General features: G+C 58.9%; 37 protein-coding genes and 1 pseudogene. 23 read left to right on the top strand and 15 right to left on the bottom strand.

The window, feature by feature from the left end; genetic code table 11:
• A pseudogene (locus tag KP701_RS12645) lies at positions 1 to 857 on the bottom strand (IS3 family transposase); the annotation flags it as partial.
• Between the two features lie 103 nt (positions 858 to 960).
• Between KP701_RS12645 and KP701_RS12650 the strand changes: the two are divergent.
• Positions 961 to 2,070, top strand: coding sequence for an IS110 family transposase (locus KP701_RS12650; protein ID WP_103143233.1), 1,110 nt, complete (start codon positions 961 to 963; stop codon positions 2,068 to 2,070).
• Between the two features lie 642 nt (positions 2,071 to 2,712).
• Here KP701_RS12650 and KP701_RS12655 read toward each other — a convergent pair.
• A complete protein-coding gene (locus KP701_RS12655) occupies positions 2,713 to 3,867 on the bottom strand; it encodes a hypothetical protein (protein ID WP_145994768.1) in 1,155 nt (384 codons plus the stop codon).
• A gap of 722 nt (positions 3,868 to 4,589) precedes the next feature.
• On the opposite strand from KP701_RS12655, the gene KP701_RS12660 reads away from it, so the two are divergent.
• Complete coding sequence (locus tag KP701_RS12660) at positions 4,590 to 5,681, top strand: hypothetical protein (RefSeq protein WP_215747423.1); 1,092 nt, start codon at positions 4,590 to 4,592, stop codon at positions 5,679 to 5,681.
• 13 nt (positions 5,682 to 5,694) lie between these two features.
• Here KP701_RS12660 and KP701_RS12665 read toward each other — a convergent pair whose 3' ends face one another.
• Positions 5,695 to 6,321 carry an SOS response-associated peptidase gene (locus KP701_RS12665; RefSeq protein ID WP_215747424.1) on the bottom strand — a complete coding sequence of 209 codons (627 nt, stop codon included), beginning with the start codon at positions 6,319 to 6,321 and terminating at the stop codon, positions 5,695 to 5,697.
• 624 nt (positions 6,322 to 6,945) lie between these two features.
• Here KP701_RS12665 and KP701_RS12670 point away from each other — a divergent pair.
• From KP701_RS12670 to KP701_RS12700, 7 genes are all read left to right on the top strand, one after another.
• The gene (locus KP701_RS12670; protein WP_215747425.1) at positions 6,946 to 7,731 is read left to right on the top strand and encodes an ImuA family protein; all 786 of its coding nucleotides are present in this window, start codon (positions 6,946 to 6,948) and stop codon (positions 7,729 to 7,731) included.
• Positions 7,622 to 9,151: a DNA polymerase Y family protein gene (locus KP701_RS12675; protein WP_252345610.1), complete on the top strand. Its 1,530-nt coding sequence runs from the start codon at positions 7,622 to 7,624 to the stop codon at positions 9,149 to 9,151. Before KP701_RS12670 ends, KP701_RS12675 begins: the two co-directional genes overlap by 110 nt.
• A complete protein-coding gene (locus KP701_RS12680; RefSeq protein WP_215747426.1) occupies positions 9,151 to 9,384 on the top strand; it encodes a hypothetical protein in 234 nt (77 codons plus the stop codon). The genes KP701_RS12675 and KP701_RS12680 overlap by 1 nt, the downstream gene beginning before the upstream one ends.
• Before the next feature lie 3 nt (positions 9,385 to 9,387).
• Positions 9,388 to 12,528 carry an error-prone DNA polymerase gene (locus KP701_RS12685; RefSeq protein ID WP_215747427.1) on the top strand — a complete coding sequence of 1,047 codons (3,141 nt, stop codon included), beginning with the start codon at positions 9,388 to 9,390 and terminating at the stop codon, positions 12,526 to 12,528.
• A 312-nt stretch (positions 12,529 to 12,840) separates the two neighbouring features.
• Positions 12,841 to 15,546 carry a DNA methyltransferase gene (locus KP701_RS12690; protein WP_215747428.1) on the top strand — a complete coding sequence of 902 codons (2,706 nt, stop codon included), beginning with the start codon at positions 12,841 to 12,843 and terminating at the stop codon, positions 15,544 to 15,546.
• 3 nt (positions 15,547 to 15,549) lie between these two features.
• Positions 15,550 to 17,643, top strand: coding sequence for a DEAD/DEAH box helicase (locus KP701_RS12695; protein ID WP_215747429.1), 2,094 nt, complete (start codon positions 15,550 to 15,552; stop codon positions 17,641 to 17,643).
• Complete coding sequence (locus KP701_RS12700; protein ID WP_215747430.1) at positions 17,643 to 18,848, top strand: GIY-YIG nuclease family protein; 1,206 nt, start codon at positions 17,643 to 17,645, stop codon at positions 18,846 to 18,848. Before KP701_RS12695 ends, KP701_RS12700 begins: the two co-directional genes overlap by 1 nt.
• 136 nt (positions 18,849 to 18,984) lie before the next feature.
• On the opposite strand, the gene KP701_RS12705 is transcribed toward KP701_RS12700, so the two are convergent.
• Positions 18,985 to 19,830, bottom strand: a complete 846-nt coding sequence (locus KP701_RS12705) for a hypothetical protein (RefSeq protein WP_252345611.1) — start codon at positions 19,828 to 19,830, stop codon at positions 18,985 to 18,987.
• A gap of 227 nt (positions 19,831 to 20,057) precedes the next feature.
• Positions 20,058 to 21,008, bottom strand: coding sequence for an O-antigen ligase (locus KP701_RS12710; protein WP_252345612.1), 951 nt, complete (start codon positions 21,006 to 21,008; stop codon positions 20,058 to 20,060).
• Positions 21,009 to 21,134: 126 nt separating this feature from the next.
• On the opposite strand from KP701_RS12710, the gene KP701_RS12715 reads away from it, so the two are divergent.
• Positions 21,135 to 21,362, top strand: a complete 228-nt coding sequence (locus KP701_RS12715; RefSeq protein WP_215747431.1) for a hypothetical protein — start codon at positions 21,135 to 21,137, stop codon at positions 21,360 to 21,362.
• Between the two features lie 58 nt (positions 21,363 to 21,420).
• On the opposite strand, the gene repC is transcribed toward KP701_RS12715, so the two are convergent.
• The 3 genes from repC to KP701_RS12730 all read right to left on the bottom strand — a co-directional run bounded on the left by repC (position 21,421) and on the right by KP701_RS12730 (position 24,348).
• Positions 21,421 to 22,785, bottom strand: a complete 1,365-nt coding sequence (gene repC / locus KP701_RS12720) for a replication initiation protein RepC (protein WP_215747432.1) — start codon at positions 22,783 to 22,785, stop codon at positions 21,421 to 21,423.
• Between the two features lie 376 nt (positions 22,786 to 23,161).
• Entirely contained in the window at positions 23,162 to 23,878 is a 717-nt protein-coding gene (locus KP701_RS12725; RefSeq protein WP_371818974.1) for a transglycosylase SLT domain-containing protein, read from the bottom strand.
• On the bottom strand, positions 23,875 to 24,348 hold the full coding sequence (locus tag KP701_RS12730; RefSeq protein ID WP_215747433.1) for a hypothetical protein: 474 nt from the start codon (positions 24,346 to 24,348) through the stop codon (positions 23,875 to 23,877). Before KP701_RS12730 ends, KP701_RS12725 begins: the two co-directional genes overlap by 4 nt.
• 135 nt (positions 24,349 to 24,483) lie before the next feature.
• Between KP701_RS12730 and KP701_RS12735 the strand changes: the two genes are divergently transcribed.
• Complete coding sequence (locus tag KP701_RS12735) at positions 24,484 to 25,419, top strand: DsbC family protein (protein WP_215747434.1); 936 nt, start codon at positions 24,484 to 24,486, stop codon at positions 25,417 to 25,419.
• Entirely contained in the window at positions 25,416 to 25,868 is a 453-nt protein-coding gene (locus KP701_RS12740; RefSeq protein WP_252345613.1) for a hypothetical protein, read from the top strand. The genes KP701_RS12735 and KP701_RS12740 overlap by 4 nt, the downstream gene beginning before the upstream one ends.
• A gap of 19 nt (positions 25,869 to 25,887) precedes the next feature.
• Here the strand turns inward: KP701_RS12740 and KP701_RS12745 are convergent, their stop codons facing one another.
• Genes KP701_RS12745 through KP701_RS12770 form a run of 6 tightly spaced genes read right to left on the bottom strand, consistent with a single transcriptional unit; the run spans position 25,888 to position 32,301 of the window.
• Positions 25,888 to 26,199: a hypothetical protein gene (locus KP701_RS12745; protein WP_215747435.1), complete on the bottom strand. Its 312-nt coding sequence runs from the start codon at positions 26,197 to 26,199 to the stop codon at positions 25,888 to 25,890.
• A complete protein-coding gene (locus KP701_RS12750; RefSeq protein WP_215747436.1) occupies positions 26,196 to 26,519 on the bottom strand; it encodes a hypothetical protein in 324 nt (107 codons plus the stop codon). Before KP701_RS12750 ends, KP701_RS12745 begins: the two co-directional genes overlap by 4 nt.
• Before the next feature lie 12 nt (positions 26,520 to 26,531).
• Entirely contained in the window at positions 26,532 to 28,787 is a 2,256-nt protein-coding gene (locus KP701_RS12755; RefSeq protein WP_252345614.1) for a DotA/TraY family protein, read from the bottom strand.
• 59 nt (positions 28,788 to 28,846) lie between these two features.
• A complete protein-coding gene (locus tag KP701_RS12760) occupies positions 28,847 to 30,535 on the bottom strand; it encodes a hypothetical protein (RefSeq protein ID WP_215747438.1) in 1,689 nt (562 codons plus the stop codon).
• Between the two features lie 21 nt (positions 30,536 to 30,556).
• Entirely contained in the window at positions 30,557 to 31,693 is a 1,137-nt protein-coding gene (locus KP701_RS12765) for a hypothetical protein (protein ID WP_252345615.1), read from the bottom strand.
• A gap of 35 nt (positions 31,694 to 31,728) precedes the next feature.
• Positions 31,729 to 32,301, bottom strand: coding sequence for a hypothetical protein (locus KP701_RS12770; protein ID WP_252345616.1), 573 nt, complete (start codon positions 32,299 to 32,301; stop codon positions 31,729 to 31,731).
• Between the two features lie 497 nt (positions 32,302 to 32,798).
• Between KP701_RS12770 and KP701_RS12775 the strand changes: the two genes are divergently transcribed.
• From KP701_RS12775 to KP701_RS12825, 11 genes are all read left to right on the top strand, one after another.
• A complete protein-coding gene (locus tag KP701_RS12775; RefSeq protein ID WP_215747441.1) occupies positions 32,799 to 33,557 on the top strand; it encodes a hypothetical protein in 759 nt (252 codons plus the stop codon).
• Positions 33,557 to 34,204 (top strand): DotI/IcmL family type IV secretion protein, encoded by a 648-nt coding sequence (locus KP701_RS12780; RefSeq protein WP_215747442.1) that lies wholly within the window; start codon positions 33,557 to 33,559, stop codon positions 34,202 to 34,204. Before KP701_RS12775 ends, KP701_RS12780 begins: the two co-directional genes overlap by 1 nt.
• Complete coding sequence (locus KP701_RS12785; protein ID WP_215747443.1) at positions 34,205 to 35,131, top strand: DotH/IcmK family type IV secretion protein; 927 nt, start codon at positions 34,205 to 34,207, stop codon at positions 35,129 to 35,131.
• Complete coding sequence (locus KP701_RS16355) at positions 35,128 to 36,381, top strand: DotG/IcmE/VirB10 family protein (protein ID WP_252345617.1); 1,254 nt, start codon at positions 35,128 to 35,130, stop codon at positions 36,379 to 36,381. The genes KP701_RS12785 and KP701_RS16355 overlap by 4 nt, the downstream gene beginning before the upstream one ends.
• A 72-nt stretch (positions 36,382 to 36,453) precedes the next feature.
• On the top strand, positions 36,454 to 37,656 hold the full coding sequence (locus tag KP701_RS12795; protein ID WP_215747444.1) for a hypothetical protein: 1,203 nt from the start codon (positions 36,454 to 36,456) through the stop codon (positions 37,654 to 37,656).
• Position 37,657: 1 nt separating this feature from the next.
• Entirely contained in the window at positions 37,658 to 38,203 is a 546-nt protein-coding gene (locus KP701_RS12800) for a hypothetical protein (RefSeq protein ID WP_252345618.1), read from the top strand.
• 53 nt (positions 38,204 to 38,256) lie between these two features.
• A complete protein-coding gene (locus tag KP701_RS12805) occupies positions 38,257 to 38,658 on the top strand; it encodes a hypothetical protein (RefSeq protein ID WP_215747445.1) in 402 nt (133 codons plus the stop codon).
• A 118-nt stretch (positions 38,659 to 38,776) separates the two neighbouring features.
• Positions 38,777 to 39,202 carry a hypothetical protein gene (locus tag KP701_RS12810; protein ID WP_252345619.1) on the top strand — a complete coding sequence of 142 codons (426 nt, stop codon included), beginning with the start codon at positions 38,777 to 38,779 and terminating at the stop codon, positions 39,200 to 39,202.
• Positions 39,203 to 39,327: 125 nt separating this feature from the next.
• A complete protein-coding gene (locus KP701_RS12815) occupies positions 39,328 to 42,360 on the top strand; it encodes a type IV secretion protein DotO (RefSeq protein WP_371818975.1) in 3,033 nt (1,010 codons plus the stop codon).
• Between the two features lie 98 nt (positions 42,361 to 42,458).
• Positions 42,459 to 43,328, top strand: coding sequence for a TrbG/VirB9 family P-type conjugative transfer protein (locus KP701_RS12820; RefSeq protein WP_252345620.1), 870 nt, complete (start codon positions 42,459 to 42,461; stop codon positions 43,326 to 43,328).
• Positions 43,328 to 44,287, top strand: a complete 960-nt coding sequence (locus KP701_RS12825; RefSeq protein ID WP_252345621.1) for a toxin co-regulated pilus biosynthesis Q family protein — start codon at positions 43,328 to 43,330, stop codon at positions 44,285 to 44,287. Before KP701_RS12820 ends, KP701_RS12825 begins: the two co-directional genes overlap by 1 nt.
• A 131-nt stretch (positions 44,288 to 44,418) precedes the next feature.
• Here the strand turns inward: KP701_RS12825 and KP701_RS12830 are convergent.
• The coding region (locus tag KP701_RS12830; protein WP_215747448.1) for an integrase core domain-containing protein at positions 44,419 to 44,606 on the bottom strand (188 nt) is incomplete at its 5' end.

Here is a 44,606-nt window from a genome sequence, read left to right on the forward strand (position 1 = left end):
TGTCGTAAATTGCGACCCCTGGTCAGTATTGAAAATGTCCGGGGCGCCATAGCGCATGAGGGCATCCTGTAGCGCCTCGATACAGAACTCCACGTCCATCGTGTTCGACAGACGCCAGGACAGGACCTTGCGCGTGAACCAGTCCATGATCGCCACGAGATAGAGAAATCCCCGTTTCATGGGAATATATGTGATATCGGAACACCAGACCTGGTCAGGCCGATTGATGACCAGATCCCGCAGCAGATAGGGATATTTCCGATGCTCCGGATGGGGCACGGTCGTGCGCGGCTTCTGGTAGATCGCCCGCAGGCCCATGAGCCGCCGGACCCGCTTGCGGCCCACTTCATGTCCCAGGCGGCGCAGATGCCATGTCATCTGCCGTGAGCCATAATACGGCGTTTCCAGGAACTGGCCGTCGATCAGCCGCATCAACGCCAGATTGGCCTCGCTCTGTGGCGCAGGCCGATAGTAGACGCCAGACCGGTTGAGATGCAGCAGCGTGCATTGCCGCACGACCGAAAGCCGGGGACGCTGTGGGTCAATCATCTGCCGCCTCTGATCACGCCCAACCGAACAGAGGCATCGCGTAAAAAATCCCGTTCCACGAGAAGCTCGCCAATCTTCGCGTGCAGTTTCTCCACATCGGCAGGGCTGACCAGGGGCTCAGACACCGCCTTCCCCGAAAAGGTTGCCGCCATGCCCTCGACTGCCTGGCGCTTCCACTGGGCAATCATCGTCTGATGCACACCATGTTTCGAAGCCAGTTCCGCCAGCGTCAGCTCCCCACGGATCGCCTCCAGCGCAACCCGTGACTTGAACTCCGCCGCATACCTCTTGCGCGTAACCTTGCCCATAAAACCCGTCCTCTTTCAGGTCGGATTATAGACCCAATGACCGTCATTCGCCTCGTTTTCCGAGGTCAGGGGGAGCGTAAGCTCACTTTGTCAGGAGAGGAGAATGACAATGTCGACTGCGAAATTTATTGGCCTGGACGTTCACAAGGAGACAATTGCCGTGGCGGTCGCCAATGACGGGCGATCGGGAGAGATCCGGTTCCACGGGACTATTCCCAACACGCCCGATGCCATACGGCGCCTGGTGGCACGCCTGGCAGCGCCCGATGTCACGCTCCACTTCTGCTATGAAGCAGGCGGCTGTGGATATGGTATCTATCGTCAGTTGACCGACCTGGGCGTGGAATGCAGCGTCATCGCCCCATCTGTAATACCGCGCAAGCCAGCCTACAGGGTGAAGACGGACAGGAGAGACGCCCAGATGCTGGCGCGCCTGCTGCGCTCGGGCGAACTGACAGCAATCTGGGTGCCGGACGAGGCGCACGAAGCCATCCGGGATCTGATCCGGGGACGTCGGCAGGCGAAACAGGATCTGGTTGCCAGCCGGCAAACAGTATTGAGCTTCCTGCTTCGCCATGGGCGCAAATTCACCGGGCGATCGAATTGGACCAAGGCGCATTGGCGCTGGCTCAGTGAGCAGGCCTTCGACGCACCGCATCAGCAATTCGTGTTCGGTGAAGGTATCCGACGGATTGAGGAGGCACAGCATCGCTGCGACAGGCTGGACTCCATGCTGGTGGAAGCACTGCCGCAATGGTCGCTGGCTCCTCTGGTTCAGGCGTTGCAGGCCCTCCGTGGTGTCGGGCTCGTGGTGGCCGCGACCTTGGTTGCCGAAATTGGCGATCTCAGTCGCTTTGATACGCCCAAGCAACTGATGAGCTGGCTTGGCCTAGTTCCCTCGGAGGCGTCCAGCGGCGCCCGCACCCGCCGTGGTGCGATAACAAAGACGGGGAACCGGGAGGCACGGGCGATGCTGGTAGAGGCGGCATGGTCGTATCGCCTGCCGGCGCGCGAAGAGAGGCGATATCAAATGCGCGTCGAAGGCTTGCCGGAGGATATCAGGGCCATCGCGTGGAAAGCCCAGGTCCGTCTTTGTCAGCGCTACCGCTTGTTGGCATCGACCGGAAAGGCCCTGCCAAAAGTGATTACGGCGATCGCCCGCGAGCTGGTCGGGTTCATCTGGGATATCGGTCGACGTATACAGCCAATCTGATAGGGAATTCCGCGCCCGATTATTGGACCTGACGGGCGTGCCGCGAAGACCAGGCAAGATGGGTAATCCTCGTTGTAAGCTGGGGCAGGTTTCGACCGACGCCCGTCTATAGAGAGAGGAAGGCCCACGACGGAAATGGGAAATGCGGTAGCCAACCCGCGGATGAGAGCATGATCAATCGTCGTCGATCGGCTCGCGGCACACCCGTCAGGTCCACTATCAGTTTTTGGTCACACCAGACACCAGTCATGGTGTAGGCTTCTTGCAACTGCACTCCCCTAATGACGGTCATGAGAGCTTATTGCCCTGTCCGAAAAATGGGGTCCACCTCTGTCGATGCCAAAATCTCCGGTCGAAGTTTCTCGCCAAATTAGTTCAAGGTCGGCCAACTTGGCCTGAATGGCCGCGATGCCCTTTCGTTCAGTGGCATAGTATCTCCGCATGATTCAGGTTTCCAATTTTTGCAGCTCTTATACGATTATCACCGCTTCGGGGAGTAAGTCATGCTGCGTCGTGCATGGATGTCGCAGAAGGGCTGAGAGCCGCTTCAAGCCGGGCAAGCGCTGCCCTAGAAAGTGATCTCAAGAGGGGGTGTTCAGCGTCCCCGCTGCCGACGTCAAAGCCCATCGCTAGACCATCAGTTCAGCCTCGAATGAACGGGCCGGCAAGGAGCTCGTCAAAGGACCACCTTTGTATCGGTTCCGATGGAATGCAGACGGAAAGATCGTGCTGCCACCTCCCAAGGCCCTTGACGCTGAGGTTTACGCGAATTGGTAACCAATTGTTCGTAGGCGTGTTAGCAAGAATTTGGATACCAAAGACGCGCTCGACGCATAGAAGCGGAGTGTATTGCTGGTTGTCGGTGGGGTTGAAGTAGGGGATTGCTGCCAAGCGGATTATCTCAAGATTCAGGTAGCGATCAAGCCACGGTGAACCAGCAAGCAGGTTGTAATACTCGGCAAACCTCGTCCCAAAATCGCGGTGAAACGGGCTTTCGCCCATCTGATGCGATAGGCACGTCTTCACCTGCTGCGGCAAGGCGTCCACGCCGGACACCATGGCCCATTTGCCGTTGCTGGTCATCAGGTCATGGCTATCCGACAATGCCCACATCTTCGGAATGTCGGCAGCTGGAATCCGTTCGGCACTCGGGAAAACCAGACACCGAACCGTGTAGCAGCCAGTTGTCTCCCTGGTGACAGACGGCTTAGCCCTCAACGCGCGTCCGTCTCCAAGCTCATTCACAAGGACAAATCGATCTTTGACCGCGGTTTGTTCGTAACGATCGGCAAACGTGATCAAGTTATGAACATCGCCGTCAATGAAGCTCTGCAGATGGAAGCTCCATACTTCACCTTCAACGCCCAGAAATTTGCCAACGAATACGATGTCGGGTCCGATAGCGATAAGGTCGGCATTGGGCTGCCCAACTGAGAGGACATTGCGCTGTCTTTCGGCGCACTTCCCCTCGTGCTCGGCTTTCATCTCGCGAAGCACTTCAGCTGTGTAGGTCGCCTCGTCCCGGTCGATAAGGTCGGCGTGGGTTGCACACAACCAAATAGCATTGGAGATGTGAGTGCGCTCCTCGCGGGTCATTGACGCGAGATAGCGCCGCGCGCCTGGTCCAGGGGCGGCAGCATGAATGTGCGCTGCCTTACCGATCATGTTTACAGCCTCGGGCGATTCATCGCTTGGGCCTGATGTCGGCTGGGGGCAATCACGAAACGAACAATGATGATTGGCGCGAAGCGCGACTGCATTCTTTGTGCTACGGGAGAATTCGTCGCGGTTACTCATCACACCTTAATATCCGAACAGCGCGCTTGCTGCCAGCATTCCGAATGCCGCTTCCGCTTACATGCCCTCGTTAATCAAAGTCTGCTTGTTGTTGTGGTGCAGCTATCCCCGACAGTCTATTCTTGACCGGGTCTCGCCATAAGGCGAATGTCCGGTATCCGCATTCGCTGATCGTAAGCTGACTGGCAATAAGCCCTCCAAGTCAGCCGCGAGCCTCAGAATAGTTACAGACCTGCGTGAGTTGGAATGTCTCTCGCAAAGAGGGCCAGGGACGATCAGGCTGTCCTTCCGTGAGCAGACTTTGTCCTTGCATGAGCGTCCGTGGAACACGCCTTGAAAAGACCTTTGCGGGTCTTTTTTGTGCCCCACCCCTATGTCCGATAATAAGAATTAACGGACATAGGGGGTGAAGAGGGGGCGATTTTTGGAAAAAAGACTGAGACTTACCTTTTGAGGATATTAGGGTAATTGAATGCTGTTGCTACGGGCCGCTTGGTGGTATTGAAGGCTCATAGGCGAGAGACGCAGCGCGCCTTCCGGCCTGTGAAATAACGGAAAAGTCTCTCAGACAAACAGTCATGACATCCTGTTCGGAGTGTGGCGCAAATCAGGCCCTGTGACTCATCCTTCCGGTCGAGGACTCAAATGACGATTTCCCTTGAAGCGCTCAAAACGCAGGTCCATCTTGGAGACCATCCGAAAAGCGACGCCTCATAGGATCAATGGTTCCTCCGTTCGCCGAGAGGCTCACCCGTTTCAGTCTCGAACTGGGACGTCTGGATCAGGCGCTGAGACATGGCTCGGCTGTACCTGCCGTCCTGTTCCGGCAACGCCTGGTTGCGATTCAGCGCCATAGCGCTGTTGACGGCTGGCTGATCGATCCCTGGTATCTGGTTGCCGAACTGCATGGCCTCGTGCCGAAAGTGGTTGGCCAGGACGGCTATGAACGCGGTACCGCCGTGGATGCGGCATCCCATGCCTTTACGCTCTGGCGCTGGTACGCTCGCCCGGATGCTATGCAGGCGAGTGCCATTACCGAAGCCGAAGCGTTCCTGAATGATCAGTCATCAGGGTGGGGATCGATCCTTGATGCGGGGATCGCTTTTCATCGCTGGTTACAGGCCGGTCACCCCCGTGCTCCCTTCTGCGCGGCGTTAAGCCGGTACTGGCACTCCCATGATATTCTCCGGGCGCCCTTGATCCTGACCGGCATAGAAGCACTCACCCCGGGAACGCCTTGGGAGATCGAGCCCTGGCTGTGCTGGTGGCTCGATGCTCTTCTAGCCGAGGTCCGAGAAGCGCTCGATCTTCTGCGCCAGCTGGAGCGAGCCAGGACACAGGCGCTTGATAAGTGCGGCGCACAGCGTCGTCATTCCCGTGCGCCCCAAGCGGTCAATGTGCTGGCCATCCAGCCGCTCGTGTCTGCCTCTATGCTGGCGGATCGTCTGGGCATGTCGATGAAAAGCGCGCTGCAGCTTCTCAGTGCATTCCAGGACCGAGGCATTGTTGTGGAAGTCACGCACCGAACGGCTCATCGCCTGTTTGGTCTGGCTGGCATGGGAGCGCTCCGAGACGTTGTGAAACCTCCATCACGCCCCATCCCCGGCCGCAAGCGCGGCCGGCCCCGTAAGGATGATCCTTTCACGACGCAATCTATCCCGGAGGAAGAGATTACGCAGCTTCTTCCGCCAACGCGGTTGGACCCGGTTCAGTTCGACTATGAGGATCTGGCTGCAGCCATGAAACAGGCTGATGAAGCCATGTTGAGAAGCTCCCGGCTAATCGCCCGCCTCAAGGGACAGAGGGCCAGCTAGACCCCTCGTCTGCTCAAAGAACCTGAAGGGATGACTCTTGCAACGGTCTCTGGAGCTGCAGAGCGACCGGTGCGGGGGCCGTCAGCCAGGTTTCGATCTCCTCCTGGCGTTCCAGAATGACGGGCATCGCTTTGGGATGATAAGGCGCGACCACAGCGTTGGCTTCCGTGGTCAGGAAGCCGAAAAGATCGACCGTGACCTCGCCTTCCTTGAGTTTGCGCACCGAGGTCCAGGACGTCCAGATCCCGGCAAAAAAGCGGAGAGGCTTCGTCTCATCGGCGGCAAACCACACTGGATGAAACGATCCGTCATCCTGACGCGCCTGTTCCGAGAAAGCCGTAAACGGTACCACGCAGCGATGAGGAACGCCCAGCCAGCGGCGCCAGTGCGGAGACGCCGTATTGCGGATGTTCGTCACCCCGCGGTCAACCTTGCGCCCTTTGAGGGCGAACGCCGGCGATGGCATGCCCCACCGGGCCAGAACCAGCTCCCGGCCGTCCTGTCCATTGCGCACAATCGGAGCCGCGTAATCCGGATAGATGTCGGGCATGGGCGGAAGATTGCCCGTATGGTCACTGAGAACCTGCGCAATGGCGCGGATCTCATCCTGCGAGGAGGTCTGGGCGTACAGATTACACATGAGCACTCTTCTGTTCTGAGCTTCGGTGCCCGTCAAAAAAGATAGTGGGAAGAAAAACACCGACCACTACGCCCACGTTTCCTTCTCAGGAAAATAAAAAGCCTGTTTGTAATTGCGCGGTGGAATTGTGGGCAGAGCCGCTTCCTGTGGTCAGCTCGTCAGAGCTGTCCCCGGGAAGGGAGTGACCGCCGTGAAGGCGGCTGTCCACAACTCCACGGCTACTGCCTTGCTTTCAGACCGATGAGGGAGGGCCTTCACCTCCGCTTAAAAGTTCATTGCGCTCAAGAGGCGCTGAATCTGAGAGAAGAGAGGCCCGGCCTATTCGTGCTGGCGGTTGATCAGGAGAGGGAGGAAGCGCCTTATTTCAGTTTCCACCTTTTTTACAGAGGCGGTCCCGCACAGCGACTTCTTCCGCCTTTCCGGTTTCCCTGGAGCGCATGGCGAAAGGAACTGGAGAGACGCTTGAATGGAAATGCGCTGCAATTCACAATTTAGGACCGGTAGGCTCGGCGGAGAGGTTCTACAAAGCCATGCTTGGGCCCTTCACCTGTCCGTAGAGCATCAAATTTAACTTGCGTCCCACGTTCGTTTGTTCTCTTTCTGTTCTCGTTAAGGAGAACAGCCATGACTTCGAACGCGCTGGCGCGTCTGCGCGAGCAGGTCCGATGCCTGGAGCGTCGGAGCCTGCCCCATTCTACAATCCGGATGTTGCCAACAGGTCTGCAGCCGGTCGATAACCATTTGGGCGGTGGTCTCAGAACCGCCAGTCTGCATGACGTCCTGGTGCCCGATGCGCTCGAGGTCGGGGCCAGCCTCGCCCTGCTACTGCCCCTGCTCGCCCACAGCGGCCAGCCTGTCTTCTGGCTCGGTGCGGTTCCCTCTCAGCTCCATGCCTGGGGACTGCGCCAGACCGGGATCTCACTTCGTCGCCTGGTCTGCATTGAAAGCGATGAGGCCAGTATTCTGGCTGTCGCTGAAGACATCCTGCGCAGCCCCGAACATGCCCTCGTCGTGATAGGCGGCCCGCGCGTTCCCTCCCTGACGGAAGTGCGGCGTCTGAATCTGGCGGCCGAGGCGAGTGGCAATACCGGCTTCTTCCTGCGGTCTGCCGCACCCTCTCGCACGCCCGGCAAGGATCCCTGTGCCTGCGCCACGCGATGGCAGGTCACGTCTGCCCCCTCAGCGCCGCTCTTCCTGCCGGGACTGGCGATGCCGCTACCCGGTCCCCGCCGTCTTTCCGTCTCGCTGCTGCGGCTGCGTGGAGGACGCCCCGCCCACTGGTTCCTCGACTGTCCCGATCATGCGCCGTTTTCTCGCCCTGTGGATGCCCTTCTGGCGCACCGAGCGCCTTCAGCTCTCACAGCCGGAGCACTACCCGGCCGAGCGTCCGCTTGTCGTGCACGCGCCTGAGCACAACCGCCAGATGCTCACAGGCGTCAGTCCGGCGGCCCTGGCAGCAGGGCTGACGTCCGGCCTGCCGCTCGCCCAGGCCCGCAGCCTTGTGCCGGATCTGTTGTGTGCCGAACAGGACAACGAAGCCGATAACGAAGCCCTGTCAGAGCTGTGTTCATGGCTGCTCTGGCTCTCGCCGCTTCCGGCCCTCGATGCACCGGACGGGCTGTTCAGTGATACGACCGGCTGCGACCATCTGTTCGGGGGCGAAGAAGCCATGCTGTCGCTCGTCCGGCAACGCCTGACAGAGCGGGGCCATGTCTGTTCGGTCGCGCTCAGTGACAGCGCGGCCGCCTCGCGTGCCTTGGCCCGATCCCGGATCAACCGGGTCTGTCTCGTCCCGCCCGGCCAGCAGAAGCGGGCGCTGGAACGTCTGCCCTGTTCGGCGCTGCCGCTGGCAGAAGAGACGGTCGCGCGTCTCAGGCGACTGGGGCTGGAGACCATCGGCGCCCTTGCCGATCTGCCGCGCGCGCCCCTGGCCAAGCGGTTTGGCGCGAAACTTCTGACCTGTCTGGATGAAGCCCTTGGCCGTCAGGCGAGGCCGCTGAACGTATTTCAGATCCACGACCGGATCTCATTGTCCCGCTCGCTTGTCGAGCCGATCGGGACAGCGGAGGCGATCGCAACCGTAATCGAGACCCTTGTGCCAGAAGCCTGCGCTCTGCTGTCCCGTCGCGGCGAAGGCGCGCGGCAGATCGATTTTGTCTGTGTCCGCGTTGACAGCACCGTTCAGGCCATTCGGGTTGGTACGTCCGATCCGACTTCAGACAACTCCCGGATCCTGCGTCTCCTCAGAGACCAGATTTCGCAGATTGATCCCGGCTTTGGCATCGAGGGCGTCACCCTGACCGTGAGTGTCAGCGAGCCCCTTGAAGCTGGGCCGGATCGCCCGGTGTTACCGGACACAGACGATCTTCAGACGGAGACTCTCCCGGCAAACCTGATTGACCGGCTGATGAACCGGCCCGGTGTCCGCGCGGTCTATCAGCTCGCCCCCCGGGTCGCCGCCTGGCCGGAAGAGGCCCAGTCTCGCCTTTCTCCGGGCGACGTGGCAGAACGCGCCGACGCGCGCCAGATGCTCTGGGTGCGACCGAACATTCTGTTCGATCTGCCCGTCCGGGTGCGGGTCACGGCCCTGCTCCCGGACGGTGCGCCGCGCCAGTTCGTGCTCAGACGCCAGACCCATCGTATTGCTGCCGCTGACGGCCCCGAGCGCGTGCAGGGCGAGTGGTGGCGCACTCCCTGTGACTACGCCGCCTTGCGCGATTACTGGCAGGTCGAGACCACCACCGGCCTACGCCTGTGGCTGTTCCGTCAGGGCGACGGGATCCATGACTGGTCCGGCTCCGGGGACTGGTTCCTGCAGGGTCTGTTCTGATGACACGGCCTGACGATCTGATCCCGGCTGATGCGGCCGAGATTGCCGATGCCCTGATGCACAGCCTGCGCTATGACGGCCGCCGCCGCGTGCATGATGCCGACGAACTCATGGCCCGCCTTGTGGCCGAACGCCTGGTCGAGCATCTGCAGCGCTGCGGCTTCGTGCTGATGCGAAGCACCCCGCCGACCGCGCCAGACACCAGTCGGCATCCCCATCCGCATCGGCGCTGAGACATGAGCGCGCCTTACGTCGAACTGCAGGTGACGTCGTCGTTCTCCTTCCTGCGCTCGGGCAGCCAGCCGGACGAGCTTGTCTTCCAGGCCAAAGCCCTGGGCCATGACACGATCGGCCTGACCGACCGGCACACCGTGGCCGGGGTTGTCCGTGCCCATCTCGCCGCCCGCGAGGCGGGCCTGCGACTTTTGCCGGGATGCCGCCTCGACCTGCGGGATAGCAGCGTCCTGCTGGCCTATCCCCGCAACCGGGTGGGCTGGGCGTCTCTGTGTCGCCTCCTGACGCTCGGCCATCACCGGGGTGAGCGGGATGTGCTCGTGCTGGACTGGAGCGATCTCGCCCCGGCCGCCGCCGATCTGCTGCTGATCCTGCTGCCTCCCGACGATCTGGCGGATCTTTCCAGACAGATGACACAGCTGCTGGCTTTGCCGGGGCAAAGGGCAGGCGAAGAAGAGGGGCGCTATCTGGCCCTGACCCTGCTGCGCCGTCCGGGCGATCAGGCCCGTCTGCACGCGCTCGCCGCGATCGCAGAACAACAGGGCCTGGCCTGTGTGGTGACAGGTAACGTGCTCTATCATGATGCGCGCCGTCATATCCTGCTCGATGTCGTCACCGCCATCCGGGAAGGCTGCACGCTGGATGATCTCGGGGATCACCGCCAGCCCCATGCCGATCGCCACCTGAAAGCCCCGGAGGAGCAGGCGCGTCTGTTTGCCGCCTTTCCGGAGGCACTGGCCAACACACGCCGGATCGCGCAGGCCTGCGCTTTCAGTCTCGATGACCTGAAATACCAGTATCCCACCGAGACGGATCATCCGGAAGAAGGGGCACAGGAGACCCTGACCCGCCTGGTGCAGGCCGCCCTGCCGCGCCGTTATCCGGCCGGGGTTCCATCCGGGGTGGAACGTCAGCTCGCCCATGAGCTGGGCCTGATCGGATCGCTGGACTATGCGCCCTACTTCCTGACAGTGAACACCATCGTCCGCCAGGCGCGGGCTCTGGGCATTGTCTGTCAGGGACGGGGATCGGCGGCCAACTCGGCGGTCTGCTATGTGCTTGGCATCACCAGCATTGACCCGGTGCGCTCGGGTCTGCTGTTCGAGCGGTTCATTTCCGCCGAGCGGAAAGAGCCGCCTGACATCGACGTGGATTTCGAGAGCGACCGCCGCGAGGAAGTCATCCAGTGGATCTACCGCCATTACGGCCGCCATCGCGCCGCCCTGTGCGCCACGGTGCAGCGCTATCAGCCCAAAGGCGCGTTGCGCGAGGTCGGCAAGGTGCTGGGCCTGCCGGAGGATCTGACGGGCCAGCTTTCAAAGCATGTGGCCTCATCCCTGGCCGATCCGGATCTGTGCAAGGCACGCGTGGCCGATCTTGGCCTGAACCTGAAGGATCGGCGGCTGCTCCTGACCTTCCATCTCGCGCGCCTGCTTCTGGGCTTTCCCCGCCAGCTCGGCACCCATCCGGGCGGCTTCGTGCTGACCGAGGACCGGCTGGATGAACTCGTCCCCCTGATGCCGGTCGCCATGGAAGGACGGCAGATCATTGTCTGGGACAAGGACGATATTGACGCGCTGCGTTTTATGAAGGTCGATGTTCTGGGCCTGGGCATGCTGGGCTGTCTGCGTCGCGGCTTCGAGCTGCTGCACGACTTTTACCAGACCCGCATGGATCTCGCCTCGATCCCGGCCGAGGATCCGCAGACCTACGCCATGATCCGCAAGGCCGATACGCTCGGTACCTTCCAGATCGAGAGCCGGGCGCAGATGTCGATGCTGCCGCGCATGGAGCCTGCGACCTTCTATGATCTGGTGATCCAGGTGGCGATCGTGCGGCCGGGGCCGATCCAGGGCGACATGGTCCATCCCTATCTGCGCCGGCGTGAGAAACTGGAGCCTGTCACCTATCCGTCCGAGACCCTGCGCGGAATCCTTGGCAAAACCTTGGGCGTGCCGCTGTTCCAGGAGCAGGCCATGCAGGTGGCCATCCATTGCGCGGGCTTCACGGCAGGCGAGGCGGATCAGCTACGCCGCGCCATGGCGACTTTCAAGATGACGGGCGGGGTCTCACCGTTCCGGGACAAGCTGGTGAACGGCATGCTGGCCAATGGCTATGAGCAGGACTTTGCCGAGCAGACCTTCGCGCAGCTTGAAGGCTTTGGCAGCTATGGCTTCCCCGAAAGCCATGCCGCCTCCTTTGCTCTGATTGCCTATGCCTCGGCCTGGATGAAATGCCATTACCCGGATGTGTTCTGTGCCGCCCTGCTGAACAGCCAGCCCATGGGATTTTATGCCCCCTCGCAGATCGTTCAGGACGCACAGCGCCATGGGGTGGAAGTCCGACCGATCTGTATCAACGCTTCACGATGGGACTGCACGCTGGAGCGGACCCGCACCGGCCGGCATGCGGCCGTAAGGCTGGGCTTTCGGATGGTGAAGGGGCTGGCGAACGGCCATGGGGCCGCCCTGATTGCGGCCCGGATGCCGGACTATGAGAGTATTGACGATGTCTGGCGCCGTGCGGATGTGCATGTGACAGCCCTGGAATGTCTGGCGGAGGCTGATGCGTTTCGGGTGTTCGGGCAAATGCGCCGTGCAGCCCTGTGGTCAATCAAAGGGTTGGCGGACACGGCCCTGCCGTTGTTTGAGGCAGCGGATCGGGGACGGAACTTTCCGCTGCCGGAGGTGATCGAGCCGGAGATTACCTTGCCACTGATGTCAGAGCGGGCGTCGGTGCATGAGGACTACCGGGCGACGGGACTCAGTCTGAACGGGCATCCCGTCGCGTTCCTCCGGGAGGACTTACGAAAAGAAGGGGGCGTTCGTTGTGGGGATCTTCCGTATCTACGGGATGGACGCCGGATCCAGCTCACCGGATTGGTGTTGATGCGGCAGAAGCCAGGGACGGCCAACGGCACCATGTTCGTCACGATCGAGGACGAAACCGGCACAGCCAATCTGATTGTCTGGAAGGATGTGCAGGAGAAACACCGGCTTCCTCTTCTCGCGTCCCGTCTTCTGGCCTGCAAGGGACGGCTTCAGAAGGAAGGCGATGTGATCCATGTCGTTGTGCTCAGTCTGGAAGACCGCACGCCATCGCTTCAGGGATCGGAGCTGCTGAAGGCACGGGACTTCCGTTAGGGAAGCACATCGGCACGGGCAACTTTCTTCTAAGAAGAAAAATTCTTGTTGATGTTGAACCTGTGGAATTGTGGGCAGAGCCGCGCCCTGTAGTCAGCCTGCAGGGCTGTCCATCAGGACGCGAGCGGCCGTGGAACGGCTGTCCATAAGTCCATGGGAGGCTCATGCCGGTATAGCCAACAGCAGTGATACACAAACATAGGCGTCCTTCTCCCGACGTCCCGGCCTTACCTTGTCATATGTGACACACGGTTGCAGTAATATCGCCAGTTGTTTGATCCTGCTGAACTCTGCTGCACACCAAGGCCCGACATGAACCCGACTGAAATCTACGATGCCCTCTCCAAGATCGCAGAGGTGTCCTTTGATGCAGAGGAATTTCCCTTCTCGTTTGCAGAAGCAACAGATGCCTCACAGGCGGCAATTTCAAAGCTTCGTAACGGGTCGACCAATAAATCTGACCTTCCGGGCGGGGTCTTGTTTGGCAAGCGATTTCATTATGCACCGGCCCCAGCCGGGAAGAGCGACACTACTCTTGAGCAGTTGAGAGCATCGAAGAAAACCAAATCCTCCAAACCCGCAATTTTGCTCGCAACAGATGGTGAGATGATTGCGGCGGAGCATACTCCCTCGGGCGAGACACTTCATTGCGCCTTCAAAGAGTTAGGGGATCAGTTCGGCTTCTTCCTCCCCGCTGCGGGCAAAGAGCGGTATCGTGCCGTTGAGGAAAACCCGGTCGATGTGAAGGCGACTGGGAAACTTGCCAAGCTTTATGACGCGTTAATCAGGGCAAACCCCGACTGGGCAACAGATGCACGTCGTCATGAGATGAACCAACTCATGATGCGGCTGATCTTCTGTATGTTTGCCGAAGACGTCGGTATCTTTCCAGAACAGCAATTTTCCCGCCTGATTTTCACCTATGCAGGCGATAAAGGGGAGGAAGCCCATAAGGCCATTATTGCTGCCTTCCGGGCGATGAACCTTCCCACGAACGAACGAACAGGTCTGCCCGCATGGACTGGAGAGTTGGACTATGTGAATGGTGGTCTCTTCGCTGGCGCCATTGATGCACCGAAATTCGATACTATTGCCTTCCGCTATCTGCGTGAGGCCTGTGGGTTGGATTGGGGCAAGATCAATCCGGACATTTTCGGTTCGATGATTCAGTCCGTTGCGGATCCAAAGCAACGCTCTGAACTGGGAATGCATTATACCTCAGTTCCAAATATCATGAAGGTCATAGGACCGCTTTTTCTCGATGATCTGGACGCTGAGATCCATAAGGGTTGGGATCGTGCTCGTGCACTTCAGCAAACTCTGGGTCGTATGTCCCACATCCGTGTATTTGATCCCGCCTGCGGATCTGGGAACTTCCTTGTTGTATCCTATCGAGAACTCCGGGCACGCGAGACGCGCATTATGCAGCGTCTGGAAGAGCTTGATGGCCGCAATGCCATGGGCACAAGCGAGATGTTCTCGCGCATCAAGATCGACAATTTCTACGGAATTGAAATTTCTGATTTCGCTGCTGAGACGGCAAAACTTGCACTCTTCATAGCTGAATATCAGGCCAATGCGAGTTTTAAGGCCGTTTTTGGGCGGTGCCCTGCGGCCTTACCATTGAGGGATGCCGCCCGCATTCATAGAGGCAACGCTCTAGAGATTGATTGGGAAGTCGTATGTCCGCCCCCCAACAATGATGAGGAGATTTTTATTGCGGGAAATCCGCCGTTTGTGGGGTCTAATTTTCAGACATCAGAGCAAAAGAGCGACCGCAGCGAATTATTTAAGAGTAATTTTAAATCTTATAAAAATTTAGATTACGTCGCTGCGTGGTTTTATTTGGCAACACTATACGCAGAAGCATTTGGCCGAACGAATTTCGCCTTCGTCTCGACAAATTCAATTACGCAAGGTCGTCAGGTACCTTCATTTTGGCCTCGGATACTTGAGGAGCAAAAAATAAGGTTTGCACATACATCATTCCAGTGGAGAAATAATGCATCTTCAAATGCAGCAGTTATCTGCGTTATAATTGGTTTGTGCCCTAAATATATTTCTGGAGCAAAATTATTTGATGGAAAAGTAATTAGCGATGTATCTTCTATTAGTCCGTATTTAATACCAATTAATCCCGTATATGTAGAAGGTTCTGGAAAATCTATATTTAACCTTCCTCGCATGGACTATGGGTCAAAGCCAGCCGATGGCGGAAACCTTATATTATCGACTGAGGAAAGAGACGAAATCGTTCAATTATATCCAGATTCGAACCGATTCATCCGTAAGTATCTTGGGTCTCAAGAGGTCGTTCGTGGACAGGTTCGTTATTGCATGTGGATCAAGGACCACGAAGCATCAGACGCATATCAGTACCCACCATTCCGAAAACGAATTGACGCGGTCCGTCAGTTTAGGACCGAGAGCAGTAATCCTGTTACACGCCCAACTGCTGCAACCCCGTATAAGTTTTGGTTTACAGGACCAGAAACCAAAAACCACGCTATCCTCGTCCCCAGCGTCACTTCAGAGCGCCGACCCTACCTTCCCGTGGAGTGGGTCGGAGCAGACGTCATTTCATCAAACCTCAATCAGGTCCTCTACGACGCCCCTGAATGGTGCATCGCGCTCATTGCGTCACGTTTGCATCTCGTCTGGATCGGCACGGTTTGTGGGAGACTTGAAAGCCGTTTCCGCTATTCGAACACGCTTGGTTGGAACACCTTCCCAGTCCCGAAATTCACAGACGAGCAGCTGGAAGCCCTCTCAGCCTCTGCGCGCCGCATCCTGAAATGCCGCTATTCCCACTACCCAAAAACAATCGCGGATTTATACGATCCAGACAAAATGCCTGACGACCTTCGTGCCGTGCATAAAGAAAACGATGACTTGCTGGAGAGCATGTATATCGGCCGCCCCTTCCGCAATGACACGGAACGCCTGGAGACACTCTTCAAGCTCTATGCGGCTAAGATCAAAACACTAGAAACTGCCAGCAAGAAGAAAGAGGCCTGATCCATGGTCGAGATGCTCAACGTCACCTACGGCACCTCAACAGCCAAGACGAACGCATTAGGCCAACGCCCGATGCAGGCCCGCACCTATGACGCCCGTGCCGCGCAGTTTCTCCTTCTCAAAGCCCCCCCGGCTGCGGGTAAAAGCCGTGCACTCATGTTTGTGGCACTTGATAAGCTGCTACATCAGGGGCTGGAGAAGACGATTGTCTGCGTTCCAGAAACCTCAATCGGTGGCTCTTTCCGCTCTACCGATCTGATGAGCTACGGCTTTGAGGCGAATTGGGACGTTGAGCCACGCTGGAACCTCTGTCTGACGGGCGATGACGCGAGCAAAGAAAAGGTCAAGGCGTTCCAAGCCTTTCTGCAAAGCGACGCAAAGGTTCTGGTCTGCACCCATGCGACATTCCGTTTTGGCGTTGATGCTGTCATTGAGACCAGTGGTATCGAAGCGTTTGATCGGTGCTTCATTGCGATAGACGAGTTCCATCACGTCTCGGCATCAGACAACAACCGTCTCGGCGTTATTCTGCGGAACCTGATTACCCGGGACGCCTGTCATATCATGGCTATGACGGGCAGCTATTTCCGGGGAGATTCAGACCCGGTTCTGCGAGAAGAAGACGAAGACCGCTTCACCAAAATTACCTACAGCTATTACGAGCAGTTAGAGAGCTACACCTTCCTCAAAGCCCTCGGCATCAATTACGAGTTCTATAAAGGGAACTATATCAACGGCCTTGAGGGCGTTCTGAACCCCAATAAGAAAACGATTATCCATATCCCGCATCGTGGCTCATCTGAAGCATTTGATGACAAATACAATGAAGTTGGCCGCATCCTTGATTTCTTAGGCAAGCATGAGGGGCAAGACCCTGAAACCGGCTTTGATCTGGTGCGCACAGCAGCAGGACGCCTTCTAAAGGTTGCGGATCTCGTCGATGACGGCCCCGATCGGAACAACGTGAAGACCACCCTGTCCCATGAGATTAGAGGAGCGGATGGTAAGCGCGATGATGACGCTGACAGGGCCAAAGTTGATATCATCATCGCCCTTGGCATGGCCAAGGAAGGCTTCGATTGGGTGTGGTGTGAACACGCTCTCACCATAGGCTATCGCTCATCGCTGACGGAAATCGTGCAGATCATCGGTCGTGCGACGCGTGATGCCCCTGGAAAACCGCGGGCCTTGTTCACGAATCTTGTTGCTGAGCCTGGAGTTGAAACAGGCGTCGTCACAGACGCTGTGAATGACATGCTCAAGGCGATCTCGGGTTCACTGCTCATGGAGCAGGTTCTCGCCCCGAACCTGAAATTTTACCGTCGCGAAGATGGAGATGTTCGTGCACCGATTGGTGTGGATCATGAGGGGAACGTCACGATTGGGATTAAAGGCCTTATGGAGCCCCCTACAGACCGTGCACGAGCAATTTGTGAAAAGGATATGAATGACCTGATGGCAACAGCCTATCAGGAAATGGACCGCCGTGTGCTGTCACCGGAAACTATTCCTGAAGTCGCAACACAGATGGTTCTGACGGATATCATCGAAAGACGTTACGAAACGCTCGACACTGAAGAGACTGAATCCGTTCGACAGCATCTGGCTGCAAGAATGAACGTCCTGACCTTGGCCCGCAAGCAAGCCGAACAGGGCACTGCAAGCGCGCAATCCGTCCTTGGTGCGCCACCAACCGAAACTTCTCCCGCAACAGGCGACGCGAACGATAGTGACGAGGAGATATCTGATAGCGCTCCGAACACTTTGCTGGCGATGGTGAAGAAGTTCATCAATGTTCGGGACATTGACATTGAGCTGATTGATAGCGTCAACGTCTTTCAGGAGCGTTTCGAAGTCGCGTCAAAATCTCTCAATGCTGAGATCCTCGCGCATGTGCAATCGGCCATGGTCGCTTTGCGGGTGAATATGAGTGGAGACGAAGCACGGACTTTATGGCCCCGCATTAAGGCTTTTCGTGCGACAGAAGGCCGTGAGCCCAATGTGAACTCCGCAAACACACTCGAAAAACGTATGGCTGAAGCACTTGCGTGGTTGAAGGCGGAAAAGGCGAAACGTCTGCGTGAGGCTGGACAATAATGGCGCGCCCCTCTCTGGATGATATCTTCAGCGAACATGACGAGTACGGTCTTTTAGAGATTAAGCAACGTGGCGCTCGAAGCGGCAGCGCTACGGAGCGTGGCGTCGCGGTATTACTCGATGTGACCCATTTTTTCGAGAAAAACGGGCGTTTGCCAGATCCAGAGGCTCTGTCCCATGACGAGATGAAGCTGGCGATGACATGGGAAGCGGTAAAGGCTTCACCGACAGAAAAGATGAGAGCAGCCGATCGTCTGGGTCTTCTCGACGAAAAGCCAATCGCCCCACCTCGTTCGTGGAAGGACGAAGTCCCCGAAGAGGCGATCCCGGAAAGCCTTGATGACATCTTTGATGACGACGATCTGGAGGTTGATTCTTCACGCGTCACCTTCCAACACACAACGCCGGCAAGTGAACGGGTAACCCCAGATCATCGCGCTGAGTTCATACCCTGCCGGGATTTTGAGAAATTTCGTGAACGTTTTGAGGTCGTTCAACGTGCTCTCGAGAAGGGAGAGAGAAAAGCAAGAGCAGTGAAGAAATGGGCCATTATTGAACCTATCGAAGGCGATTTTTTTATTCGTAACGGCCTACTCGCCATGATTGCGGAGAAGTCAGAGCTGACCTCACGCGGCGGTTCTCGGGATCATCGGTTGCGGATCATCTTTTCGAACGGGACAGAGAGCGACCCTTTAATGTCTTCCTTCCGCAAGTCCCTCTCGGAAGACAAGACTGCGCGCACCGTGCAGAAGGTGGGGCTTGGGCCGGTTGATCCAGAATGGGAGAGTGATCAGCTTGAACTATCTGGCACGATCTATGTCGCACGCTCGCGCTCAGAAGATCCTGCCATTCGAGAGCAGCGGATGATCTTACACAAAATCGGTGTGACCAGTCAGGACGTTGCCCGCCGTGTGGCTGATGCCCGTAACGATCCAACATTTCTACTGGCTCCAGTGGATATCGTGGCCACGTACAGCCTCAAGAACCTCTCCCGCCATAAGGTTGAGGATCTTCTGCATCGCTTTTTTGTATCTGCACGCCCTGCCGAATTATTCGTCGTGGATCGTCTTGGAAAGAAAATCTCACCAAAAGAATGGTTCTATGTGCTACCCGAGCATGTTGGACAGGCCGTTAAACTGATCGAAGACGGGCAGCTCCACCTCTTCCACTACGATGTCACAACGCAGAAAATCATTCCTATATAATGCAAGTCAGAACTGAATCGCTGCTGCTAGCCGTGGGAACCAAAAACCAACACGTTATCGCAGCTACACCAACAAACACGGGAAAGGGGCCGTAGCCACAACCCCTTATCAACGCGCGGCTCAAACAAATTAAAGATTACTCTCTCGTACCAGAAAGCACCGGTTTATTCGCAGCTGCAGCCTTCTGCGAGCTGATTGAGTTCAGATCGTCCGCCGACGCGCCCGCCTGAATCAGGGCTTTACCCGTCTGAACCTGCTGCAGCCCGGTCGTCGCTTCCTGCGCCATGTTGTCCAGGTTGATCTGGCCGGCAGTTTCAGAGGCCTTCGGGGCAACCGCCTTTTCATAGATGATGGGCGCACCATCTGGCGTTGTGGTCGGCGCACCCGGAGCAGGCGCTGCGGCTTCCACAGGTGCAGACGCAACAGCATTAGCCGGTTCACCTGAAGGCTGTGCTGTCACCACGACAGGAGCAGATGGTGCAGTCGGAGCAACCACGACGGGAGTGCTGTACGCCGCTCGATTAATGATCAGGTGGTCAGGACCATCAGAATCTGTCGGATCCTTATCATAAATGTCGACAAGCTTGTCGTTACTGCCAAAGCAGAACAAGACTGTGTGGAGCTGCGGGCGCGTCCCGGCTTTCACAGGGGCCCAGATGACTTGCGCCAATCCGAGGGTCGCGACACTGGTCACAACTTCCCCCGCCTTCATGGCAGCGCGCCCACCCGCGGTCAGGCCGGACGTGTAAATCTTATAGATATCGCAGGAACGGCCGTTCTTCTGGATCGTACCTTCGGCCTTGCCGACTGTGCTTACAACACCGAAGCGATCGGTATTCTTGTTGAACTGACTCAGGAGTACCGGCTCGGGCGCCGGCATCCCGCCGCCGCAGGCTGCCAAAAGCAGAAGGGCGGACGTAGCGAAAAGGGTTTTTGAAATGGCTTTCGGTGTCATAACGGACCTGTCGATCACGATCCCCATCTGAGTAACAGGGACACAGTATGTTGCGTTACAAGTCATATTAAGCGCTATCGTTTATTCGTCAATAGACGATATCTTTTATTTATGTTTGACATTCGGATCATGAGCCGTGTAGCGGAGGCGTATGGGAAGACCACCACTGAACATCAAAATGACGTCCGTTCGATTGAGCCCTGAAGAGCGCCAGCGCATTATCGCGCTTGTCGGGGACAGGGGCATGGCACAGTTTATTCGCGAGGCCGTTGAGAAAGAGTTAAAGCGCCGCGAGCAATCGCTGCGCCGTCAGGACGATACACCCTCAGATCCCTGACAGCTTCTGCCAACCCTGCCCCCAATAGCAGAAACGCAATCCCACCAAGCGGCATATTCAGGAAAGCGCTCTGCGACGACAGAGGCCACTCGTGTAGAACAGCAGCCCCAAAGAGACCAACGCGCCACGCAATGTCTGGGTCGGAAAGGCAAACTTGCCTTTTTGCGGCTCGCCCAAGAGCAACCCACCAGCCTCCGATCATCACCACAAACAGAGCAGCTCCAGGCAACCCACTATTTGTTGCGGCTTCAAGCACATGATTATGGGTGTGCTGGACACAGACAGACACGCCGCCTCCATCCGGTTGCAGGTCAGCGAGACCCGGCTTGAGATAGATCTTAACGCGACAATAATAGCGGAACGCATCGTCCCCTAAACCCATGACCGGATGTGCCTGGATCAGGACGACCGCACGGTTGTAAATCTGCCCATATGGGGAACCCGCAAAATGCGCGAGTTGGATGTGCGTCTTTGTGACCAGATGTCCGAAAGCGTCCGGTGACATGAACGCCAACAGCCCAATCAACACCGGGCTGGCGATCAAAAGCGCGAGCGCAGGACGCCGCAAAGACGGGAGAACTAAGGCACATACCGTTGTGCCGAGAAGAAAAGTCGCCAGAGACATTCGCTGGCCAGCCAGCACGAGCAACCCCAGAACCGGCAGAAGAGCCCCGCCCATCACGAGTGCCTTTGGCCAGGAGCGTGTCATGCCCTGCCCCAGTATCGCTCCGACAAACAGAGCAACCGGAAGACCCATCACCGCAAAAGGCGCAGACACACGGGGTTTATCGTAAGGGCCGGTAAGCGTTCCATCACCGAACCGCGGATTACCAAACAGATTATGACCTGTGACCGCCTGAAGGAGCATCTGTGCGCCCAAATACAGCACACAGACCACAATCAGACGACGACACCATGTCCGGGTCCAGGGATCCTGCAAGGTCCAGAACGCCAGAGCATATGCCGCGACTGGAAAGCGAAAGGCGAGGAGCGCTTGGGTAAGGCTGGCGATTGCCTCAGTCGGGACTGGTACCTGACGTGGCAGAGAACACAGGACCAGCCACCCCCACCAGACAAGACCTGGCCAGACGAAGCGCTGGAAACACCAATGCCAATCGCGGGTCAGGCCGCTCCGAAGCAGGAATCCAACGGCCAGCCCATCCAGACATCCCTCGGCGATACCGCGCCAATGAACCAGAAAGAGCGGGAGAATCAGAGTTAGGACGGTCCCTAGACGATCCAAAAATCTCAGCAAAACGGCTTTAGTGACACGCACTCTCTTAGATCCACGCTGCTCGTGTCTTTGGACTTTGCACACTGACGACGCTCAACGAGACACCAGCCTCGGCCAACATCCCTACCTCCCGGGTGCGATGATCCCGCAGTGCATACAGGCTGCGATCAAGAAACAGGGTGTTCCGTGCCCCGCGCTCGATCAGCGAGCGGAAATAGGCATCCCGAAACCGGATAACAGCGCCCCGCTCCAGCCGGGAGGCCATGACGATGACAGCGACGGCAGCCTGCAATCGGCCCAATACCACACAGGCCTGTGACCAGGCATGACAGGACACACCCACCTGCCCCGACAGATATTCGGCCGCGTCGATCAGTTGCTCTGCACTCGGCCGACCCGTTGAACACAGATCCCGCAGACTGGTGCAAATTTCTAGGTAGAACGTGGCTGTGCCTTTGAACCCCCGCAACGCGGTTCGGTCGTACACGCTCGATCGATTGAGTTCGGATCCCTGCCCTTCACGCCGCATGTGTTCAATGCGATCGCCGCCGTCGGCGGCTACGTGATCTACTTTTTTAGAAGATTGAATGTTTTTAGTATCTGTATAGAGGGCCCCATTTTGAGGACCCATGGGCCTCATTTCTACTGGATACAGCGTTGAAAAAGCGTCGTTTTCCACAGGAGCGTGATCAGGGCGAAGGTCAGGCGCGGCGAGCTGCTCGGTCAGCGCCGCTGAGAGGGCCAGCATCTCGCGATACAGATCTTCGAGCGGTTTAACCTGTGCTGTCCTCAGACGGCTGCGCATGATCGCCGCTGCCTGTTCAAGGATCGGCTCCAATCCGAGAGTTTCTGCCTGTGCGCGGACCGTGTCGTTCAGGCTGGCAATGTTGTCACGCAAAAAGGAGACGCGCTGGCGCAGTCGCCGCTGTTCCGCACTCAGGGCCAGCAGATCCGGCCAGCGGTAGCGCAGGGACGCCAGATTGAAGCCAACCTGCGTTTGGCCCTCTTCCGTCTGCCACCGTCGGCCGCGCTGCCCGTTGCGTCCGTCCTGGGGCACCAGAAGCCGCGCGTCCGCCAGCTCCCGGATGTGCCGCTGCAGTGTACTGCGCGACAGTCCTGTCCAGGACATGAGCGTGGTGTTGTGCGCGTAGATGAAAGGCGTCTCAAGCGCCGTCCAGGCGTCCGGAGAGGTCTTCTCCACCATGATGATCAGCGTCGAGGCTGCTCCCCGGCTGACGGGCAGGACACCGCGGAGGGATTTCAGCATGTTCAGCATATCCCGCTTGCCGGGCTCGGCCGGGACGGGGGTGGTCAGTTCGTCGCGTGCGGCCAGCATGGCCTCACTGATCCGGCGTCGGCCGCGCCGCGTGCACGGGGCCTGCGCCCTCTGCGTCTGAGCAGAATGCTCCATTGATCGGTCCGGTCTGGGGGTGAAGGGACCACCTCACGGCCGGACACCAGACAAAACGCTCCCGTTCGCAATTTAGTGCTTGCGTTTCGAAAAGAGCTGACGCTAGATGAATTTACCAATTCATCACCTAGCAACTGTTTTGCCGGAGCCCTGGCTCTTCCGATTTGGCGATCGGAGGAGGCGGGGTTTTTGGTATGTGGGCGCTACGTCATCGGGGGTCCTCTGGATCGACTCGCTGGCACCGCCCACAAGGACGTCTCCAGACATCCGGGCATCGTGCCTCCGTTCGGGCGCTGTAACAACCTCGAAAGCGGGCTGACAGCGAAAAAATTGAGTAAAAACGGGCGTTTAGTGTGTCCATTTTGGCGCGCTACTTTCAACTTGTGACGGCCTCCGAAGCCCCGCTGCCCATGCGGCTGGCCACCGTCTGCTGGTACTGCCCCACCGTCCAGCCGCTCATGTTGTTGGCCGCGAGCGTCTTGGCGGAGACATACTGGCTGAGTGGCGTACTCGCATTTGATTCGGTTGCAATGGCCGCGCCGGCTTTGGTGCCGAACATGTAGGCGCCATAGACCTGCGTTCCGGTGGCCGGTGCGCCTGTCGCGCGACTCACGGCCGACGCGTAATCGCTGATGATGGCGCTCGCCACCTTGGCCTGGGCCACGGGATCGGACCGGTCCGCCGCGCTCAGGCCGAGTTCCGAGGCATACTGGTTCCAGGTGCCGTCCGTGACCTGCCACACTCCCTGTGCACTCGAGGACGTATTCCCGACATTCTGGAAATGGCTCTCGATCTGCCCGAACGCCGCCAGCGTATCCGGATTGATCCCGGCCGCCTGTGCCGCAGCCACCGCGTCCGCACCATAGGTCTGTGACATCAGTGTCGCGTAAGCATCCGCCGTTCCCCACGCGCCCTGATACGAGGATGTGGCGGTGGTCCCGCCAGTCCTCGTCGAGGTCGATGGCTGCGTAAAGACGGGCGAACCGGGTTCCGGGTTGGTCGGCACGATCTGCTCAGGCACCGCCCCGAAAGCAGCAATCACAGGACCGCTCACGCCGAGGGTCAGCAGGGCCAGAACCGGGAAGGCTTTCACTTTGCCGGATGCGTAAACAGGACCATCCCGGCCGCGTTCTCACCCGAGACAACACAGGCCCGGGATGCCCCGTCCACGAGCGGGTGATAGGCCACAACGTCGGCCTCCGGGATCCAGGCAAAGGTCGTTCCCGAGCGCAGAACCTGCCGCCAGCCCTGAAAGACTGTGTCCGTCACGGCGATCTGCGGCGCGGCAGTTCCGACACGGACAGCACCACGACGCGGCTCGGCAAAGAGGGGCTCGAAGTCATGAGCGGGACTGTGGCAAGTCACCGGAACCGGCGTGGCGTGCAGTGTCTGTGGGGCCTGCGTAATTCTCGGGGGCGGCCCCCAGTTGCGGGAACCGATTTCCGACTGACGCTCCTGCGACAGTTTGTCGAGTTGCTCAGGCGTCAGATGCTGCGCCGAGGCCTGGGACACCAGAGGGGCCGCCAGCGAGATACAGGCAGCGAGCCAGAAGCGAAAGCGCATGGTGCAGAATCCTTCAGAAAGTACCTCCCCATACTCTGACTGATCCGAATGTGAGTGCGAACAGGACCCTGATTGACGCGCTCAGATCGCACTCACATGCCCGCCCGTCATCATGTCCGCAGGAGGATCAAACCCATGCGCTCTTTCATCCCGATGCTGATGCTCGGGCTCCCAGCTGTTGCTCTCGGAGCCTCGACCTGCCCCGCCGCGGAGCCAATCCGTGCCGCTGGTGGCCCGCCCCCTTCACAACCGCTACCTGTTATGCCGGAGATGGGGCCAACGATGGCCGCCGCCGACATTGCAGCCTCACCTGCCTTGACCCGCCTTGCGAGCCAGGGCGCACAACTCTATCGGCTGCAATCGGAGCACGGTCTTGAGGCCGTCTTTGCCCGGAGCGGTACGCAGTTCCGTGTCTTTTACCTCACACCCGATCATCTGGCCGAAATCGGAGGGGTCATGTGGGATGCGACCGGTCATAACATCACACGCGACCAGGTCTCATCGATCCCGGGTGCGATCCCGACTGTGCAATGGAATCCCTCTGGCTCCGGTCCAGGCTCAAGGTCGGGCGCGGCATCAGCAACGACTGCACCTCCTGCAGTGGATCCTGTTGAGCGCGTGAAAGCGGTTGCCTTCGGGCTTGAAGGACAGGACACGGCACCCCGCGTCTATATGTTCATTGATCCGCTGTGTCCGTTCTCGACCCGTGCCTACGCGGCCCTGAAGCCTGCTGTTGCGTCCGGCCGGCTACAGCTTGCGATCGTCCCGGTCTCGATCAACGATCATGAGAACAAGGGGGCCAGTACGCCGGCTGCGCAACAGATGCTCTCTGCAAAACCGCATGACATGGCTGCACTGTGGAACCAGATCGATGATCTTGGTCACGCTGTTCCAGGCCACGCGACCTCAGACACGGCGGGCGCCAGCCTGATGCTGAATCTCTCTGCCGCTCATTCGATTGGCCTGAGAGGAACGCCAACCTTCGTGTGGAAGGATCGCAACGGCGCCCCGCATGTTGAGGCAGGCCTGCCAGACGATCTCGATGCGTTTCTCGCGAGCCTCCACGCATGAGCCTTCGTGCGACACTGAAGCAGCGGGCCGGACGAGCCGCGTTATGGCTCGTCTTTCCGTTTATCTTTGCGCTGAGGCCGGGTCTGCGCACGGCGCAGCAGGGTCTTCGGATCCTTCAGGACGTTCCTGTGATCCAGCCCGTAGATCAGACGACGGTCGAGGATCAGCCTCCCATGTCGCCGCAAATGGCTGCAATCCGCAAGCGAACCCGGACCCTGGGGCGACTGTATGGCACGCTCTGTCTGCTGGCGAGCCTCTGGTGGGTGATGATCCTCATGTGGAGCGGTGGGGCCGCTTTCAGCGCATCCTGCGTGGAAGCGCTCGCCTGTGCGATTGTTCTGGGAAGCCAGTTTGTTATTCAGGGCTTCTCAAACTGGCAGGCCCGGACAGGACGCGCCGGAAAACTTTCGGAGTATCTTTCGGACGGGCGGCTGCTCTGGCCTCGATAAAGCCAGTCTCCGGGACGTCTCAGAACGTCCCGGCTTGGGCGGCTTTGTGGTCAATCGACCAGGCGGCCTTTTCATAATCAGGGCGATCACCCTGATCGACCGGATCATTGGGTTTGACAATGGTGCCGGCGCGGGTGGCCAGCGCAGGACGCCAGGTCACGGGCGCCGAGCCATAGGGCGCATAAGGATCGTAAAGCGGCTGCTCCACCTTGGGTGGTGGTGGTGGCACATTGTAAGACGAGAGTGAACGGATGTTGCCGTGAGCGCAGGCTGACAGGCTGCACAGTAAAGCCAAGCCAGCGATACTGTGCTTCAGAGTGACAACGCTCAAGAGCCGTTACCCTTTGCCTTTAGTTTGGCTTCGAGTACGGCAACACGCGCTTCGGCCTTCTCGGCGCGACCTCGCCACAGGTCGCGTGTTTCGCGCCCCCAAGTCTGCCACTCGTTACGGTTCTGCTCCATTTCATCAAGGCCACGGTTAGCCACCGCGTATTTTTCTGCGAGGGCGTCGTACCTCCTGACAAGGTCGTTATGAAGATCTACGACCTGATTATAGGCTGCCAGGGGAACCGACTTACCGACAGCCTGTGCCATTCTTTCGGTAGCCTGCGTAATGCGGCAGAGCTGACCAAACTCCAGAATGTCTGCCATTATCCGTTTTCCTTAATCCTCGGCGCGGCCAGAGATCTGCATGAGAGCTCTGGTGGTAGAGTCTACTGGCTCTGCAGCGCCCTTGTCGACGGTATTCTGGGCATTTCCGATTGCACTCACATCCGACACGGTCTGTTGGGCAATATTTGCCACTTTATCTGTAGGAGCTGCGATCCCCCGGCCGGTTGACTTGTCATTAAAGTCATCACTGTCCACACGACCGATACTCGTCATGCCCGCCATCGCAGGGATGTGGTGTGGCAGGGTCGAAATCAGCCTGAAGCACATGACGGCGATGCTCATCTCCATCGTGACGAACATGCAGAGCAGGACGATCAGGCCGATAAAATTGTCCAGAAGCCAGCCACGCTCAAAGACGAACCCGGTGGCAATCGAGAACGCCTTCATGACCAGCCAGGAGATCGAGGCAAAGATCGTGTAACTGAGCACGAGACCTGCAATCATCATCACCGGGCGAAAGAGAATTGTGAACAGCACTTCATAGCCACGGTTTCCGCGGCCATGAAGGCCCTCCCCCTGAAACACCAGATGGGCCAGCATCCACAGCGGAACGCCCACCACGGCTTCGACCACGACGATGTACCATCCCGCCACACCTGCCATCCAGTAAGCAAACGGGGTCATCGGGAGGACGTAAGCAAGCGTAATGCCGGGAGCAAGCAGGAAGAAAGCAGCCGCAAAGACAGGCGTGAGCAGGGCTTTGATCAGACCACTCAGTGCGAAGCTGCCCGCGGATGCAATGGCAGCCGGGACATCCCCGGTGGCAAGATTGGCCGCTGTCGCGAGCCCCGCCCCTGTCTTGCTACTGAGCACCGCAGCACCCCCAATAATCGCCAAGGCTGTGTGAATCAGAAGATGGCCAAGCCCGATCATTGCCCCCAGAGGATCGGTCCAGTCACTCCCGGATGTTGGCGACAGGAGATGATTGACGATCAGCGTCATGACCCCGTTCGTAATGCCGAGTGCCTGAAGAACACGGTCCAGAGCCGATTGTCCGGAACTGGGTAAAGCTGCGTTGTTAAAGAGCCTCGTCGCCCCATTAGGCGCACTGGCGCTATCCGACGTGGCCAGCTTCTGCTCTTCCGCAGCCTGATACTGCTCGATCGCGGTGATCGGACCCGCAAGGTCCCTGGAGAGGAATGACCCTAATCCCTGCCAGCTTGGCAGAGTCACCGACGGGACGATGGAGGACATGGACAGCACCTCTGCATTGAGGCGCGAAATCTCAAGGTAGTACGCCCCCAGCCCGCTCCAGCCGAGGTTTTTCATAGCCACATAGCCGGCATCACTTGAGCCGTTACCATCTGAGGAATACTGCGCACGGATCTTGCTGATCATGGCCGTGGCCGCCTCACTCAGCGCCGAGGAATAGGACGTATTCTGTGCGGTCAGAACCGCATCCATGGAGCGAAGGGCCGTCACATCCCGCGTCTGCCAGATCGTATCCGCGAGAGACGACATGGGCGTGCGCACCGCGCTGATCAGATCCTGAAGCGCTTTGACCTGCCTGGTGCCAACATCTGTCAGATCAAGATTTGACCCGAGCATCTGCTGCTCAACCTGCTGCGGGATCGTGACCGAGATGCTGCCGCATGTTGCCGCAGCCGTCGCCTCGCCTACGGCAAGGCTGTAATCCACCGTCACTGGCGAACCATTGCCTGGGTTTGAAACCTTTGGTTCGGGCATAAGGTCAGGATTGTTTGAGGCTTTGTTGACCAGGGCGCGGCAGAGTTCGCTTTCCATCACGGCCATGACCACCTGCCTGGTCCCAGGGATGATCGGTTCTGCAAGCGGCAAAGCGTTCGGGCCGATCGATTTGGCCACAACATCCGTCAGGTTGCGGGCCATTCCGATCGCCGTCTTCGCACCCTGCACGACGAGCGCCTGCCCCACCGAGAAGCCACCGTTTGCAGGGATCGGCACGATCAGCCCGAGGGCCACAACAACGCGCAGCGGCACCCACCCGGAGAAGCTTGCAGAGAAAATCTTTCCGCTTTCCGCTGTCTTATGAACCTGCAGGATGGAGGCATAGCTGATCCAGAACGCCGCAATCAGCATCGCATAAGCCGAAATATACTGCAGCATTGTGCCTGTGGCTGTCTCTGTGCCCCCTGACATCGGGAAGAGACTGTCGAGCACGCGGGCGGACCAGTCATCGCCCGCGCTCAGGTTGCTCCAGCTCACGCTGTCTGCCGTGGTTCCGGCATAGGCGGATCCCATAGTCACCGTGAGGACAACGACTGTCATGGTGACCGCCCGGAAATGCCGGGACGCTCGAAGGAGCCGCATGAACTGGTGCATTGTTTTTAGACCTCAGGGCTCGGGCTGTTATCGCGACTTTGCTCCTGGCCCTGCTTTCGATCTTTGGTAAAAAAATCATGAAAACGGTCCACCAGGCGTTCCAGAGCCGCGCCAACTTCCTTCAGAAAGTCCTTTCCCGGCTCCTGGCCCGGAAGAGATTCCAGCTTCTTGCCAACACTGGCGGCGGTTTCCTCTGCGCTCTGCACAGTGGGATCACTCAAAGCGTCCCGTTTGGAGGCTTCATCACCCAGAACCTCGACTTCCTTGCCCAGTCGCTGAGACGACTTGCGCAGTTTTTCCCAGGACTCTGCGAAGCCGGGCGTTTTCTCCAGGGACGCGGTGAGCTGCGCGCGAAGCGCCTTATGGCTCCCATCCTCGGTCATGCCCGCAATGACAGAACTTTCTGATTGTCCAGGCTCTGACGCGGCTTTGGTGAAGGCTTCAAAAAACTCCCGGCCGACACGCTTGAGAGCGCCAAGATCTTCTTCGACTTCACGGGCCGCTTCCTTGACCTTGCGCGTTCGGTTCTGGATCTGGCGGTCATCGCTCTTGCCCACCAGATCACTCATAAAGTCGGCCAGTCCACGACGATTGGTCGCCGTGGCGGTGGTTGGCGCAACTTTCGCCTCAGGCTGATTTAGTTTGCTCTCCGCCTTCGGTGTGTTCTCCTCGACCGCTTGATCAGCGTCGGGGTGAGGTGTCCGGGCGCCGGCATTATCGCGTGGAGCTGGCTTCTTGGTCTCGGGAGGCTCTTCTTTTTCCGCTTGGTCGGCGTTGCTTTGATCCTCATGCTGTATCGCACGATCCTCTTGTGCGGGGCTTTGCGACACCGCATCTTCCACGTCTCCTTGCCGCTCAGAACGGCGAAGCTCTCCCTGGAACTCCTCGTCGTCCCGAAAGGGACCGGCCTCTTCTTCCAGAGACTGTAAATATCCTTCGTCCTCAAACGGGTCATTCGAGGGAAGGCCTGGCTCAAGGATCTCGTGCTGTGTCCGGGGCGCCTGCTGAGGCTCGTGGGAGGTGTGTTCACTTTCCGCGACAGGAGGCTCATGCTCCGTCACGGGTGGTTGGGACATGTCAGCAGAAGCCTGTTGCTGTACTTCCGAAGATGCTTCCCGCGCAGGCGGGGGCTGTGGCGTCGATGTCGCCGCGGCGGGGTCCGGCTGCTGTGCATCGGGTCGAGGTGACGGCTCTGGCTCGGTCTGTTGCGCGCGGGCAGGAGTGCCCGACAGGGCCATGGTGATGCGATAGTCCAGAACGGCAGCCAGCCGTGCCGCGGCAACGGAAGCCTGGTCCTCCGGAGACATTCCGGACATATCCAGCGCTGTTTTACGGAGATCACGGACAAGATCTCGATCTTCAAGCGAGCCAGCCTGCGCCAGCATGGCTTTGATTTCTTCGTTCTCCAACCCCGGCAGATCTGTGCCATGAGCTTTCAGGCCGGCCGCCAGAATGGGAGGGATCTGCGGATCTGCGCCGGTTCCACTAAAATCCTTCCAGTCCTGGACAAGCCACGCCACCTGAACGGTGAACTTTGGATCGCTTTCCAGTCCCGGGTTTTCCCGCAGACGCGCGGTCAGGTCAGAGAGATCTTGTGCAAGCCCGCGCTCTGCTTCGGGGATGGTCGACTGCTGAGCATCAAGGGCCTGCAGGACGTAGCCTAGCGGCCCTTGCTGAGTGAGAGTACCCGACATGGTCATTCCTATTCGAGATGTTCAGGGGAGTGTTGGGGTAGGAACCGGCAGGGGAGACACCGCCCGAAGCCGTTGTTCAGCAGACGTCGCGAGCCTGTTGGCTTCCATCAGCGCCCGGGTCTGGTCCAGTTTGAACTGCTGCCAGGCAATCCAGTTACGCTGCGCATCCAGCAGAGCGATCTGGACAAGAACCGACTTGTCGGATGGCATCGCCTGCAGGTCTGCCTGCCAGTCTGTACCGCTATATTTCCGGTTGATTTCCAGCTCAGTGGCTTCGCTTTCCGAGCCAACCGAGGTGTTGGTGTAACCCTCACGGACCGCCTCAGCTTTCTGGGCGGCACTCAGGGTCACGGTGTTCGCGTGCCACCCGATAATGTCGTCTCCGACGTGGTGGGCGAGCGAAATGGCAGCATTGTAGGCACGGCGGCCCGGAAGGGCAGACTGTCCATCCACTGAGGTCAGAGCACTCCCTCTCAATGCGGCGGGAGCAACCGGCTGGATCAGTGTCGTGACGTAGTCATTGGCACGGTCGATCGAGGCCTGATCCTGATATGCCGGTGGCGTTAAGAGGCTGGTGGCGTCCTGATCCGCATTCTGCTGATCGGTGGAGGCCAGCGAGCAAATTCCAGCGTCCGCTTCTGCATCTGAGCAGTAAAGCGTAAAATGGCGGTTGTTGTTGGCCTGCGCGCCCTGCCCTGCGCCTTCCCAGGAAGGCGTTCCTTTCCCTGCCTGCGTGCGCTTGTCCTTGCCGATATCCAGCGCAGTTGCGACTGCGGCGCCATTTCGCGCCGCAACAACGGCAGTCTGCCCGCCTTCAAGATTAAGACAATCCTGCCGATTGGTCGCATGGTTGTCGCGCTGCTGAGCCGCCCGGACGTCCCGCGCAAGTTCGGCCTGAACCATGTTATTCGCGTCTGCAATCTCCTCCTGCGCCCCCACTTGAGCCTTCAAATAGTTGCTCACTTGTGTGAAGCCGTCTCCGAGAGTGCTATTAACGTGGCCGAGTGCGACGTTCAGGACTTTCTGGGCAGTAGTGATGACGCTGTTCATCGCGCCCTGGAGCGTACTGATCGCACCCACGATCGCGGCAGAATCAAAGAAGGCATAAGCTGGTTTCGGAACTGCTAGAGTTGCGAGGGTTAGTACAAGCAGACTCATTATTCCGAGGCGTGCCACCCTGCTGAAAGCCTGCTTCATTCGCTCACCTGGGAGATACCGGTGTTCGAGCCAATCGCCTCAAAACTATACCCAGAAGGAAGCTGGCTTTGTCCGGTTACGACCCAGCTCTGCTGCCCAGTCGTATTAGTACCGGCATTGATCAGGCTATCACCCCCACCACCGAAACTCAGGTTCGGGCAAAAGCTTCCAACTCCAAGACCCAGATTGAAGTTCGTATCCAAGCCCGTGACAGAAAGACCGCAGTGAGCCGCACTTTGGAGACTGTCCCACTCTGATGTGATCTGGGAACAGATCTTGCCCATCGTAGCCTCAGCAAGCGCAGTCAAATTTACTTTGTTCGTAACGACATCCAGGCCAATACCGTTGAAGAAGTTCCCCAAGCATGTGAATTTCGTGACGGACTTAGGCTGATGGATCGTTGCGTCGTCAGCCTTCAGGTCTGCGGCAAGCCCTGTCGCGCCTGCCTGCACGAGTGTCTGGCAGCCGGAGGAAGAGCCTTCTCCACAAGCCGGTGTCACCAGACTGAAACCTAGCGCGGCGATCAGCGGTACAACGGTGAGACGTGTGCTCTCTCGGCACGCGCTCATTGTGCTGCACCCGGAGGCGTCCCCGAAGGGCGACTGTCCTGTCGTGAGACAGGCTTTCCGAGAGGCCCAAGGATCTGCCTCGCGCCCTCTGCTGTCAGCCATCCGCCCTTGGGCTTTTCCTGCTCTCTCGTCTCACCAGACACCTCGACCCTCCAAAGCGGTTTCCATCCTGAGAGATAATAGAGGTGGAGGATGTGAGTGCGTGCCCGGTCTGTCGCGGCGGCAGGAACGGGTTGGCAACCGAAAAACGTCTTTGCGAGACATTCCGAAGCCGGAACGGGAAGCCCCAAAAATCAGATTGTGATCCATGCAAAAACGGAATGGGGGTATTCCTCAAACGCGGCCTAGCCGATTTTCGGGACTCCGCTGCCTTCTCCACGCACTGTTGCAAAACTACACAGTTCCTCAAAAACGACCAGTCATCGGTAACATTTTGCGACGCGAGCGGTTAGGCTGTTTGACGATGAATTAACGATTTTACGGATGTAAAGAATATCATGCAGGCAAGCATTGCGGAAATTAAGTTTCAAAGCGAGGTGGTTTCACCGTGGATAGGTTTGCCATTTAACAAGTTCTTACGTCCTGTTGGGATATTAAAAGAGTTAACAATAAGTAAAGAAATATCGTTAAAGCTGACGAAAACCAGAAGGCTATGGTCTCACAACGAGACGACACTGCTCACGAAAATCTATCCGACGGACACGGCGATCAAGGTCATTGCCGAGCGGCTCGGCAGAACTCCGCAGGCGGTCGCGAACAAGGCAAAGCGACTGGGCTTGCGCCGTCCGCTGACGCTGAAGCGCCAACGTGCTGCACAAGCTCGAAAAAATACCGACACCGTTCATGAACGATACAACAGTCCTGCATCAGCAATACCGGGCGCGTTTCCAAAAACAGCGTCTGGAAGAGCCATCTGGAACACACAGTCCCTGCATCTTTTGGCTGATCTCTGGAAAAGGCTTTATTCGCCTGCCTTTATCGCTGAATACTTCGGACTGAAGTATAATACCGTGTGCATGGCCGCTAAAAGGGCGGGGCTTCCAAGCCGGGCTGGTTTCACACTGTTACGCACTTCTCCGACCGAAAACCCGTTTGCTGTTGCCGAAAATGCAACACTCGCCAGCCAGATGATCGCAAGGACCTGTGGCATCACGAACACAGTGTTTTTCCAGCATCCGAAAGATCGCCGCCAGCAGCATTACAGCTACCTCGGCAGTCGTCTTGTCGAGCGCCGCGCGTCGGGATGCTTCCATTGATGCGTAACGCGTCCGCTGCCATCAGCCGGAGACTTCTCGATCCGGAGTTCCTCCAGCGCATCGTCAAGCGCGTTCTCATTGCCTTTTCGGGCAGTCTGATCCTCAACGTCATTCTGGGACTGGCCCTTACCGTATCGGTAATGAAAACACCGCACGTCCGTTACATTTATCATGACTCGCTTGGGAAACCCCGGGAGCTGATCGTCACGGACCAGCCATATTTTTCTGACTCCGAGGTCATCAACTGGGCCGCGAGGAAAGTCACCAATCTTTATACGATGGATTTCGTGACTTACGCCAAGCATCTGGATGCCTCTGCGAAAGACTTCGACCTTCCCGCATGGAACGCCTGGGCTCAGTCCTTTTCCGGGCCGGGAAATATTGATTTCATCAAGGCCAAACGTGTCTTCCTGACCGCCACGCCGAAGAGTGCGCCATCAATACGATCCGAAGGAAAAACGAGAAGTGGCGACTATGAGTGGCACGTCTCATTTCCAATGCTGCTCAAATGGGAGAATGCCTCCGGCTCGACCACCAACCTTCTTTCGGTGGATGTGACGATCAGGCGCACCAACAGCCCCGAGCATCCTGACGGGCTTGTCATCACAGAACTCAACGCGCCTCGCGCCGCCGATAACGGGGGCTGAATGAACATCACAGTTAGAGCGGTCATCGGGCTTCTGCTGCTAGCAGTTCCCGAAACGGTGGTTTGCGCGCAGACCACGCGGGACAGCAACGGCGCGCTACGGGTCGATCCCATTTATGAAGGCTTGCCGCCGCCTCCCAGCGCAATGCAACACTTCTATGACCGGGTCGATCAGGGCCAGAAGAACCTGGACGCAGCAGAAGATCCTCACCGTCTGGCCACCCCTGTGTCGCGGTCTGTGCGGATCTCCCTTGCCCCGGGTGCTCAGACCAACATCATCAGGATTGCGCAGGATTATCCCGCCGCCATCACGTTTCTCGATGAAACGGGTCAATCCTGGCCGATTGCCTGGGATATCGCCACCAACAAGAGCGGCGGCTGTGACGCCCATGGTCAGGGACAGAACTCCGCCGTGCGCAGTGTCGGGATCAATGCGTGTGTTCCGGAAGCCGGCTCGAACGTCCTGCAGCTGACCCCCGTCTCGCGTTATGCTCATGGCGGTGTTCTGGTCAATCTCAAGGGCGCGCCAAAGCCGATCTCCTTCATGATCATCAGTGGAACGGGCGCCTATGACGCGGACCTGACGGTGCGCGTTGCCGCACGCGGACCAAATGCGAAGGATGCGCCCAATTCCGAGCCCGACGCACCGGCTACGGGCGATCGCAACCTCGAAGCCATGCTCGATGGCGCGGCACCGGCCGATGCCGTTCCGCTGCGTGTTGCTGGCGTCAGCCCGGACCGGATCCGGGCATGGAAGCTCGGCGACAAGATGTACCTTCGCACGGATTACACGCCGATTTCTCCCGCCCCAAGCGCCCATGAGACCGAGTACGGCATCGGAATTTACGAAATCCCCGAGACATCAAACGTGCTCCTGTCTTCAGGCGCCCGGATCATCTCTGCGACACTATCGGAGGACGGCCCGTGAGCGAAGCTCATCCAGAACCGGCCGCATCTGCAAGCGGCCTTGCCACCAGTTTCAAGGCGTCTCGTCGCCCGGCCTTCGCGGCCGCAGGCCTTCTCGTTTTTGCCGCGGGGGGATGGTACATGATGAGCCACGGCTCGACGCCAAAACCGAAGTCGGCGGCTTTGCAGACCCCAAATCTTGCGCCGCCAGCCGGCGGAAACAACCACTCCGACAAGCTCGACAACGCAACGCTTGAGAAGGAAAAGGCTGATGCCGACGCCGCAAAGGCCAGTGGACGCTCTTTTGCAAGCGCGCTGACGACGAGCAGGCCATTGGGGGACGATAAAGCCCCTCTGCTGGGTCGGATGCCTGGCACTGGTTCTGCAACAACTGCCGGCGTAACGCCCCCTGGGACGCCTCGGCCAGCCACACCTCCGCCTCCTGCGGTTAATCAGTTCACGCGCGCGCCGGAAGGCACAAAGACTGTCTCCGAACGGCCCGCCAGCCGGGAGCGGCTGGCAGGAGAACTCTCCGAGGCACAGGAGGTCGAGCTGTTGGCTGCGTGGAGCGGCAGGCCCGCTTCACTGGACATGGAACTTCCAGCGGAAACCGCGGCGGCAGGTGGCCACAGGCAGGACAGCACGTCTTTCACGCAGGAGCCACAGGCGACCGCCTCAGGTGAAACCGGCTCACAGCAGAATGTGGCGACCGTGAAATCGGCAACCCACAGGCTCCTCGCTGCGGGAAGGGGCGTTTATGGCCATTCTCTTCTTGGTATCAACAGCGACTATCCCGGTACTCCGGTTCTCGTCGAAATTGATTCAGGACCACTCGCTCATGACAGGCTGTCGGGGTCCTTTGAGCGTAAGGACGAACGTCTGGTCATCAAGTTCGATAAACTCATGATCGGTGACAGCGATCCTCTGCCGGTTTCAGCCTATGCCGTCGCACCCGACACCATGGAAACCGGGCTTGCCTCGGAAGTTCACGAACATCTCCCGACGCGTATCTTTCTTCCGGCCGCGGCGGCTTTTGTCGAAGGTCTCGGCAACGCGATGCAGAACTCAAACACAAACAGTGTGACCAGCGGGCTGGGCGTGAGTTCGTTCACGCACCTGACCTTACCTCAACAGCTTGGTGTTGCTGCCGGACGGGCTGGACAGGAAATGGGCCAGATCCTGCAAAAGCAAACCCCTCAGAACCCTACAGTCCTTCTTCATAAGGATGATCCTATCGGGGTGATTTTCACGGAGCCTCTGGACGCCCCCTGACTGCACTCACAACGGCCTTTGGCATCCTGCAAGGACGACACAGGAGGGACCATCAGCATGCGAGGAAACGCAATGCGCCGTGAGGACACAGGAGAGGTCGTGGAGATGCTGCGACCGCAAAAGCGCTCCACGGACCGGACCGGCAAACAGGCCGGGGACGGCCCGATGCCACAGGAGGCAGAGCTGTCAGACAACCGGGCAGATGCGCCGGAGGAAACGACAGCGGGCCGCCGCAAGCCTCTGAATGCGCAGGATGGCAAGGAAGATCGTGCCCCGCGCGCGCCACGAAGCAGACTTCTGGTCGGTACCGCTCTGGCGGTGCTAGGGGTTGGAGGTCTGCTTGGCGGTGCTGTGGCGGTCGGTGCACATTTTGGCGTCCCTATCCCGTTTGTAAATGACAGACCACGCGCATCAATCACCACCACACCAGCGGTCCCGTCGGCTCAAAAATCGGCCTTTACGTTGGCACCACCAGCGCTTGGCACGCCCGACGCCCCGGAAAAGCGGACCCAGCAACCCTCTGTCGCTCAAAACGACGACCCGTTCGGCGGCGAGGGCATGACAGCCCCGGTTGATCCCCCAGCCACCACAAAGCCGACTGAGATCAAAGCGGCCCCAGTCATTCCCGTGCCGCCCGCCGTCGCGGATGGAGCACCAAACGCCTCTGCGGTGCCACCGAGCCAGGCGGTCTCCACGCCTCAGGCTCAGTCCGCTGTGTCTGCCGCTCCGGCTGCGGCCCCCGTGGCGTCCATCGCTTCCCCTGCATCCCCTTCACCAGACGCAGCCCTCGAGCTGGAAATGGCCAAACAGCTGAAAGCGCTGGATGATCATGTGGCGGCCTTGCAGAAAAACGTCGACGCCATGCAGGACAATCTGACGGCGGCGCTGAACCGCGGTCTTGGCGAGTTCAAGGGACGCCTTGACGAACTTCAGCATCACGAAGACCAGACAGATCGCGCGCTCCAGGCAAGCCAGTCCGCTCTGGCCCATCCGGCTCGTGAACACAGCAGTGCTGTGCCAGTTGCGCCGCGGGCCGTAAGTGTTGCGCAGCCTCACCCGTCAGCGGAACCAAGTGCGCCGAAAGCCGCACCTGTACATCTGCCCCAGTTCACGGTGCAGGCGGGAGCGCCAGGAATTGCCATTCTTCAGGACGAACAGGGCAATGCCAGCCGCGTCGAAGCGGGCTCCGTGATCCCCGGATGGGGGCCGGTCATCGCGATTACCTCTTCGGGGTCGAGATGGGTCGTTCGCACCCCAAAAGGTCTGATCCACTAAGATGGAAGGGCTTTTCGACTTCGCTCAGGATCTTGGTGCCGCACTGTCCTGGCTGCTTCCGTTCCTTTGCTACGTCGGCGGAGGCTGCTTTCTCCTGAGCGGCGTCATCGGCATCTTTCAGCGCTCATCCATCAGTAACGGGCTGCTCTCCAAAGGCGTGGTTCCGGAGATGATGATCCTTGTTGGTGCGACTTTCCTGTCGTTCCCCGAGTTTCTCAATATGGGAAACCGGACCCTCGGCTTTGAGGCCAATGCCGGCATCGGTGCATCATCGAAAGTCAGCTTTTCCTCGGATGCCCTGATGACAGCGGCACAAGGTGGCCCGCTGGCCGCCCTGACAGCCATCCTGAATGTCTTTCACGTCTACTTCGCAGCCTACGGCGCACTGATCGTCTATTTCGCGATTGTGCGCCAGATGGGCCGGGCGAAAGGCGCGAACAACAGTTCCACCGGCCTCAACATGGTCATGGGAATAGCGGGATTCCTCGTGATGAACGCAGACGTCCTTGGTCCTGCACTCCTTAAAGAACTGAAGCTTGTGCAGTGACCCTACACCCCCACCCCACAATCGACGCCCCGAGCGTCTATTCCGGAGTCATTATGACACAGACCTCCCGCACACACCTGAAGCGCTCCCTGATGGTCGCGGCCCCTGCACTTTCCGCATTGTCGTCTCTTGCTCTCGCCTCCGCAGCACATGCTCAGGCCATTGACGACATCACGCGAGACGCGACCCAAAAAGGGATGAACGCCTTTGGTATGGGGCTGAATGCCTTCTGTTTTATTGGTGGTGGCATTCTGCTCGCCATGGCCATCTTCGGCTGGTGGCAGCATCAGCGCAATCCGAACGCCGGATCGAAGCCTGGCATGATCATCGCTGGCTTCATTTGCGGCGGCGTTCTCCTGGCCTTCCCGTTCCTTGCCAAGACCGCGTCCTTTACGATGTTTGGTACCGCGCCGAGCGTCACTGGCGAACAGCAGCAGATGAAGTTCGACAAGTAAGATGCCGTCGTCGCGCCCATTGGCTTCGGCCGCCCCTGAAAGGTTGACGGTTGAAGATCTGACAGCACCGATGAGCGGGCATTGCACCTGCTGCGAGCACATGCTCGCAGCAGTTACCGTGTCAGGCAGACCCCTCTGTCTGACCTGTGCGCCAGCATTCGCGCTCGATGAGCCCGGTATAGACGATGTCGCGACGCTGATCTGGCTCCCGCATCTGGATCAGGGCGCTCTGGGGCGTTGTGTCACAGCACTTCATGTGGCCGCGAAAACAGCGGGACACACCGTTTACGATCAGGGGCTTTCAGGCGAGGCTCTGAGCGCAAAGCGCGCCTTCGAGGCTCTTCTGTCCTGCCGCCTCGGGGCACTGGAGAAGATCGGGACGGACCGCCCGTCTTTGTACCGATCCGCTCTGAAAAGCCTCTCCCGTAACCCTTTCCCGGAAGCTCACGAAACCGGGCTTCGGATCCTCATGCGGGGAACGTGGTTTCCAGACAATCCGCGCCGCTATCTCGACGCGGCTCAAGAATGGGCAGTATCACGCTGATGCTACGTAAAAAACCAGCGCACTCAGAGGGGCAGGAGGCACCGCGTCCCGCGCGGTCCAGAGCCTCCCTCTTCGATGGTGTCCTCCGAACGATTGCCGCTGTATCAACCTTCCTGCATCGGGACGTGACGTCGTTCTGCGATCTGGCAACCTGCGATCAACGCGGCCTGATCACGTTTCAGGGCGATTACGCCACCGTCATCCGTCTGCGCGGGATGCGGCGGATCGCCAACGGGGCTGAAATCGCCGCGGCATCCTCACGACTTCGTCTGGCTTTGGGAAGTCAGTTCAGTCGGCCCGGCCATGCTTTGCAGTTCTGCTATGTCGCCGACCCTGAGGGTGTCAGTGAGAGCATCCGGCGAAACCTCGATGAACGACGAACCGTTGCAGGTGCGCTGAACGCCGATTTTGAAGACATCTTCACGGAACGACAGAAGGTGCTTCCACCTTTCATGCGTCAGGAACGCACGTACCTCGTTCTCTGGACAAGACCTGCATGCCTGTCATCGCAGGAGGTGTCCCAGGCCAAACGCGAGCGGGCCAGCAATCTCAAGGGCCTGCCGCCCCTGGGTGATGCTCAGAACCCGCTTCTGGGAAGCCTTGAGCTCGGGACGATCCATCAGACGTTCGTGCAGGGTACCTGTGATGCTCTGAGCGCAGAAGCGGTGCAGGTCGATATTCTCAGCCCCGAGGAGGGTCTGCAGGCCATTCGGCATGAACTCTACCCCGATACGATCGGCTCTGCCTGGACACCGTCCACGCCGCTTCGCAAACCGGGCGGAACCGTTCCCGAGACGGATGCTCCGACTGACGCGGCCGATGTTCTCTGGCCTCCGCTGCGCGAACAGCTCTTCCGTGACGATGCCAGCACGCCTGACTTCTCCACGGCCCGCATGGGTGTCTTCGACTGGAGCCCGATCGAACTGACGCGTGTTCCCGAAATGCCGGTACCAGGCGTGAGCAACAAACCGGTCCCGACATTTACCGAGCTTGCAGGGCGTCTGTCAGGTCGCCGTATGCCGTGGCGGGCAACGGCTTTGATCGAGGGCGTGCGACCGGGCTACATGCTCTGGAAGGACACGATTGCCCAGTTCCTGAAATTCGGCTCCAACACCCCCATCAACTCAGGGTTCGAAGAGCTGAAGGCCATGCGCAGCCGCCAGAGCGACAGCATCGTCAAGCTGCGCATGGCCTTCGCGACCCGCTCGTCAACCGGTGATACAGAAGCGCTCCGCACCCGCGCCTCCAGGCTCGAGCAGGCCATTCAATCGTGGGACAGTGCTCAGGCCAGCCGCGTGTGTGGGGACCCGCTTGCGGGTGTTCTGTCTTCCGTCCCCGGGCTGGCCCTAGCCTCAACCGCACCGCCAACCCCTGGCCCGCTGTCCCAGATTCTGACGATGATGCCATGGGCCAGACCGGGGATGCCCTGGTCCGATGGTGCAATGCTGTTCCGCGCGAACGATGGCACCGTGGTTCCCTACGACCCGGCCGGATCGGGGCGCGAGGCGGTGCTTGACCTGTTCGTAGCACCTTCGCGCCGCGGTAAGTCCATGCTTGCCAACGCCTTGCTTCTCGCAACAGTTTTAAGCCCCGCTGCCATGACGTCTCAGGGCGCGCGGCTTCCACTGATTGGCAAGATGGACGTCGGAGATTCCTCCTCCGGCTTTATCGATATGGTCAGGGCCGGACTGAGACAGGAAGAACGTCACCTTGCGCTTCACATTCCGTTTCAGCTCATTGACGAACACGCCTACAACATTTTCGATACCGAAACCTGTTGTCGCACGCCGCTGCCCTATCACCGCACGTTTCTGACGAATTTTCTCGCGCAGATCTGTAAACCGCTCGACGGCTCTGACTTCGAGAGCATGAACCAGCTGATCGACGCACTCATTACGGCCGCGTATGAGTATTTCTCGGACACTGGTCCCTCCGTCCGTCCCAAGATGTACCGCGAAGGGGTCGATCGCCTCGGCATTGACATGGCCCTCGCGCATCACAGGCTTTCCGCAACACGGGCGACGACCTGGTGGGAAGTCGCTGACATGCTGGCAAACGCCGGCGACATGCGTATGGCGCACCGCGCCACCCAGTTTGCCGTACCGGTCATCAGCGACCTGGTCGAAGTGGTGCGTGAAGAGCGCATCCGGCTGGAGTTCGAGAAGGCAAACCCGACAGGCGGGACAGAGTCCTCCATCGACGTTTTCAGGCGGTACCTCAATCATTTCGTCGCCAAGTTTCCAAGCCTGACAAAGCCGACACGTCTGGATCTTGGGGCTGCCCGGATTGTCGTCATCGACATTGATCGGGTCGCGCCGGAAGGACAGGGAGAGGCGCAGCGCCAGACGGACCTGATGTATCTCCTCGGATTTCAGATCGTCTCGCGGAACTTCTTCCTTCATCCGGATGATGCCCAATACGTCCCGATCCATGTCCGCCCGTATCATCGCAAACGCTTCGAGGAGTTCCGGGAAAGCTTCAAGCGGATTGAGTGTGACGAGTTCCAGAGAACCGCAGGTGCGCCCTTCATCCAGAAGCAGTTTGAAGAGGCCGCACGACGGGGCGCCAAGCTCAATGTGAAAATCGGCCTTGCCAGCCAGAAGCTAGCAGACTTTGGAGACTATCTCATTTCTCACTCAACCGGACGCTTCATTCTGGGTGCCGGCGACGAAGAGGAAGCCAATGAAATCTGCCAGCGTTTTCGCCTCAGTTCAGCCGCCCAGGCGATTGTCCGCAATGGACTGAACGGCCCCCGCGCCGATGGAAGCGGTGCCCCGCTCATCTGGCAGACGCGCGTGAACCACGAACTGTACGAGTTGTTCGTTCTCAATCTTATGGGGCCGATTGAACTGTGGGCGCTGTCCACCAGCCCCAAGGACACCGCCCTGAGACGCCGTCTCTATGACGCACTCGGGACGACAGAAGCACGTCGACGCCTCGCAAAGGTCTTTCCAAGGGGATCGGCCGAACAGGAAATTGAGCGCCGCGAAGACGTCCGGATGAAAGCCGGCCAGGACGCAAGCACCGCCCTTGGCGGCGTGATCGAGGACATTGCCAGAGAACTCAGGGATGGTGTTGGGCTGGGAACGGTCATCCGCATGCCCTCTGAGGACGAGGTGTCCGCACTCACAAAGGAGTCCGCCACACTGTCGGCATGAAGAACGGTCCTGTCATGCTACCACTCGTCATTCTTTGCTCCCTAGCGGCATGCTCTGGAGAACAATCCTCCCCTCCCGTCTCGGTAGACGTGCCAGGTATGCCCTCGCCGGAGCTTGCGCTGCAGAAGAGCCTCGATCGGATTAACGGCTTTCTCGGGAGCCTGAACGAACGAATTGCTACACCTGCGCGTAGCAGTTTTCCCCTCGCGATAACGCATGACCGCCCGGTCGTGCTCGCTCCCGCTGCACCTGCTGTCAAGCAGCCACCTGTAACCTCGGCAGAGAGCGCAGCGGAAGCAAAGCCAATCCGAGGACGCAACGGCATCGTGTGGTTCGCGTTCGGGGATGGATACCCGCGCATCGGATGCGTCTCGGGTCAGGTCTGTATCGTGCGGCTCCAGCTGGGCGAAACAATGACGGCCGGTGCCCTCTCCCTACCGGAGAAGAGTGGCTGGGCTGCAGATCTTGTTCAGGGCTCGCACGGGATTCACGCAGGTTGGGCAGTCGCGCTCACGCCATCACCTAATCCGCGCCGCGCCGTACTGCGGTTCACGACGAACCGTCGTTCCTATGTGCTGCTACTGGATCCCTCAGAAGCCACTATGCGGAGCGTGGCTTTTACGTATTCAGCCGGCGACCCAGCTAGCCAGCCGGATCCACCGCCCTCCCCGCTTGCGATGGCACAAAAGAATACACCGGATTTCGACTACAGGATGACCGGTGCTCAACCGACGTGGAAACCGATGCGGATCTACCGCGAAGGCGGTCACACGTACATCCAGTTTCCCCCGGGCGGCATAAATGCCGCTCCGCGCCTTGTTGTCATCTCGCCCAAGAGCGCGGCCACACAACCCTATCGCACGGTCGGAGACTCTTACGTCGTCGATCTGCCTGTCGATGACGCGATGCTCATCGGCTCCGAGGCCGGCTCTCCCGTCGTTCGTATTACCCATGGAGGAAAGGCCTGATGCGTCGCCCCCACGCCTATGCCGCCGCGTCCCTGCTCGCCTTTCTGAGCGCGTGCGCCGGCGAACCAGTTTCTGAAACGTCCCACGTTACCGGGGCAACTTTTCGCGACACGTCAGCCTTGACGGTCTTTATTGCAGACATTCTGGCTAACAGCATGGATGCCGGCCGCACCGTCTTGCGGCTCGCGCCTTATAGCGGGCCAGACCAAGCCCACGCCCAGACGCTGCTCGCTGATACGCTGCGCGAGCGCGGCTTTGCGCTCTCTCCGGAAGGAATGCCTTATCCAGGAGCACAGACGGTAAGATACGCAGTTTCGCCGCTCGGAGCGGACCTTCTGGTCGAATTGGACAGCGACGACGCTGCGGCCACCTGTCTCTACAGCCATGACGCAGATGGCGCTCTTCGCCGAAAGGGAAGCTGCAGCCTACGGGCGGGGACAGCTCTCACGCTGCGCATTCCAGCACAGGAAGTGCTTGTACCTGCGCCGAGCACCGAGGCCCCAGTTCATACGGCCCCAGCCGCGCAATCCGGACCAATCCAACTTGCGCCCGCCGCTCCGGCTGCGCCGCAGTCGCAACAGAAAGTGCAGAAGGCCCCCCTTCCGACGCCTGTACCGGAGCCCACAGCCCCACAACCGGTAGTCTCCCAGCCTCCAGTACGTCTGCAGCCACCGGCTGAATACTGGACGCTCATCGAAGGACAGCCGATCCGCGACCAGATGATTGCTTGGGGCGATCGGGCCGGCTGGAAGGTGATCTGGCCAGCTGACATGAACTGGATGGTGCCCGTAACGACGATCTTCTCCGGTGGCTTTCATCACGAGGATGTCCACGGAAACGACGACGGTGTGATGTCGCAGGTCGTTCGCGCCCTGGCAGCCCAAGGCAAGACCATCCGCCTGCAATTCTTCAATCCGAATCACGTGGCGCTCGTCACCAACACGGGGATTCAACAATGATCCGGCCGACCCGTCCCGCACTCCTTCTAGCGGGCATGAGCATTTTCGCCTTTCTGACTGGCTGCACGGACTGAGGTGGTCCCGTCCGTTCGGACAGTTTTGCGGGCTTGATAAGCTATACCCGGTTGTTGTTATGCCGCCCTTCTGACGGCGTTGCTGTTGGCCATCTGGTCCGGGGTTAACCCCGGACCAGATGGCGTCGGCACGTCATGATACGCCTCATCGGGCGTACGTCCAGCCAGCGCCGTATGCGGACGCCTTTCGTTATAATGGGCGATCCATCTGCCAAGCCCGGCCCTCAGCTCTGATCCGGTCTCGA

Origin of the sequence: Gluconobacter sp. P1C6_b, from assembly GCF_018811945.1 — a bacterium.
Lineage (GTDB): Bacteria > Pseudomonadota > Alphaproteobacteria > Acetobacterales > Acetobacteraceae > Gluconobacter.

Coding starts and splice junctions, on each gene's coding strand:
- KP701_RS12650 (WP_103143233.1), top strand. CDS start 961: ATGACAATGTCGACTGCGAAATTTATTGGCCTGGACGTTCACAAGGAG.
- KP701_RS12655 (WP_145994768.1), bottom strand. CDS start 3,867: ATGAGTAACCGCGACGAATTCTCCCGTAGCACAAAGAATGCAGTCGCG.
- KP701_RS12660 (WP_215747423.1), top strand. CDS start 4,590: ATGGTTCCTCCGTTCGCCGAGAGGCTCACCCGTTTCAGTCTCGAACTG.
- KP701_RS12665 (WP_215747424.1), bottom strand. CDS start 6,321: ATGTGTAATCTGTACGCCCAGACCTCCTCGCAGGATGAGATCCGCGCC.
- KP701_RS12670 (WP_215747425.1), top strand. CDS start 6,946: ATGACTTCGAACGCGCTGGCGCGTCTGCGCGAGCAGGTCCGATGCCTG.
- KP701_RS12675 (WP_252345610.1), top strand. CDS start 7,622: ATGCGCCGTTTTCTCGCCCTGTGGATGCCCTTCTGGCGCACCGAGCGC.
- KP701_RS12680 (WP_215747426.1), top strand. CDS start 9,151: ATGACACGGCCTGACGATCTGATCCCGGCTGATGCGGCCGAGATTGCC.
- KP701_RS12685 (WP_215747427.1), top strand. CDS start 9,388: ATGAGCGCGCCTTACGTCGAACTGCAGGTGACGTCGTCGTTCTCCTTC.
- KP701_RS12690 (WP_215747428.1), top strand. CDS start 12,841: ATGAACCCGACTGAAATCTACGATGCCCTCTCCAAGATCGCAGAGGTG.
- KP701_RS12695 (WP_215747429.1), top strand. CDS start 15,550: ATGGTCGAGATGCTCAACGTCACCTACGGCACCTCAACAGCCAAGACG.
- KP701_RS12700 (WP_215747430.1), top strand. CDS start 17,643: ATGGCGCGCCCCTCTCTGGATGATATCTTCAGCGAACATGACGAGTAC.
- KP701_RS12705 (WP_252345611.1), bottom strand. CDS start 19,830: ATGGGGATCGTGATCGACAGGTCCGTTATGACACCGAAAGCCATTTCA.
- KP701_RS12710 (WP_252345612.1), bottom strand. CDS start 21,008: ATGCTCCTTCAGGCGGTCACAGGTCATAATCTGTTTGGTAATCCGCGG.
- repC (WP_215747432.1), bottom strand. CDS start 22,785: ATGGAGCATTCTGCTCAGACGCAGAGGGCGCAGGCCCCGTGCACGCGG.
- KP701_RS12730 (WP_215747433.1), bottom strand. CDS start 24,348: ATGCGCTTTCGCTTCTGGCTCGCTGCCTGTATCTCGCTGGCGGCCCCT.
- KP701_RS12735 (WP_215747434.1), top strand. CDS start 24,484: ATGCGCTCTTTCATCCCGATGCTGATGCTCGGGCTCCCAGCTGTTGCT.
- KP701_RS12740 (WP_252345613.1), top strand. CDS start 25,416: ATGAGCCTTCGTGCGACACTGAAGCAGCGGGCCGGACGAGCCGCGTTA.
- KP701_RS12750 (WP_215747436.1), bottom strand. CDS start 26,519: ATGGCAGACATTCTGGAGTTTGGTCAGCTCTGCCGCATTACGCAGGCT.
- KP701_RS12755 (WP_252345614.1), bottom strand. CDS start 28,787: ATGACAGTCGTTGTCCTCACGGTGACTATGGGATCCGCCTATGCCGGA.
- KP701_RS12760 (WP_215747438.1), bottom strand. CDS start 30,535: ATGTCGGGTACTCTCACTCAGCAAGGGCCGCTAGGCTACGTCCTGCAG.
- KP701_RS12765 (WP_252345615.1), bottom strand. CDS start 31,693: ATGAGTCTGCTTGTACTAACCCTCGCAACTCTAGCAGTTCCGAAACCA.
- KP701_RS12770 (WP_252345616.1), bottom strand. CDS start 32,301: ATGAGCGCGTGCCGAGAGAGCACACGTCTCACCGTTGTACCGCTGATC.
- KP701_RS12775 (WP_215747441.1), top strand. CDS start 32,799: ATGCAGGCAAGCATTGCGGAAATTAAGTTTCAAAGCGAGGTGGTTTCA.
- KP701_RS12780 (WP_215747442.1), top strand. CDS start 33,557: ATGCGTAACGCGTCCGCTGCCATCAGCCGGAGACTTCTCGATCCGGAG.
- KP701_RS12785 (WP_215747443.1), top strand. CDS start 34,205: ATGAACATCACAGTTAGAGCGGTCATCGGGCTTCTGCTGCTAGCAGTT.
- KP701_RS12795 (WP_215747444.1), top strand. CDS start 36,454: ATGCGCCGTGAGGACACAGGAGAGGTCGTGGAGATGCTGCGACCGCAA.
- KP701_RS12800 (WP_252345618.1), top strand. CDS start 37,658: ATGGAAGGGCTTTTCGACTTCGCTCAGGATCTTGGTGCCGCACTGTCC.
- KP701_RS12805 (WP_215747445.1), top strand. CDS start 38,257: ATGACACAGACCTCCCGCACACACCTGAAGCGCTCCCTGATGGTCGCG.
- KP701_RS12820 (WP_252345620.1), top strand. CDS start 42,459: ATGCCCTCGCCGGAGCTTGCGCTGCAGAAGAGCCTCGATCGGATTAAC.
- KP701_RS12825 (WP_252345621.1), top strand. CDS start 43,328: ATGCGTCGCCCCCACGCCTATGCCGCCGCGTCCCTGCTCGCCTTTCTG.